The 50,000-nt window shown below is 64.7% G+C and carries 45 protein-coding genes, 1 tRNA gene and 2 rRNA genes (1 of these 48 running past the window's edge); 21 read left to right on the top strand and 27 right to left on the bottom strand.

From position 1 onward, the window contains the following. The 3 genes from G9408_RS10145 to G9408_RS10135 all read left to right on the top strand — a co-directional run. Positions 1-539 (top strand): 23S ribosomal RNA (locus G9408_RS10145) (it extends 2,252 nt beyond the left edge of the window). Positions 540-672: 133 nt separating this feature from the next. Further along, positions 673-787: ribosomal RNA gene (rrf, locus tag G9408_RS10140) — 5S ribosomal RNA — on the top strand. Positions 788-903: 116 nt separating this feature from the next. Then, a tRNA-Met gene (locus G9408_RS10135) sits at positions 904-980 on the top strand. 396 nt (positions 981-1,376) lie between these two features. Here the strand turns inward: G9408_RS10135 and G9408_RS10130 are convergent. The 3 genes from G9408_RS10130 to G9408_RS10120 all read right to left on the bottom strand — a co-directional run bounded on the left by G9408_RS10130 (position 1,377) and on the right by G9408_RS10120 (position 5,120). Beyond that, the gene (locus G9408_RS10130; RefSeq protein WP_168453877.1) at positions 1,377-3,851 is read right to left on the bottom strand and encodes an ABC transporter permease; all 2,475 of its coding nucleotides are present in this window, start codon (positions 3,849-3,851) and stop codon (positions 1,377-1,379) included. Then, positions 3,848-4,507, bottom strand: coding sequence for an ABC transporter ATP-binding protein (locus tag G9408_RS10125; protein WP_168453876.1), 660 nt, complete (start codon positions 4,505-4,507; stop codon positions 3,848-3,850). The genes G9408_RS10130 and G9408_RS10125 overlap by 4 nt, the downstream gene beginning before the upstream one ends. Before the next feature lie 190 nt (positions 4,508-4,697). Further along, positions 4,698-5,120, bottom strand: coding sequence for a VOC family protein (locus tag G9408_RS10120; RefSeq protein ID WP_168453875.1), 423 nt, complete (start codon positions 5,118-5,120; stop codon positions 4,698-4,700). A gap of 80 nt (positions 5,121-5,200) precedes the next feature. Here G9408_RS10120 and G9408_RS10115 point away from each other — a divergent pair, with 80 nt between their 5' ends. From G9408_RS10115 to G9408_RS10105, 3 genes are all read left to right on the top strand, one after another. Continuing rightward, positions 5,201-7,075, top strand: a complete 1,875-nt coding sequence (locus G9408_RS10115) for an ABC-F family ATP-binding cassette domain-containing protein (protein ID WP_168453874.1) — start codon at positions 5,201-5,203, stop codon at positions 7,073-7,075. A gap of 207 nt (positions 7,076-7,282) precedes the next feature. Further along, complete coding sequence (hppD, locus tag G9408_RS10110) at positions 7,283-8,368, top strand: 4-hydroxyphenylpyruvate dioxygenase (protein WP_168453873.1); 1,086 nt, start codon at positions 7,283-7,285, stop codon at positions 8,366-8,368. 113 nt (positions 8,369-8,481) lie between these two features. After that, on the top strand, positions 8,482-9,033 hold the full coding sequence (locus G9408_RS10105) for a VOC family protein (RefSeq protein ID WP_168453872.1): 552 nt from the start codon (positions 8,482-8,484) through the stop codon (positions 9,031-9,033). A 132-nt stretch (positions 9,034-9,165) separates the two neighbouring features. On the opposite strand, the gene G9408_RS10100 is transcribed toward G9408_RS10105, so the two are convergent. The 3 genes from G9408_RS10100 to G9408_RS10090 all read right to left on the bottom strand — a co-directional run bounded on the left by G9408_RS10100 (position 9,166) and on the right by G9408_RS10090 (position 12,751). Next, the gene (locus tag G9408_RS10100) at positions 9,166-9,816 is read right to left on the bottom strand and encodes a YqaA family protein (RefSeq protein ID WP_168454105.1); all 651 of its coding nucleotides are present in this window, start codon (positions 9,814-9,816) and stop codon (positions 9,166-9,168) included. A gap of 60 nt (positions 9,817-9,876) precedes the next feature. Beyond that, on the bottom strand, positions 9,877-11,469 hold the full coding sequence (gene purH, locus G9408_RS10095) for a bifunctional phosphoribosylaminoimidazolecarboxamide formyltransferase/IMP cyclohydrolase (protein WP_168453871.1): 1,593 nt from the start codon (positions 11,467-11,469) through the stop codon (positions 9,877-9,879). Positions 11,470-11,728: 259 nt separating this feature from the next. Beyond that, complete coding sequence (locus G9408_RS10090) at positions 11,729-12,751, bottom strand: phytase (RefSeq protein ID WP_168453870.1); 1,023 nt, start codon at positions 12,749-12,751, stop codon at positions 11,729-11,731. A 185-nt stretch (positions 12,752-12,936) separates the two neighbouring features. On the opposite strand from G9408_RS10090, the gene G9408_RS10085 reads away from it, so the two are divergent. Next, the gene (locus G9408_RS10085) at positions 12,937-15,288 is read left to right on the top strand and encodes a TonB-dependent receptor plug domain-containing protein (protein ID WP_210423309.1); all 2,352 of its coding nucleotides are present in this window, start codon (positions 12,937-12,939) and stop codon (positions 15,286-15,288) included. 221 nt (positions 15,289-15,509) lie between these two features. Here G9408_RS10085 and G9408_RS10080 read toward each other — a convergent pair whose 3' ends face one another. The 7 genes from G9408_RS10080 to G9408_RS10050 all read right to left on the bottom strand — a co-directional run bounded on the left by G9408_RS10080 (position 15,510) and on the right by G9408_RS10050 (position 23,153). Further along, positions 15,510-17,288 (bottom strand): heparinase II/III family protein, encoded by a 1,779-nt coding sequence (locus G9408_RS10080; protein ID WP_235957671.1) that lies wholly within the window; start codon positions 17,286-17,288, stop codon positions 15,510-15,512. 3 nt (positions 17,289-17,291) lie between these two features. After that, a complete protein-coding gene (gene rpe, locus G9408_RS10075) occupies positions 17,292-17,966 on the bottom strand; it encodes a ribulose-phosphate 3-epimerase (protein ID WP_168453869.1) in 675 nt (224 codons plus the stop codon). 319 nt (positions 17,967-18,285) lie between these two features. After that, complete coding sequence (locus tag G9408_RS10070; protein WP_168453868.1) at positions 18,286-18,528, bottom strand: hypothetical protein; 243 nt, start codon at positions 18,526-18,528, stop codon at positions 18,286-18,288. Continuing rightward, positions 18,525-18,734, bottom strand: a complete 210-nt coding sequence (locus tag G9408_RS10065; protein ID WP_168453867.1) for a toxin-antitoxin system HicB family antitoxin — start codon at positions 18,732-18,734, stop codon at positions 18,525-18,527. Before G9408_RS10065 ends, G9408_RS10070 begins: the two co-directional genes overlap by 4 nt. 20 nt (positions 18,735-18,754) lie before the next feature. Next, on the bottom strand, positions 18,755-19,657 hold the full coding sequence (locus G9408_RS10060) for an SPFH domain-containing protein (RefSeq protein ID WP_168453866.1): 903 nt from the start codon (positions 19,655-19,657) through the stop codon (positions 18,755-18,757). A 279-nt stretch (positions 19,658-19,936) separates the two neighbouring features. Continuing rightward, entirely contained in the window at positions 19,937-22,138 is a 2,202-nt protein-coding gene (locus G9408_RS10055; protein ID WP_168453865.1) for a M3 family metallopeptidase, read from the bottom strand. A 145-nt stretch (positions 22,139-22,283) separates the two neighbouring features. Continuing rightward, positions 22,284-23,153 (bottom strand): SMP-30/gluconolactonase/LRE family protein, encoded by an 870-nt coding sequence (locus tag G9408_RS10050; RefSeq protein ID WP_168453864.1) that lies wholly within the window; start codon positions 23,151-23,153, stop codon positions 22,284-22,286. A 292-nt stretch (positions 23,154-23,445) separates the two neighbouring features. Here G9408_RS10050 and G9408_RS10045 point away from each other — a divergent pair, with 292 nt between their 5' ends. The 4 genes from G9408_RS10045 (at position 23,446) to G9408_RS10030 (ending at position 27,260) form a co-directional block, all read left to right on the top strand. After that, positions 23,446-24,600 carry an acyl-CoA dehydrogenase family protein gene (locus G9408_RS10045; RefSeq protein ID WP_168453863.1) on the top strand — a complete coding sequence of 385 codons (1,155 nt, stop codon included), beginning with the start codon at positions 23,446-23,448 and terminating at the stop codon, positions 24,598-24,600. Between the two features lie 113 nt (positions 24,601-24,713). Beyond that, positions 24,714-25,883, top strand: a complete 1,170-nt coding sequence (locus G9408_RS10040) for an acetyl-CoA C-acetyltransferase (RefSeq protein ID WP_137870352.1) — start codon at positions 24,714-24,716, stop codon at positions 25,881-25,883. A gap of 155 nt (positions 25,884-26,038) precedes the next feature. Next, positions 26,039-26,821, top strand: a complete 783-nt coding sequence (locus tag G9408_RS10035; RefSeq protein WP_168453862.1) for an SDR family NAD(P)-dependent oxidoreductase — start codon at positions 26,039-26,041, stop codon at positions 26,819-26,821. Position 26,822: 1 nt separating this feature from the next. Beyond that, positions 26,823-27,260 carry an acyl-CoA thioesterase gene (locus G9408_RS10030; protein ID WP_168453861.1) on the top strand — a complete coding sequence of 146 codons (438 nt, stop codon included), beginning with the start codon at positions 26,823-26,825 and terminating at the stop codon, positions 27,258-27,260. A 100-nt stretch (positions 27,261-27,360) separates the two neighbouring features. Here G9408_RS10030 and gmk read toward each other — a convergent pair whose 3' ends face one another. Further along, positions 27,361-28,023, bottom strand: coding sequence for a guanylate kinase (gene gmk, locus G9408_RS10025; RefSeq protein WP_168453860.1), 663 nt, complete (start codon positions 28,021-28,023; stop codon positions 27,361-27,363). Positions 28,024-28,068: 45 nt separating this feature from the next. Here gmk and G9408_RS10020 point away from each other — a divergent pair, with 45 nt between their 5' ends. Next, on the top strand, positions 28,069-28,632 hold the full coding sequence (locus G9408_RS10020; protein ID WP_168453859.1) for a DUF2585 domain-containing protein: 564 nt from the start codon (positions 28,069-28,071) through the stop codon (positions 28,630-28,632). On the opposite strand, the gene G9408_RS10015 is transcribed toward G9408_RS10020, so the two are convergent. The 5 genes from G9408_RS10015 to G9408_RS09995 all read right to left on the bottom strand — a co-directional run bounded on the left by G9408_RS10015 (position 28,607) and on the right by G9408_RS09995 (position 33,111). Next, positions 28,607-30,175 (bottom strand): serine hydrolase domain-containing protein, encoded by a 1,569-nt coding sequence (locus tag G9408_RS10015; protein ID WP_168453858.1) that lies wholly within the window; start codon positions 30,173-30,175, stop codon positions 28,607-28,609. The two genes, G9408_RS10020 and G9408_RS10015, sit on opposite strands and share 26 nt — an antisense overlap. Positions 30,176-30,251: 76 nt before the next feature. Continuing rightward, positions 30,252-30,617 (bottom strand): hypothetical protein, encoded by a 366-nt coding sequence (locus tag G9408_RS10010; RefSeq protein ID WP_235957669.1) that lies wholly within the window; start codon positions 30,615-30,617, stop codon positions 30,252-30,254. A gap of 22 nt (positions 30,618-30,639) precedes the next feature. Next, entirely contained in the window at positions 30,640-32,052 is a 1,413-nt protein-coding gene (gene fumC / locus G9408_RS10005; protein ID WP_168453856.1) for a class II fumarate hydratase, read from the bottom strand. Further along, positions 32,049-32,360: a hypothetical protein gene (locus tag G9408_RS10000; protein WP_168453855.1), complete on the bottom strand. Its 312-nt coding sequence runs from the start codon at positions 32,358-32,360 to the stop codon at positions 32,049-32,051. Before G9408_RS10000 ends, fumC begins: the two co-directional genes overlap by 4 nt. A gap of 268 nt (positions 32,361-32,628) precedes the next feature. After that, positions 32,629-33,111 (bottom strand): SspB family protein, encoded by a 483-nt coding sequence (locus tag G9408_RS09995; RefSeq protein ID WP_168453854.1) that lies wholly within the window; start codon positions 33,109-33,111, stop codon positions 32,629-32,631. An 87-nt stretch (positions 33,112-33,198) separates the two neighbouring features. On the opposite strand from G9408_RS09995, the gene hisB reads away from it, so the two are divergent. The 5 genes from hisB to G9408_RS09970 all read left to right on the top strand — a co-directional run bounded on the left by hisB (position 33,199) and on the right by G9408_RS09970 (position 37,378). After that, positions 33,199-33,786: an imidazoleglycerol-phosphate dehydratase HisB gene (gene hisB / locus G9408_RS09990; RefSeq protein ID WP_168453853.1), complete on the top strand. Its 588-nt coding sequence runs from the start codon at positions 33,199-33,201 to the stop codon at positions 33,784-33,786. Between the two features lie 154 nt (positions 33,787-33,940). Further along, positions 33,941-34,546: an imidazole glycerol phosphate synthase subunit HisH gene (gene hisH, locus G9408_RS09985; protein WP_168453852.1), complete on the top strand. Its 606-nt coding sequence runs from the start codon at positions 33,941-33,943 to the stop codon at positions 34,544-34,546. Then, positions 34,534-35,265 (top strand): 1-(5-phosphoribosyl)-5-[(5-phosphoribosylamino)methylideneamino]imidazole-4-carboxamide isomerase, encoded by a 732-nt coding sequence (gene hisA / locus G9408_RS09980; RefSeq protein ID WP_168453851.1) that lies wholly within the window; start codon positions 34,534-34,536, stop codon positions 35,263-35,265. The genes hisH and hisA overlap by 13 nt, the downstream gene beginning before the upstream one ends. 118 nt (positions 35,266-35,383) lie before the next feature. Beyond that, positions 35,384-36,148, top strand: a complete 765-nt coding sequence (gene hisF, locus G9408_RS09975) for an imidazole glycerol phosphate synthase subunit HisF (protein WP_168453850.1) — start codon at positions 35,384-35,386, stop codon at positions 36,146-36,148. A 135-nt stretch (positions 36,149-36,283) separates the two neighbouring features. Further along, entirely contained in the window at positions 36,284-37,378 is a 1,095-nt protein-coding gene (locus G9408_RS09970; RefSeq protein ID WP_120215208.1) for a calcium:proton antiporter, read from the top strand. A 114-nt stretch (positions 37,379-37,492) separates the two neighbouring features. Here G9408_RS09970 and G9408_RS09965 read toward each other — a convergent pair whose 3' ends face one another. Further along, complete coding sequence (locus tag G9408_RS09965; protein ID WP_168453849.1) at positions 37,493-38,629, bottom strand: beta-ketoacyl-ACP synthase III; 1,137 nt, start codon at positions 38,627-38,629, stop codon at positions 37,493-37,495. Positions 38,630-38,817: 188 nt separating this feature from the next. Here G9408_RS09965 and G9408_RS09960 point away from each other — a divergent pair, with 188 nt between their 5' ends. Further along, complete coding sequence (locus G9408_RS09960) at positions 38,818-39,369, top strand: hypothetical protein (protein ID WP_168453848.1); 552 nt, start codon at positions 38,818-38,820, stop codon at positions 39,367-39,369. 194 nt (positions 39,370-39,563) lie between these two features. On the opposite strand, the gene G9408_RS09955 is transcribed toward G9408_RS09960, so the two are convergent. Then, on the bottom strand, positions 39,564-40,334 hold the full coding sequence (locus tag G9408_RS09955; RefSeq protein ID WP_120215211.1) for a sulfite exporter TauE/SafE family protein: 771 nt from the start codon (positions 40,332-40,334) through the stop codon (positions 39,564-39,566). A 124-nt stretch (positions 40,335-40,458) separates the two neighbouring features. Beyond that, on the bottom strand, positions 40,459-41,385 hold the full coding sequence (locus G9408_RS09950; RefSeq protein WP_168453847.1) for a LysR substrate-binding domain-containing protein: 927 nt from the start codon (positions 41,383-41,385) through the stop codon (positions 40,459-40,461). A gap of 83 nt (positions 41,386-41,468) precedes the next feature. Between G9408_RS09950 and G9408_RS09945 the strand changes: the two genes are divergently transcribed. Continuing rightward, on the top strand, positions 41,469-41,804 hold the full coding sequence (locus G9408_RS09945) for a hypothetical protein (protein ID WP_120215213.1): 336 nt from the start codon (positions 41,469-41,471) through the stop codon (positions 41,802-41,804). 116 nt (positions 41,805-41,920) lie between these two features. Here G9408_RS09945 and trmB read toward each other — a convergent pair whose 3' ends face one another. The 5 genes from trmB to G9408_RS09920 all read right to left on the bottom strand — a co-directional run bounded on the left by trmB (position 41,921) and on the right by G9408_RS09920 (position 47,242). Further along, positions 41,921-42,634 (bottom strand): tRNA (guanine(46)-N(7))-methyltransferase TrmB, encoded by a 714-nt coding sequence (trmB, locus tag G9408_RS09940; protein WP_168453846.1) that lies wholly within the window; start codon positions 42,632-42,634, stop codon positions 41,921-41,923. 51 nt (positions 42,635-42,685) lie between these two features. Beyond that, a complete protein-coding gene (gene metK / locus G9408_RS09935) occupies positions 42,686-43,906 on the bottom strand; it encodes a methionine adenosyltransferase (RefSeq protein WP_168453845.1) in 1,221 nt (406 codons plus the stop codon). A gap of 51 nt (positions 43,907-43,957) precedes the next feature. After that, positions 43,958-45,646: an apolipoprotein N-acyltransferase gene (lnt, locus tag G9408_RS09930; RefSeq protein WP_408021869.1), complete on the bottom strand. Its 1,689-nt coding sequence runs from the start codon at positions 45,644-45,646 to the stop codon at positions 43,958-43,960. Between the two features lie 488 nt (positions 45,647-46,134). Then, positions 46,135-46,545 (bottom strand): DUF2141 domain-containing protein, encoded by a 411-nt coding sequence (locus G9408_RS09925; protein WP_235957667.1) that lies wholly within the window; start codon positions 46,543-46,545, stop codon positions 46,135-46,137. After that, on the bottom strand, positions 46,490-47,242 hold the full coding sequence (locus tag G9408_RS09920; RefSeq protein WP_168453843.1) for a sterol desaturase family protein: 753 nt from the start codon (positions 47,240-47,242) through the stop codon (positions 46,490-46,492). Before G9408_RS09920 ends, G9408_RS09925 begins: the two co-directional genes overlap by 56 nt. 45 nt (positions 47,243-47,287) lie before the next feature. On the opposite strand from G9408_RS09920, the gene crtY reads away from it, so the two are divergent. Together crtY and G9408_RS09910 are read left to right on the top strand one after the other, a co-directional pair. Next, the gene (crtY, locus tag G9408_RS09915) at positions 47,288-48,445 is read left to right on the top strand and encodes a lycopene beta-cyclase CrtY (protein WP_168453842.1); all 1,158 of its coding nucleotides are present in this window, start codon (positions 47,288-47,290) and stop codon (positions 48,443-48,445) included. Beyond that, the gene (locus G9408_RS09910; protein ID WP_168453841.1) at positions 48,442-49,926 is read left to right on the top strand and encodes a phytoene desaturase; all 1,485 of its coding nucleotides are present in this window, start codon (positions 48,442-48,444) and stop codon (positions 49,924-49,926) included. The genes crtY and G9408_RS09910 overlap by 4 nt, the downstream gene beginning before the upstream one ends. The last annotated feature ends 74 nt before the right edge of the window (positions 49,927-50,000 follow it).

The following is a 50,000-nucleotide window of genomic DNA, read 5'->3' as shown; positions in this document are numbered from 1 at the left end:
CTGACTGCGAGACTGACGAGTCGAGCAGAGACGAAAGTCGGTCATAGTGATCCGGTGGTCCCGAGTGGAAGGGCCATCGCTCAACGGATAAAAGGTACGCCGGGGATAACAGGCTGATGATTCCCAAGAGCTCATATCGACGGAATCGTTTGGCACCTCGATGTCGGCTCATCACATCCTGGGGCTGGAGCAGGTCCCAAGGGTTTGGCTGTTCGCCAATTAAAGTGGTACGTGAGCTGGGTTCAGAACGTCGTGAGACAGTTTGGTCCCTATCTGCCGTGGGCGTCGAAATTTGAGAGGAGTTGACCCTAGTACGAGAGGACCGGGTTGAACATACCTCTGGTGTACCTGTCGTCACGCCAGTGGCGCAGCAGGGTAGCTATGTATGGACGGGATAACCGCTGAAAGCATCTAAGCGGGAAGCCTCCCTCAAGATAAGATTTCATAGAGCCGTGGAAGACCACCACGTTGATAGATCGGATGTAGAAGCGCGGTAACGTGTGGAGCTAACCGATACTAATTGCTCTATTCGCACTTAAGAGTCCCACCATCAACGACAGTCCTGAATGGCCACAAGCCGCAAGATTGTCCGCGAAGTGGATGATTGTAACAAAGTCCAAATTGCACGGGCATTCGATTGAAACCCAAATTCGACCCACGCCGGCTTCATTGCTTGGTGACCATGGCGTCAGTGACCCACCCGATCCCATCTCGAACTCGGCCGTGAAACCTGACAGCGCCGATGGTACTATGGCTCAAGCCCTGGAAGAGTAGGACGTCGCCAGGCATTGCAGCCGACGTGAGGACGAATACGGAAAAACCCATTCACAAAGTTAGAGGCCGGCGGAAATGCCGGCCTTTTGCTGTTTTCGCGGATCGCTTTTGGCGCCGCGACATTGGTGGCGCGGGATGGAGCAGCCCGGTAGCTCGTCAGGCTCATAACCTGAAGGTCGTAGGTTCAAATCCTACTCCCGCAACCAACAAAAAGCCCGCTTTCCCTATGGGATTGCGGGCTTTTTTGCTTTTGGACGCTACGTTTGCGATGTGCGGCGCGACATTCGCTTTTGGGGTGGCGCGCCGACACTCCCTTATTCGTCATCCCGGACTTGATCCGGGATCCATTCGTCCGACGGTGCGTGGATGGATCCCGGATCAAGTCCGGGATAGCGAAGAAAATTTGAAGGAGGTCGCGGTCGTTTCGGGCCATTGCGGCGGGATCGACACCGATTGGCGCTGAGGATCGGTTGCGGCCATTCCCAACCTTGTTTTTTTGCGAAAGCGGCAGCTCCGGCAAAACTCGCCGACACACGCTGTCCGACCGAAAGCCGCCGTTCGCGCGGCTCATGACCAAATGCGGTCGGGCTCGGACAGTTCGCTTAAGTCGCCATCAGGTCCCGGACCGAAACCTTGAGGTTTTGGCGGCACGCCAAATAGCCCACGAAACATACGGCTCCGACCATCGCGAGGATGATCGTCGCCACCCAAAGCATGTCGGGGCTATACGTCAGGTCGAACTGATCCCGATAGATCAGCAATCCGGCGCTCCACGTGCCCGCGATGGCCCCAACGGCGGCAATCAGGGCGGTGACGCTCCAGTCACAGAGATTGAGACGCAGGCAATCGCGCTCGCGCAGTCCCATGCTCATCAGTAGGCCGTTTTTCTGGCGGTCGTCGGCGCTGAAGCCGCTGACCGACGCGGCGAGCACGAAGAGCGCGAGCAGCAGCACCATCGCGGCATAGCCCGCCGTCACCTTCGTGACGATGCCGAGCGTCCGGTCGAACCGCTCGGTCAGCTCCTGCAGCGGCACCAGCGAGAGCGTCGGGTGCTGCTGCCACAGCGCCGCCAGCGCCTTCCATGCCGGCTCGGACAATTCCATGCTGCCCATATAGCGGGTGGGGGCGTCGATCTGCGGCCTCGCGGATAGCGGCACCTGGAACCAGAAGGTGATCGACCCGGCACCTGGTCGATAGGCATGGCTCGCGACCAGCATGAAATCATGGCGCGCGCCGCCGATCTGGTAGGAGAGCGTGTCGCCATAGGCGAGGCCCATGTCGGTCATGACTTCGGGCTCGGCAGAGATTTGCCGCCACTTGTCGGTGCCGGCGGACCACCATGTGCCGCCGACGAGGCGATTGTTTTCGGGCATCGCATCGGTCCAGCTCAGCCGGATCGGATCCTTGAGTGTCGCCAATGTGTCGCTGGGTTTGTCCATGTCGGCCAGCGCCTTGCCGTTCACCGATACGAGCTGCGCCGACACAAAGGGACGCAAGGCTCGGATGCTGCTGCCCGTCGCTGCGGCCCAGTGACGGATCGCGTCGATCTGGTCGGACTGGGCTTCGGCGATCATCAGGTTGCCGTCATGGCTGCGGCCATGGCTTTCCATCATGGTCCCGAGGTCGCGCATCAGCATCAGCGAGAACAGCAGCAGCAGGCCGCATAGTCCGAGACCCATCACCTGCGCCGATTTGGCGAACAGACGCTGGCGCATCATGAAAAAGGCAAAGGGCAAGAGCCCCGCGCGGCGGCGGCCCCACGCATCACCCAGCCGGATGACCGCCCAGGTCAGCGCCGCCATCAGGGCGAGGGCCGCGGCGATCGCGGTCAGCGTCATTCCGGTCAGCAACCAGTTGTCCGAATAGGCCGCGGCGAGCAGCGTCACGGCGGCAATGTTCCAGAACAGCCGCTGCCAGACATGGCGGCCTTCGCCGGGGTTGCGAATGAGCGAGAGCAAGGATGCGCGCGACAGCTGGACAAAACTCGGCACCTGAAGCGCGAGCAACAGCAGGAAGAAAAGGCCGATGGTCTTCAGCGCCGGTGCGACATGCCATGCGGCCCGCAGCCCGGGGAAATAGGCTTGCAGTTCGGCGACGATCAGCGCGTAGGCCAATATTGCCAGCGCGCTGGCGAAGGCGATCGACAGCAGGAAGCCCGCGAGCCATTCGCCGAGCGCCATCAGCATCGCGGTCCGGGAGCGCGTACCAAAGCTGGCATAGATCGCGAGCCGATAGCGCATTTTGGCGAGCCAGCGACGATTGGTCATGTCGAGCGCGACCGCGCCCATGAAGAACAGGATCACCGATGCCAGGCCGAGGAAATTTTCGGTGCGTTGCCAGAAGCTGGCGAGCGGATGCTGGCCGCCGAATTTCCGGATTACACTGGCGCCGGGCAGCGCCTGCCGCGCCCAGGTTGCAATCGCCTGTTGCTGCCTTTCGTCGGCCGTGGCCAGATAGCGCAGGCGCCCCTTGCTGCTGCTGATCGACGTGGCGGCCAGGCTTTCGGCGTGCACCATCGCGCGCATCGCCACGCTATGACCCTCCATGATGCGGTCGGGTTCGTGGAACAGGATCGCGCCGAGCCGCAGGTCGGCGCCGCCGATAGTGAGGATGTCGCCCACGTTCGTCCGCAGCTTTATGGCAAGCCGCGAATCGATCCAGATATCGCCGATCTTCGGCCCGCGGCCGACAGCACGCTGGGTTGCGACCGGCGTGTCGCCGATCTGCAGATCGCCCTGCATCGGATAGGCATCGTCGACCAGCTTCAACTGGACGCGCGCCCATTCATCCTTGTGCGTGAGGGTGATGTCGGTGAGCTGGGTGACCGAAAGGCCCGTCGCGATCGATCGGAACGTCGCTTCGTCGCGCTCGGTCAGCGGCGAATGGGTTTCCACCACCAAATCCGACCCGAGCATCTGATCGAGATTGTCCGACAGATAGCGCTGGATCGACGCACCGGTCAGCGTCAGCGTCAGCAGGAAAAACAGCAGCGCCGTCTGGGTCGCCATGCTGATGCGCCCGTCGCCGCTCCTGAGGTCGCGCCAGCTGTTTTCGAGCATCAGTTGGAGCCTGCTCATGCCGCGGCCTTCAACTGGCCGCTGTCCAGTAGCAGAACGGTGTCGGCCCGCTTGGCCATCGCGTGGCTATGGGTCACGATGACCAGGCCGCACCGCGTTTCCCGGGCGCAATCGAACATCAGCGCGGCGACGCTTTCGGAGGTGTGGACGTCGAGATTGCCGGTGGGCTCATCGGCGAAGATGAACCGCGGCCCGGTCACAAAGGCGCGGGCCACTGCAATGCGTTGCTGCTCGCCGCCGCTCAATTGATGCGGACGGTGCCGCGCGCGATCTTTCAGTCCCACCTTGTCCAGCCAGGTCGCGGCAATGTCGAACGCATGGCGGTTGCCCTTCAGGCGAAGCGGCAACGCCAGATTCCCGATCGCATCGAGCTCCGGCATCAGGTGGAACTGCTGGAAAATGAAACCGGAGTTGGCACGCATCGTCAGCGCGTCCACTGCAACCCCGTCGATGGTGAAACGGACATCCCCGTCCGCCGGAATTTCCAGACCTGCCGCGATCGACAGCAGGCTGGACTTTCCCGCGCCCGAAGGGCCGATGATCGCTAGCGTCTCATCCGCGCGGATCGTGTAGGAAAGGCCATGGAACAGCTCGATTCGTTCGCTGAGCGTATCGAAATGATGGCTGATGCTGTTTAGCTCGATCGTGTCCGGCATAACCTGCTCCCGTCGCTTCGGAGACGTGCGCCCAAGGCACGTCACTCGACGCTGAAAGGGCGCTCGTAGCGCGGCGAGCATCAAACGGGCGTCAAACGGAAAGCAGGCTAGCCTTGGCCAAGCGCGCGACGCCTGCGGCGCGAGCGATTTTCAGGCAAGCGAACCTGCGAGCGGCCCGATGCGCCTGCGCTCAGGTGGCGAAGAGTTGCCCCATATCCTCGAACGCCTTGAATTCCAGCGCATTGCCCGCGGGGTCGAGAAAGAACATCGTCGATTGCTCGCCCGGCTGCCCGGCAAAGCGGGTGTGCGGTTCGATAACAAAGGTCATGTCATGCGCGATCAGCCGATCGGCGAGCGCCTGCCATTTGGCGGGGGGCAGGACGACGCCGAAATGCGGCACCGGCACCGCGTGACCATCGACCGGATTATGCCCCGCGGCCGCCTCCCGCCGAGCGACCCGATGCGCGACGATCTGGTGGCCATAGAGGTTGAAGTCGATCCAGTCGGCGTCGCTGCGCCCCTCGGGGCAGCCGAGAATGGTCCCGTAAAAATGGCGCGCGGCGTCCAGATCGTCGACGGGAAAGGCGATGTGAAAGGGGGCGAGCTCGGTCATTCCCTGCATGTGCCGCACCCTTGCACGGAAAGCCAGTGCGGGACTTGGGTTGTGCGCCGCAACATGCTAGGCGCGCGGCCATGCTGACGATCAACGGAATCACTGTACGCCTGGGCGGGCGCGCCATCCTCGAACGCGCCACCGCGAGCCTGCCGGCGAAAAGCCGCGTCGGGCTGATCGGGCGCAACGGCGCGGGCAAATCGACGCTGATGAAGGTGATGATCGGCCAGCTCGAGGCCGACGAGGGCAGCATCGACATGCCGCGCAAGACGCGCGTCGGCTACATCGCGCAGGAAGCGCCGAGCGGCACCGCGACGCCGTTCGACACGGTGCTCGCCGCGGATACCGAACGCGCCGAACTGCTCGCGGCATCGGAGACCGAGCAGGATCCAGACAAGCTCGGCGACATCCATGAACGATTGATCGCGATCGATGCCTATACGGCGCCCGCGCGCGCCGCGCGCATCCTCATCGGGCTGGGGTTCGACGAGGATATGCAGGGCCAACCGCTCGACAGTTTTTCGGGCGGGTGGAAGATGCGCGTCGCGCTTGCCGCGCTACTCTTCTCCGAACCCGATCTGCTGCTGCTCGACGAACCGTCGAACCACCTCGATCTCGAAGCGACGCTGTGGCTTGAAAATTTCCTCCGGGCCTATCCGGGGCAGCTGGTGGTGATCAGCCACGAACGCGACCTGCTCAACAATGTCGTCGACAATATCCTGCATCTCGAGGGCGGCAAGGTCACGCTCTATGCGGGCGGTTATGACGCATTCGAGCGCCAGCGCGCCGAACGCGCGGCGCAGCTGGCGGCGGCCAAGGCGTCGCAGGATGCGCAGCGCGCGAAGCTGCAGGATTATGTCGCGCGCAACAGTGCCCGCGCCTCGACCGCCAAACAGGCGCAGTCGCGCGCGAAGCTGCTGGCCAAGATGCAGCCGATCGCCGCGCTGGCCGAGGATCAGACGCTGGCCTTCGATTTCCCGAGCCCCGACGAGCTGAAACCGCCGCTGATCACGCTCGACCTCGCCAGCGTCGGCTATGCCGACAAGCCGGTGCTTCAGCGGCTTAACCTGCGCATCGATCCCGACGACCGCATTGCCCTGCTCGGCCGTAACGGCAACGGCAAGACGACGCTCGCACGCCTGCTCGCGGCACAGCTTACCCCGATGGCGGGCGCGATGGCGGCGTCGGGCAAGATGCGCGTCGGATACTTTACCCAATATCAGGTCGAAGAACTCGACGGCAGCGATACCCCGCTCGCCCACATGACGCGGGTGATGGAGGGCAAGACGCAGGCGGCGATCCGCGCGCAGCTTGGCCGTTTCGGCTTTTCGGGCAACAAGGCGACGACCGAGGTCAAGAAGCTGTCGGGCGGCGAACGCGCGCGGCTCGCGCTGGCGCTGATCACCCGCGATGCGCCGCACCTGCTGATCCTCGACGAGCCGACGAACCACCTCGACGTCGACGCGCGCGAGGCGCTGGTCCAGGCCTTGAACGGCTTTGACGGCGCGGTGGTGCTGGTCAGCCACGACCGGCATATGCTCGAACTCACCGCCGACCGGCTGGTCCTGGTCGACGACGGCACCGCGCGCGAATATTCGGGCAGCATGGACGATTATGTCGACCTGATCCTGGGCAAGGGGCCGTCCAAGGACAAGGTGTCGAAAACCGACAAGAAGGAAGACCGCAAGGCCGCCGCTGCGGCGCGTGAAGCGGCGGCGAAAATCCGCAAGCAGGTGTCCGATGCCGAGGCTGATCTCGCGAAATATCAGGTCATCCTTTCCGCCATCGACCGCGCGATGTTCGACCCGGCGGGCGCCGTGAACGAATATAAAGGCCTGACGATGAGCGAGCTGTCACAGCGCCGCGGCAAGATCGTCGCCGCGCAGGAAGCCGCCGAGGCACGCTGGATCGCGGCAGGCGAAGCGCTGGAGGCGTTTGAGGGGGTGGGGGCGTAAAGGGTCACGCAGGACCGCAACGTCATCACGCTCCGTCATTGCGAGCGTAGCGAAGCAATCCAGCGCGGTTTGCGCACACTCTGGATTGCCGCGTCGCTTCGCTCCTCGCAATGACGGCTCGTTTCGGCGGTGGAGCATCGCCGAGCATTGACTCTCCCACCCCAATCGACCATATTAGTTTCAATTGAAACTAGATGGGGATCGATCATGGCTGACCTGTTTGACAATCCGCTGGGTCTCGACGGTTTTGAATTCGTCGAATTCTCCGCACCCGAAAAAGGCGTCCTCGAACCCGTTTTCCAGGCGATGGGCTTTACCCAGATCGCGCATCACCGCTCGAAGGATGTCCAGCTGTGGCGCCAGGGCGGCATCAACCTGATCGCCAATTACGAACCCAAATCGCCTGCCGCCTATTTTGCCGCCGAACATGGCCCGTCGGCGTGCGGCATGGGCTGGCGCGTTCGCGATGCGGCCAAGGCGTACAGCGAAGCGATCGAACGCGGCGCCGAACCGGTCGAAACGACCCCGGGTCCGATGGAACTGCGCCTCCCCGCGATCCGCGGCATTGGCGGGTCGATCATCTATCTGATCGATCGCTATGGCGACGACCTCAGCATCTACGACATTGATTTCGTTTATGAGGAGGGCGTCGATCGTCATCCGGTCGGCGCGGGCATGCAGCTGATCGACCATCTGACGCACAATGTCTATGGCGGCCGCATGGCGCATTGGGCAGCCTTTTACGAGCGCATCGCGGGCTTCCGCGAAATCCGCTATTTCGACATCAAGGGCGAATATACCGGCCTGACGTCGAAGGCGATGACCGCCCCCGACGGCAAGATCCGCATTCCGCTCAACGAGGAAGGTGCGGGCGGCAAGGGCCAGATCGAGGAATATCTGCGCGCCTATAATGGCGAGGGCATCCAGCATATCGCGTTCAGCTGCGACGATCTTTACGCCGCGTGGGACAGGCTGAAAGCGCTCGGCAACCCGTTCGCGCCGTCGCCGCCGGCGACCTATTACGAGATGCTCGATGAGCGCCTGCCGGGACATGGCGAGCCGGTCGAGGCGCTGCAATCGCGCGGGATCCTGATCGACGGATCGACCGAAGATGGCGACCCGCGCCTGCTGCTCCAGATTTTCGGCCAGACGGTGATCGGCCCGGTGTTCTTCGAATTCATCCAGCGCAAGAAGGATGAAGGGTTCGGCGAGGGCAATTTCACCGCCTTGTTCAAATCGATGGAAATGGACCAGATCCGCCGCGGCGCGCTGGAAATCAAAGAACCCGCTTGATTTATTTGCCGTAGCCCTGAGCCCGTCGAAGGGAGCCTATCGCCGATAAGCGCCCTTCGACGGGCTCAGGGCTACGGTGAAAGGCGAGCGCAGCACAAATGGAGTTGGGTAAAATGACCAGTCAGTCTCCGATCAAACTGGGCGGTGTCCACCACGCCGCCTATCGCTGCAAAGACGCGAAGCAGACGGTCGAGTGGTACGAACGCATGCTCGGCATGACCTACACCACCGCTTTCGCCGAGGATCATGTGCCGTCGACCGGCGAATATGACCCCTATATGCACGTCTTCCTCGACGCCGGGAACGGCAACATCCTCGCTTTTTTCGAACTGCCCAACCAGCCCGTGATGGGGCGCGACGAGAACACCCCGGCGTGGGTCCAGCACCTCGCGTTCAAGGTCGGCAGCTATGACGAGCTGGTCACAGCCAAGGCACATCTGGAAAGCGAAGGCGTCGACGTGCTCGGCCCGACGCACCACGGCATCTTCAAGTCGATCTATTTCTTCGACCCCAACGGCCACCGGGTCGAGCTGGCGTGCGACATCGGCACCGCCGAGCAATATGCCGAGCTGCGCCGCGTCGCGCCGCTGATGCTCGACGAATGGAGCCAGACGAAAAAGGCGCCGCGCCACGCCGATTGGCTGCATACGGCGGCGAACGAGTAAGCATTTTTCTCCCCTCCCGCAGGCGGGAGGGGGCGGGGGTGGGCCAGCAACCTCCGGGGGCCCACCCCGCTGCGACTAGGGAGCAAGCTCCCAAGTCTCGCTGCCCCTCCCGCCTGCGGGAGGGGTGTGGGGCTATTTCCGATCCAGCCCGATGCTTTCCCACGTCGCGCCGCTGCACGCGTCGGCGCTCTTGTCGCCGTCACCCGAAAGCAGCCCGACCACGACAAAGCCGCCGATGACCAGCGCGACGAAGGCGGTCGTCACCATGCCGAGATATTTCTCGATGAATGCCTTGATCGGCGCGCCGAAGACGCGGAACAGGATGCCGACGGCCATGAAGATCATGCCGCGCCCGACGATGCTCGCCCCGATGAAGGTCGCGAGGTCCATGGCAGTAAAGCCTGCGGTCAGCGTCATCAGCTTGAACGGGATCGGCGTGGCGCCTGCGATGATGATCGCCTCCGCGTCATATTGGTTGAGGAAGCACACCGCGACGGGGAATTTCTCGGTCAGTCCCAGCGCGCCGAGCAACCACAAGCCGATGCTTTCATAGAGGAAATAGCCGATCGCGTAGCCGAACAGCCCGCCGAGCACCGATCCGATGGTGCAGATCGCGGCATAGCGCACCGCGCGCTTGGGATCGGCAAGGCACATCAGCCCCAGCACCGGATGCGGCGGGATGGGGAAGAAGCTCGATTCGACGAAGGCGATGGCGAACAGCCACCATTGGGCATGGCGGTGCGACGCCTTGGCGATCGTCCAGTTGTAGAGATGGGCGAGCAGGCTGCGCGCGGTGGGGCGTGCCGTCGGATCGATCTGAATAGCCATTTATGCGCCTCTCGATCAGTGCCGGAAGTGGCGCATGCCGGTGAAAACCATCGCGAGCCCCGCTGCGTTCGCCGCGGCGATCACCTCATCGTCGCGGATCGACCCGCCCGGTTGGATCACGCAGGTCGCGCCGGCCTCGACCGCTGCCAGCAAGCCGTCGGCAAAGGGGAAAAAGGCGTCGCTCGCGACCGCGCTGCCGACGGTGCGCGGTTCGGCCCAGCCATGGCTTTCGGCCGCCTCGCGCGCCTTCACTGCGGCGATGCGCGCGCTGTCGCGGCGGTTCATCTGTCCCGCGCCGATGCCCGCGGTCGACCCGCCCTTGGCATAGACGATCGCGTTCGACTTCACATGCTTGGCGATCGTCCACGCGAACAGCGCGTCGGTGAGTTCCGCGTCGGTCGGCGCGCGGTCGGTGACGATCTTCAATTCGTCGCGGGTGATGCGGCCATTGTCGCGGCTCTGCGCCAGCCAGCCGCCGGTGATCCCCTTCAGCATCAGCCCGCCGCGCGCCGGATCGGGCAGTTCGCCGGTGAGCAACAGGCGGAGGTTCTTCTTCTTTGCGAACACCGCGCGGGCGTCGGCATCGGCGTCGGGCGCGCACACGACTTCGGTGAAGATGCCGCTGATCAGCTCCGCCGTCGCGCCGTCGAGCGGCCGGTTGACCGCGATGATCCCGCCGAACGCCGACACATCGTCGCACTTCAGCGCCGCGTCATAGGCTTCGGCGATCGTCGCCGCGCTCGCGACCCCGCACGGGTTCGCGTGCTTGACGATGACGCAGGTCGGATCGGCGTCGCGGAATTCGGCGACGAGTTCGAGCGCTGCGTCGGCGTCGTTGATATTATTGTACGAAAGCTCCTTGCCCTGCACCTGTTCGGCGCCGGCAATCCCGCGCGGTCCGGGGACCGCCGGAATATAGAGTGCCGCCTTCTGGTGCGGATTTTCGCCGTAGCGCAATTCGCTGGCGAGCTTCGCGGTCAGCGGCAGCGTGTCGGGGAAAGTCTTGCCCTGATCGACGATCGCGAACCAGCGCGCGATGGCGCTGTCGTAGCTTGCCGTGTGGGCAAAGGCGGTCGCGGCAAGGCGCTTGCGCAGCGCGAGCGTGGTCGCACCGCCATTGGCGTCCATTTCGGCGATGACCGCGGCATAATCTTCGGGCTCGGTAACGATGCCGACGAATGCGTGGTTCTTCGCCGATGAGCGCACCATCGCGGGGCCGCCGATGTCGATATTCTCGATGACGGTGTCGCGATCGGCGCCCGATGCGACCGTCTGGAGGAAGGGGTAAAGGTTGACGACCACCAGATCGATCGCACCGATGCCATGTTCCTGCATCGACGCGACATGCGCGGCGTCGTCGCGCACCGCGAGGATGCCGCCGTGCACGGTCGGGTGCAGCGTCTTGACCCGGCCGTCCATCATCTCGGGGAAACCGGTGAGATCCGCCACGTCGAGTACATTATGCCCCGCCTCGCGCAGCGCCTTCGCCGTGCCGCCGGTCGATACCAGCTCGACGCCATGCTTGACGAGCGCGGCGGCAAGCTCGGCGAGCCCCGCCTTGTCGCTGACGGACAAGAGGGCGCGGCGGACGGGAATCAGGTCGGTCATGGAAAGGGCGGCCTTTGCAGGAAGGGAAAGACGCGGCTCCCCTAGGCGCGAAGGGCGGTCAGGGCAAGTGCGACCCACCGGTAAACGGGCTGTGTGCTCCCGCGAAGGCGCGAGCCCATCATCTGTACGCGCGACCTTGAACCGGCCCGAAATGGGTCAGTATCGGGTTGAACATGCCCCGCATGTTCAAGGATCGTCCGGGGGACGACCCGACCCGATGCTCCTTCGCGGGGACACAGAATTTTTCCAGCAGCAAAGGCTACAGCCCCAGCGCCGCCGCGATCTGGTCCCAGCGCACCAGCTTGAAATTCTGGGCACGCGGCTCGTTATGCCCGTCCTGCGCAAGGAAAAGCCCGTCCGGGAAAGCGGCGCCAAAATTGCCCGCGACGGCCTCGATCCCGTCGGTCTCGCTCACCGCGCCAAAGGCTCCTGCGGCGACCGCGAAACGCCCGGCATAATCCATCGACGGCAGCTTGAAGACCGCGAAAGCGTTGTCGCCCTGGCTCGACACGAGCAGGTAGCGCTGCCCCTTGTGGTCGATCGTCGCCAGTCCCTCGACATCGGCGACGAGGCGCTGGTTGTCGACCGGCGCGACCATCGTCGCGGTCGCCGCCTTGCCGTTCGGCTCGAGCCGCCACACACCGGCATCTTCCTCCCCGACATAGAGCGTGTCGCCGTCGAAAACACAGCCTTCGGACTGGGTCGGGATCTTGTGCTCCCACTCGACCGTGAAGGTCGGCGTGCCGTTCACCGCCAGCGTGCCGACGCGCACCGTGCCATCCTTGACGATAAGCGCGGCGGTGATCGGGGCGCCCGGCGCGGTCCGTTTCAGGCACAGGCCATAGGCTTCGCCGCTGCCCGCCGCGGCGCGGCCCAGCGGGGTGATCGCGGGCTTGTCGGCGTCGAGGCGGAATAGCGCGAGATGCGCGCTCACCCCGTCGTTGCGGTCGCTCGCGACGATGATGTCGCCGACGACATCGACATTGTTGACGAGACCCGCCTGCGTGAAGGCGATGTCCTTGCCGCTAAGGTCATAGACGTGCAGTCCCGCCTTCTTGTCGGTCGCGACGATCAGCGCGCGGTTCGGGTTGGCGGGGTCGACCCACACCGCCGGGTCGTCGGCGGCGTCGGCGCGGCCGGTTCCGACCGGCGCGGTCTCGGCGCTTGCGGTCACCTGCACTGGCGGCAGGCCGGTGATCGCAGGCTGGCTTGCCGCGCATCCGGCGAGCGCGATCGCAAAAGCGAACGAAGACAAAAGCTTCGCATGATGGATGGCCGACATCGTCTTTCCCCTGATTGCGGACGCGCCGCGGCGCGGTTGGTCGCGCCCCGTTCCAGCAAAGTTGCGCTGCGTCAATCCCACAATATTTCCGTCACTTAACTGTCATGCAAACGTCATGATGCTCGTCGCAAACTGTCACAGGACCACCCTAGAGGCCCGGCAACCACAAAGGGGGCTCGACCAACATGATTCGTATTTTCAGCCTGAATTCCGCCGCAGCGCTTGCGCTCGCAACCGCCATGATCGCTGCGCCCGCCGCCGCGCAGGACGCGCAGGATATGGCGCCGATCCAGAATGCCGACGGCACGATCACCACGTCGCAGGAAATCGTCGTCTTGGGCAGCATCGGGTACCGCAACCGCAGCGAGAATCAGGCCGAACCCGTGCTGTCCTATGACAGCGAATTTTTCCAGCGGTTCGAACCGCTGACCGCGGGCGACGCGCTGAAGCGCGTGCCGTCGGTGACCTTCCTGTCCGACGTGATCGAAAGCGACGGGGCGCGGCTGCGCGGCCTGCCGCCGGGCTACACCCAGATATTGATCAACGGCGAAAAAGTGCCGGGATCGAACGCCGACCGCAGCTTTTTCCTCGATCGCATCCCCGCCGAGCTGATCGACCGGGTCGAAATCGTCCGTTCGTCGTCGGCGCGCCGCACCGGCGATGCGGTCGCGGGGACGCTCAACATCAAGCTGCGCGACGGTTATGAACTCGACGGCGGCTATCTGCGCGCCGGCGGGCTCTATTATGACGACAAGGAGCTCGAACCCAGCGTCGGCGGCGTGTTCGGCGGTGCGCTCGGGCCGGGACGCTTCCTGATCGGCGCCAATTTCCAGGGGCGGCACAACCCCAAGAAGAAATTCTCGCTGCGCTACGACGACTCGCCCGAGAATAATCCGAACTTCGCGGTCGACGACTTCAACAACCGCGAAGACCAGGTCGACACGCGCGACGGCAAGGATTATTCGTTCAACGCGACCTACGACATCAAGGGCGATACGACCGATTTCTCGCTGAACGGCTTTTACGTCCACACCGATCGTACCGAAACCGAGCGCAGCTTTGAATATAATCACCCGACCGACATCAACGGTCCGATCCGCGCGACGCCGCCGGGCAATCTGACCGTCGACAATGCCAATGTCGCGACGATCAACCAGGACAATTACAGCGTCAACGGCAAGCTGGCGCACCGCTGGTCGGCGGGCGAAACGAGCCTGAAGGTCGGTTACGCCTATTTCGACGAAGATCGGTTCGAAACCGAATATGAGGTCGAATTCGACCGCGCGCTGCCGCGCTTTACCGGCGACCAGACGCTGACCGGCATCACCGACAAGGAATTTTCGGTGCGGCTGGAACATGAAATTGCTTTGGGCGAAGGGGCCAAGCTGCTCGTCGGCGGCCTGTGGCAGGACAAGGATCGCGCGACCGCGATCACCGAAGCGCCGCGCGATCGTTACAATCTGACCGCCGCCAACCGGCAGGGTTATGATCAGTTCGCCCGCAACCCGACCGAGTTCGTCCGCCCGTTCGGCGCTTTTGTCCCGGCGGTTGGCGGCATCAACATGATCGAGGAAAAGCGGCTCGACGGTTTCGTTCTGATCGAGGGCGACATGCCCGGCGTGAAGTGGGAGGCGGGCGTTCGTTACGAAACCACCGACCTCACGATCGTCGATCTGACTCCGCCCGCGACGCGCATCGACAATGATTACGAAAAGCTGCTTCCATCGGCATCGGTCAAGATCGACGTCGGCGCCCGCGGCCGCGTCACCGCATCGATCGCGCGCACCAGCCGCCGTCCCGAATTCAACTTCATTTCACCGGCGCGGCTCGATGCCGAGCTCGGCGACAATGACCTGCTCGGCAATCCCTTGCTCGATCCCGAAACCGCATGGGGCGCCGACCTGGGCTTCGAACAGCGCCTTGGCCGCGCCGGCATTGCCGGGATCAACGTCTTTTATCGCAAGGTGAACGACCTCATCGAGCTGACCAACACCGGCGTCACCGGGTCGGAAGGTGCGGGCACCTTCGTATACCAGCCGCAGAATATCGGCGATGGCAAGGTGTGGGGGATCGAATTCGACCTGTCGACCGACCTTGGCTTCGTCGGGCTGCCCGACACCGGCATATTCGGCAACATCTCGTGGCTCGACAGCAAGATCGTCGATGAATTCGGCAAGCGTCGCTTCAACGGCCAGAGCGAATATGTCTATAATTTCGGGATGATCCAGGACATCCCGTCGGTTGGCGCGGCGTTCGGCGCCACCTATCGCAAACAGGGCGGGGCGTTCGACCGCACCGTGGGTGAAGAGGTCTTCACCAGCTATGGCGCCGACCTCGAAATCTTCGTCGAAAAGCGCTTTGGCAAAAGCTTCACGATCCGCGCGGTGGGATCGAACCTGCTCAACGGCGCCAAGCGCGAGCGGTTCAACAAGTTCACCACGATCGAGGATCAGAACGATCGCAGTTTCGACGAATATGAACTCGAAAGCGAAAAGGCCGGGCCGGTATTCCAGCTGATGGCACGCTACGCTTTCTAACGCTTCGGTGACCGGCGCTCAGTCCCTGGGGCGCCGGTTGCTGGACCTCGACGGGTGGAGCGTCCGGTTTGGGGTGGATTTCAGACGTCTCCCATTTCCGTTCGTGTCGAGCGAAGTCGAGACACGCCGACCGCTCACGCCAAGCCACGCGTATCTCGACTTCGCTCGATACGAACGGGGACTGGATTGAGCGGCTGATTTCGGTCGAAACCCGTCGCACTTCACCCAATATGCTTGAAAATCCACCCGATGCTGACGCCGCCCGCGGGCGCGGTGCCGGTCACGACCAGCTGTTCGGTCGGGTGCGGGCGGCCTTCGCCATCGACCCACAGGCTTTGCTCGACGTCGAGCGCGCCCTCGGAAGTGCGGAATTGCCACAGCGGGCCGCCGTTGATCCGCAGCAGCGCCCCCAATTTGTCGGCGGTCAGGCTGGCCGAGATATTGCGGCCAAGGTGAAAGCGCAGCGCGAATCCCTTGTCGCCCTTGCGCCGGGTGCGCGGGGCGGGGAGCAGCATGTCCTCGCCGCGCAGCTCGCGGCCGTTCGGCGACAGGATCAGCAGGCGGCGGTGGATCAGCCCGTGGCGCCGCGCATAGCCGTCGTGGCTCATCTCGACGCGGCTGCCTTGCGGCGTCTCGCGCCGGTCGAGTTCGACCTCGGTCACCCCCTTGCCGAGCGTGCCATTTGACAGGATCGCGGTCGAATTGGTGTCGGCCAGGATCAGGGTCGAATGCGCCGCCGTGGTGCGCAGGCCTCGCGCCAGATCGGCCGGAATCGTCGCGCCGGTCAGCGCTGCGCCGCCGCAATTGACGACGATGCGTTCGTCGCCATCGCTGAGTTCGAACGCCAGCGTCGATGCGCAGCCCGCCTCCGTGACGCGCGCGATCGGCGGCGGCGCTGCATCGGCGAGCAGCACGACCTTGTTGGCGACCAGCCGCTGATAGCCCCAGTCACGCGCCTGTTTGAGCGGCCGGGTGCGCACCCCGCTCGCGGCGACGATCGCCTGCACATGCGCGGCCGACGTCGCGCCGCTGCCCTGCCAGCTGCCCATGCCGCCGTCGCTGTGGAGCAGCCCGAGCAGCGCCGGGACCGCGCGCGCCAGCACTTCCTGGATGAACGGCGGCACCTCCATCCGGCGCATGTCATAAACCTTGGCGAGCATTGCCAGCGCCATCACCGCGTCGAGCTGTGCCTGCGGTGAGCGCGAGATATTGCCGCCATCGGCGTAGAAGCTCGTCTCGAGCACCTTGCGCAGCCCAGCCTCACCGAACACCTGCCGCGGCTCGCCGCCGGGCATCAGCAGCGATGCGGCGACGATCCCGACCCACGCAACCATCTGCCCCGTACCCGGGCGCGTCTTGTCGGCGACGCGGTCGAGGTGCCGCGCCGCGCGGGCGAGGTGGTTGAGTACCGCGGAACGATAGACCAGATCGCTCGACGACAGGATCAGCGGCGCATGGCACGCCCAGAACAGGATGCGCCACGCGGTGTTGTCGGCCTTCCATGCCGGTTCGCTGACCGTCTCGCCATGCGTGCCCAGCCAGTGGCGGACGACCGCCTCGGCGATCGGCACCCCGTCGGCGCGCGTGCCGGTGGCGGCGAGATCGCGCAGCCACGCAAAGCTGTGCAGATAATCGGCAAAGGTCGGCGCAACGTCGAGCGCGGCAAAATCAAGTTCGCCCAGCGGCAGCTTCAGCCCGCGGTGCAGGAAGTGGCCGGCGCGGATCGCCGTCCCGGCGCGGGTGTCGCCCGGGACCGGGTCGACCGGCACGCCCAGCAGTTTGAGCGGAAAGCGGCCCTTCAGGCGAAAGGCGTGCAAGGGCGTGCGCCAGGTCAGCCGGGTGATCGCATTGGCGACGCGGTCGCCGAGCGACAGCCCCTTGTCGGCGGGCAGGCGGATTAGCCGCTTGCCGGGCTCGATCGAATCGTCGATCGGCGGCGCGTCGTCAGCCAGATCAAGCGGCGGGTCGGCAGGGGCCGAATTTAACGGTCTCCCCTCCATCGTTCAGCCCTCGCCGCGCAGCCGCCGGATGTTGCCCGCATAGGCATCGGGGCCGCCCTTGAAGGTCGCGGTGCCCGCGACCAGCACGTCGGCGCCAGCCGCGATCGCCAGCGGTGCGGTGCCCGCGTCGATCCCGCCATCGACCTCCAGCCGGATGTCGCGGCCGCTCTTGTCGATCATCTTGCGCACCGCCTCGATCTTGCGCAGCTGGCTGGAAATAAAGCTTTGCCCGCCAAAGCCCGGATTGACGCTCATCACCAGCACCAGGTCGATATCGTCGATCAGATAGTCGAGCATCTTGGCCGGGGTTGCCGGGTTCAGCGACACCCCCGCCTGTTTGCCCAGCGATTTGATGTGCTGGATACTGCGGTGAATGTGCGGCCCCGCCTCGGGGTGGACCGTGATGATGTCGGCGCCCGCCGCGGCAAAGGCGTCGAGGAAATGATCGACCGGGCTGATCATCAGATGGACGTCGAAGGGCAGGGTCGAATGGGGGCGCAGCGCCTTCACCACCGCCGGGCCGATCGTCAGATTCGGGACAAAATGGCCGTCCATGACATCGATATGAACCCAGTCGGCGCCCGCCGCCTCGATCGCGCGCACTTCCTGCCCCAGCGCGGCGAAATCGGCACTCAGGATCGACGGGGCGATGCGGACGGGGGCGGGCGTACTAGTCATGACCATCGGCCTTAACCATCAACCCCTTGGGGGGCAAGCGGGGTCGCGGCGCTAGCGGTGGAAAAGCTTGTTGGGGCGTCAGCGATCCTCCCCCAACGGGGGAGGGGGACCACCCGAAGGGTGGTGGAGGGGCACAGGCGGTTTACGTCGCTCTAGACTTGGTGAGCGATATTTGCCGGCAATCTAACGGCGGAGCACTGCTTCGGCGTCAAGGCAAACCGACGGTGCCCCTCCACCAGCTTCGCTGGTCCCCCTCCCCGTTCCGGGGAGGATTTGACATCCGCTCCCTACCCCCAAGCCGCCATCGCTCCGGCCAAACTCACCGCCAGCGCCAGCCGCCTTCGGTCCTGGCGCGATAAATCGGCATCGGCGCCAGCCCCGCGAGGATGACCGCGATGGTCATCGCCACAGGTCGGCCCTGTAGCGCGACCGCGACCCCCGTGATCAACGCAATGTGCAGCGCCAGTAAAAACCAGCCCTGCCAGACGATCGGCATCCCGGTGCCATAGCCGCGGCGTTTGGCGCGGAACCACGGCCCTTCGCGCAGGAACATATGCATCATGATCCGCTCTCCTCCTTCGGCGGTCGCCCGCGTTTGGCAGGCGCAGCGGCCCGGGGCGTCACCCCGCGCCGCGCCAGCGCCTCGCGCAGCAGCACCTCGATCTCGGCATTGGCGCTGCGCAGCTCGTCCGCCGCCAGCCGCTCGATCGCCGCGTAAAGCGCGGGATCGAGGCGGAGGGCAAAGGCTTTTTTGGCGGACGCGGGCATCGACTAAAGCACCGGCAGGCTCAGTAGAGCGATCCGGCGTTCACCACCGGCTGGGTGTCGCGTTCGCCGCACAGCACGACCATCAGGTTCGACACCATCACCGCCTTGCGCTCGTCGTCCAGGTCGACAACCTGCTTTTCGGACAATTGGGTCAGCGCCATCTCGACCATCGTCACCGCGCCCTCGACCAGTTTCTTGCGCGCCGCGATCACCGCTTCCGCTTGCTGGCGGCGCAGCATCGCGCCGGCGATTTCCTGAGCGTAGGCGAGGTGGGTCAGGCCGCATTCATCGACGGTAATCCCGGCGACTTCCAGCCGCTCGATCAGCGCCTTGCGCAGCTCGACCCCAACCTCGTCATGGTTGCCGCGCAGCGTGATTTCCTGATGTTCGATGTCGTCATAGGGATAGCGCGAGCCGATCGAGCGCACCGCGGCCTCGATCTGCGCCATCACGAACTCCTTGTAATCGTCGACGTCGAACAGCGCCTGCGCGGTGTCGGTGACGCGCCACACGACCTGCGCCGCCATCTCGATCGGGTTGCCGCGCAGGTCGTTGACCTTGATCTTGTCCGAGATGACGTTGTTCGCGCGCACCGCAATCTTCTTGCGCGTCAGCCACGGCAGCACCCAGCGCAGCCCTTCCTCGCGGTCGGTGCCCTTATAGGCGCCGAACAGCTGGATCGCCGCGGCTTCGTTTGGGTTGATCAGGTAAAAGCCGCACAGGATCAGGAAACCGACGACCGCGGACACCGCCACGATCACCCATTTCCACGCGACCTGAAATTCGGCGGTCGCATTGCTGATCCCCGCCCACAGGGCAAGGCCGAGCAACAGCACCCAGACCAGCAGCATCAGATAACCGCTCTGCGTCAGCGCGCGCGTCTCGCGGCTGCGGTTCAGCGCCGGTGTCCCTCCTTCAACCATCTTACCCTCCGATTCGATATAAAGATGATATCATATTTATATCGTTTTGGGCGATGGTCAACGGGATTCGGATGGGGAGGGCGAAGCTAAACCGTCGCCCCCGCGCAGGCGGGGGCCGCTAGCTGCCCAATTCTGCGCGGCCGCGTAAACCGAAAGCGGCCCCCGCCTGCGCGGGGGCGACGTCTTACTTCGGTCGCTTCCCGCCATTCGTCACCCCTGTGCGCCAGACAAACAAAGGGGGCCATAAAGACCCCCTTTGCCTCCCCGGTTTTGTCCAGATCAGTCGGTCGGAAAACCGCGCTTTTTCAGCAGCGCCGATACGTCGGGATCGCGGCCGCGGAAGGCGCGGTACGCTTCGGCGCGGTCGGTTTCGTTGCCGGTCATCAGCAATATCGTGCGGAACTTGTCGGCCACGGTGCGGTCCCACGGGCCGCCCGCTTCGGTGAACGCCGCCCAGGTGTCGGCGTCCATCGTTTCCGACCAGAGGTAGCTGTAATAGCCCGCCGAATAGGCATCGCTCGAAAACAGATGGCCGAATTGCGGCAGGCGGTGGCGCATGACGATTTCGCGCGGCATCCCCATCGCGGCCAGTGTTTCGCGTTCGAACTTGTCGACGTCGGTCGGCGGTACCTTGCGATCGTGCAGCTTCATGTCGACGATCGCGCTTGCCAGATATTCGACGGTTTCAAAGCCCTGGTTGAACTTGCCCGACGCCTCGATCTTGTCGAGCAACGCCTGCGGCATCGGCGCCCCCGTCTTATAGTGCGTCGCGAATTTCGACAGCACTTCGGGGGTCATCAGCCAATTTTCGTTCACCTGGCTTGGATATTCGACAAAGTCGCGCGGCACCCCGGCGAGCGCGGGATAGTTGATGTCGTACAGCAGGAAATGGATGCCATGGCCGAATTCGTGGAACAGCGTCGCCGCGTCGTCGAGGCTGATCAGCGTCGGTTCGCCCTTTGCGGCTTCGGTGAAATTATTATTGTTCGACGCCAGCACGTTGCGCGCGCCGCCCAGCTTTTGCTGGCTGCGATAGGTCGTCATCCACGCGCCCGACCGTTTGCCGTCGCGCGCGAAATTGTCGAGGTAGAAGACGCCGATATTCTTGCCTGACTTGAGGTTGTACACCTCGAACGTCCGCACCTTGGGGTCGAACACCGGGATCGTGCCGGTATTTTCGCGGAAGCCCATGTCATAGAGCTGCCCCGCCGACCAGAACATGCCGTCGACCAGCTTGTCGAGCTGGAGATAGGGTTTCACCTCGCTTTCATCGAGGTCGTATTTCGCCTTGCGGACCTTTTCCGAATAGAAGCGATAATCCCAGGGTTCGATGGTGATCTTCGGTCCCTTGCCAGCCTTGGCGTCGGCGTCGGCGATCGCCTGCATGTCGGCGACCTCTTCCTTCACCCGCGCCACCGCGGCGGGCCATACCTTCATCATCAGCCCCATCGCATTTTCGGGGGTCTTGGCCATCGTGTCGGCCATCCGGTAATGGGCGTGGGTCGGGAAACCGAGCAGCTCGGCGCGCTGCTGGCGGAGCGCCAGGATTTCGGCGATCGTGGCGTTGGTGTCGTTGGCATCGCCGTTGTCGCCGCGGCTCACGAACGCCTTATAGACTTTTTCGCGCAGCGCACGGTTGGTGGCATTTTGCAGCACCGGCTGCGCCGACGACCGCGTGTTCTTGATCGCCCACTGACCGGGCTTGCCATTGGCCTCGGCGGCGGCGGCAAGCGAGGCGATAAAGCCTGCGTCGAGCCCGGCGAGGTCGGCCTTGTCGGTGACAAAGGTGTACAGCTTCTCGTCGCCCAGCAGCTTCGACGAAAAGGCCGAGAACAGGCTTTCCAGCTTGGAATTGATCGCGACCAGCTTGCCCTTGTCGGCCGCCGACAGATTGGCGCCGTCGCGAACCATCTCGTCATAGGCGCGCTCGACGATGCGGATCTGCTGAGCATTGAGCCCGCTCGTCTGGCGCGCGTCGTACACGGCCTTGTAGCGGGCGAACAGCTTGGGATCGAGGAACAGCTCGGTGTAGAAAGTGGTGAGCTTGGGGCTCCATTCGGCGTCGATATCCTCGACGCGGTCGTTCGACTTGTTCGACGTCTGCACGCCCCACAGCGCCGACACGCGCTCCATCGTCTCTCCCGCCAGCATCATCGGGACGTGGGTGTTCTCGAACGTCGGCGCTGCCGGATTGTCGATCACCGCCTGCACCTCGGCCTTCACCTCGGCCATCGCCCTGGTGAAGGCGTCGGGGAACAGTTCGGGGTCCATCTTGTCCCACGGCGGCACCCCTTCATAGGGGCCGGTCCATTCCGCCAGCATCGGGTTGGCGCTGACGCTGGTCGGGGCGGGCGCCGGGGCGGCGACGGGTTCGGCGGATGCGGTCATCGGTCGGTCCATATTGGTGCAACCCGCGAGCAGCGCGCTGGATGCGAGCAACAGCGATAGCGGGCGGCGGAAAGGAAGCGCGTGGCGCGGCATAGGTGAATCTCCCCGGGGAAACGGTTTCGGCGGAAACCATGTTGCGGACGTCTTAACCTTATGTGACGACGATGTGCAAGGTTGGCGGGCGGGGGCTGGTCGCACGTTTGCCTCGGCATTCGCTCACCGTAGCCCCCCCCGATCATCACCCCCCAAACAGCGGCGGCACCAACCCCGGCACCGCGACCCGAAACGCAAACACCCCGCCCGCATGCGGCTGGCCCAAGCGCTCCTCGTCGGACAAATTCTTGCCCGCGCTGGTGACAAAGGCGGTCTGCATGTCCGCGCCGCCGAACGCGATCATCGTCGGGCGCTGGACCGGCAGCTCGACGGTCTGGAGCAATTCGCCCGCGGGCGACAGGCGGACGACGCGCCACCCGTCCCACAGCGCCGACCAGTAACAGCCTTCGGCATCGACCGCCGCGCCGTCGGGGCGGCCATTGCCAAGCGGGAACTGGTGCAAGGTCCGGCCCTCGCCGAGCATGCCGCTCGCGGGGTCGACGTCAAAGGCACGGATCGCATGGGTCGGCGTGTCGGCATGATAGAATATGCGACCGTCGGGACTGAACGCCGCGCCGTTGCTGGTGGTCAGGCCGCCAAAGATTTCGGTCAGCGATCCGTCGGGAGCGAGCCGGTAAAGCGTCGCGGTCGGATGCGCCTTGTCGCTGGTCAGGCTGCCGACCCACAACCGCCCTGCGGCATCGACACAGCCATCGTTGAAACGCTGCTCGGGCTTGTCGGCCAGCGCCGCCGGACCAAAGGGGCGCGGCGCCGTACCCCACGCGTCGATCAGCGCACAGCCATCCTCCAGCGCCGCGACCAGCCCGCCGCCCGCGCGCAGGGCGACGCAGCCGACCTGCTGGTCCAGCGGCATCATTTCGTCGGTCCGGGTTGCAGGGTCAGTGCGGTGGATCGTCCGCCCCTCGATGTCGACCCAGTACAGACGCTGTTCGGCCACGCTCCAGCGCGGCGATTCGCCGAGCAGCGCGCCGGCATCGAGGAGGAGTTCGACCATGGTCGATGTCGTAGCGCGGCGAGGGGGCGCTGCCCAGCGGCTGCAAACCTATTCGTTGCCTTCGCCGCCTAAGCAATGTCGTCGCCCCCGCGAAGGCGGGGGCCGCTATCGGTTTACGCGGCGCTGCCGGATAAGGCCTCCAGCGGCCCCCGCCTTCGCGGGGGCGACGAATGAGTTTCCTGCCGTAACGTCTTTCTACTTGACGTGCACGTAAACGTAAGGTCTTTTGGTGACCGAAAAGTTGCGGCCGACTCCCCGCTTGCGTTCGGCCGCCGCAAGGGAAAGGAAAGCCATGTCGCTCGATACGCTGTCGCGCTCTGCCTACACCGACGACCATGAGGCGTTTCGCGCCACCGTCCGCCAGTTCCTGGAAAAGGAAGTCGCGCCCAACGCCGCGCAATGGGCCGAGGACGGGATCGTTCCCAAATCGATCTGGCCGAAAGCGGGCGAGCTTGGGATGCTCTGCCCGACGGTGCCCGAGGAATATGGCGGGCTGGGCCTCGACTTCGGCTATAACGCGATCGTCGATGAAGAAAGCGCCTATTATGGCCGCGCCACCACCGGCTTCTCGCTCCAGTCGGACATCGTCACCAATTATATCGTCAAATATGGCAGCGAAGAGCAGAAGCGGCACTGGCTGCCCAAGATGGTTGCGGGTGAAGTGATCACCGCCATCGCGATGACGGAACCCGGCACCGGCAGCGACCTGCAGGGGATGCGGACGACGGCGAAAAAGGATGGCAATCATTATGTCATCAACGGGTCGAAAACCTATATCACCAACGGCCAGAACGCCGACCTGATCCTGGTCTGCGTCAAGACCGACACCGAAGTGCAACCGGCGTGGAAGGGCGTCTCGATCGTCCTCGTCGAGGCCGACCGCGAAGGCTATCAGCGCGGCCGCAACCTCGACAAGATCGGGCAGGACGAGGCCGATACGTCGGAAATGTTCTTCAACGACGTCCGCGTCCCGATCACCAACTGCCTCGGCGAAGAGGGGCAGGGGTTCATCTATCTGATGAGCGAGCTGCCGCAGGAGCGCCTGTCGATCGCGGTCAGCGCGCAGGCCTCGGCGCAGCGCGCCTTCGACGACACCGTCGAATTCACCCGCGAGCGCAAGGCGTTCGGCAAGCCGATCCTCGATTTCCAGAACAGTCGCTTCGTCCTCGCCGATCTGAAGGCAAAATTGCAGGTCGGCTGGGCGCACCTCGACTGGGCGCTGGCGCGGCACCTGAAAAAGGAACTGACCCCGGAGGAAGGCGCCGCGGCGAAGCTGTGGCACACTGACCTGCAGTGGGAGGTCATGGACAAATGCCTCCAGCTGCACGGCGGCGCGGGCTATATGAACGAATATCCGATCGCCCGCGCGTGGCGCGCCGCGCGCGTGACGCGGATCTTCGGCGGCACGAACGAGATTATGAAGGAACTGATCGGGCGCAAGCTGTAAGCCCGTCGCCCCCGCGCAGGCGGGGGCCGCTGGCTGTCTAACTGGGCGTCACTTGACGCCTCCAACGGCCCCCGCCTTCGCGGGGGCGACGACATTCGGAAAGGAACTCTCCAATGGCCACAGCCTATATTGTCGACGCCGTCCGCACCGCTGGCGGCAAGCGCGGCGGCAAGCTCGCCGGCGTCCACCCCGTCGATCTTGGCGCCGCGGTATTCGACGCGATCGCCGACCGTAACGATTTCGACACGTCGAAGATCGACGATGTCATCACCGGCTGCGTCAGCCAAGGCGGCCAGCAGACGATGGACGTCGGCCGCAACGCCGTGCTCGCCTCGAAGCTTCCCGACTCGATCCCCGCGGTCACCATCGACCGCCAGTGCGGATCGTCGCAGCAGGCGATCCAGTTCGCCGCGCAGGCGGTGATGTCGGGGACGCAGGACATCGTGCTTGCCAGCGGCATCGAAAGCATGACGCGCGTGCCGATGGGCAGCGTCGCGACGCTGTTCATGAAGGAAGGGCTCGGCCACTATAAATCGGAGCGGCTCGAGGAAAAATACCCCGGCATCATGTTCAGCCAGTTCATGGGCGCCGAAATGATCGTCAAGAAGCACGGCCTGACCAAGGCCGACCTCGACGCCTATGCGCTCGAAAGCCATCGCCGCGGCGCCGCCGCAACCGAAGCGGGCCATTTCAAGCGCGAAATCGTCGGGGTCGAGATCGACACCCCCGAAGGCCGCGAAATGCACCTCGTCGACGAGGGCATCCGCTTCGATGCGACGCTCGAGGGTATCGCGGGCGTCAAGCTGCTGCAGGAAGGCGGCGCGATCACCGCCGCGTCGGCCAGCCAGATCTGCGACGGCGCGAGCGCCGCGCTGGTCGTGTCCGAACAGGCGCTGAAGGATCATGGCCTGACCCCGCGCGCGCGCATCCATCACGTCTCGGTGACCGCGGGCGACCCGGTGATCATGCTCGAAGAGCCGCTGTTCGCGACCGAGCGCGCGCTCAAGAAAGCGGGCATGTCGATTGGCGACATCGACGCCTATGAAGTCAACGAGGCGTTCGCGCCGGTGCCGCTCGCGTGGCTTAAATATCTTGGCGCCGATCCGGCGCGGATCAACCAGCACGGCGGCGCGATCGCGCTCGGCCACCCGCTCGGCGCCAGCGGTACCAAGCTGATGGCGACGCTGCTCGGCGTGCTCGATGCCACCGGCGGCAAATATGGTCTCCAGACGATGTGCGAAGGCGGCGGTCAGGCCAACGTCACGATCATCGAACGGCTTTAAACACTTCAAACCCCTCCCCTTCAGGGGAGGGGCAGCGAGACTTGCCAGCTTGCTGGCTAGTCGCAGCGGGGTGGGGTCCATCGGCCTTGCTCTACGCCGCGAAACCCCACCCCAACCCCTCCCCTGAAGGGGAGGGGCTTTAAGGAGAGCCTCTCATGAAACTCGATTCCACCGTATCCGCCGTCGTCACCGGCGGCGCCTCGGGCCTCGGCGCCGCGACCGCGCGCCTGCTCGCGTCAAAGGGCGTCAAGGTCGCGATCTTCGACCTGCAGGAAGAAAAGGGCAAAGCCCTCGCCGAAGAGCTCGGCGGCGTGTTCTGCGAATGCAATGTCACCGACGACGCATCGGTCGACGCCGCCTTCGCCAAATCGCGCGAAGCGATCGGGCAGGAGCGCATCCTCGTCAATTGCGCCGGCACCGGCAACGCGATCAAGACCGCGAGCCGCTCGAAGGAAGACGGCAGCATCAAGCATTTTCCGCTCGATGCGTTCAACTGGATCATCCAGATCAACCTCGTCGGCACCTTCCGCTGCATCGCCAAATCGGCGGCGGGCATGATGACGCTTGACCCGATGGAAGACGGCGAGCGCGGCGCGATCGTCAACACCGCGTCGGTCGCTGCGGAAGACGGCCAGATCGGCCAGGCGGCCTATTCGGCGTCGAAGGGCGGCGTCGTCGGCATGACCCTCCCCATCGCGCGCGACCTCGGCAACGAAAATATCCGCGTCAACACGATCCTGCCCGGCATCTTCGACACCCCGCTGCTCGCCGGCGCGCCGCAGAATGTCCGCGACGCATTGGGCGCCTCGGTGCTCAACCCGAAGCGCCTCGGCAACCCCGCCGAATATGCCAATCTCGCGCTTTGCATGATCGAGAACGGCTATTTCAACGGCGAGGACGTGCGCCTCGACGGCGGCATCCGTATGGGCCCGCGCTGATATGGCGAAACCGGAGAGCTGGCGGCTGAACCCCGCCAGCTACCCCGTCTGCACCGAATTCCAGACGCGTTTTCAGGACATGGACATCAACGGCCACCTCAACAATGTGGCCTTTGCCGCCTTGTTCGAAAGCGGCCGCGTGCTTCTGAACCGCGAGGTGCGCCCGCTCGGCGAGCGCCCCGCCAACGAACGCACGATGGTCGCGGCGGTCGAGATCAACTATCTGGCCGAGGGCAATTTTCCCGATCCGGTCGAGATCGCGACCGGCATTGGCCGCCTCGGCACCTCGAGCTGGACGATCGTCCAGGCGATGTTCCAGAATGGCCGCTGCATCGCGACCTGCGACACCGTGGTCGTATGCCGCACCGACGGTCAGGCCAAACCGCTGCGCGCGGCGATGGTGGCGGAACTCGAGGCGAAGCTGGCGCAGCCCGCTTGAGCGTCGCCCCCGCGAAGGCGGGGGGCGCTGAAGGTTTACGCAGCGACGAAGGACAAGGCCGGTAGCGGCCCCCGCCTGCGCGGGGGCGACGACCCACTATCTACAGCTTCTTGTCCGCATCCGGCACCGACCGGATCAGGTCGCGCGCAAAACCGATCAGCCCGATCTGGCGCCGCCGCTTCAGCCGCTCGGCGCGCAGGATCGCGCGGACCTCGTCGAAACAGCCGTCGACATTCTCGTTGATCAGCACATAATCATAGCCGTCCCAATGGCTGATCTCGTTCGCCGCCCGCTCCATCCGTGCCGTGATCACCGCGTCGCTGTCGGTGCCGCGCGATCGCAGCCGCCGCTCGAGTTCTTCCATCGTCGGCGGCAGCACAAAAACGCGCACGACGTCGGGGCCAGCCTCCTGATAGAGCTGCTGCGCGCCCTGCCAGTCGATGTCGAACAGCACATCCTTGCCCGCGGCCAGCAATTCCTCGACCGGCGCGCGCGGCGTGCCGTAACGGTGGCCGAACACATGCGCCCATTCGAGAAATTCGCCGTCGGCGGCCATCTTCTTGAACGTCTCGGTATCGACGAAATGATAATGCACCCCGTCGACCTCGCCGGGCCGCGGCGGGCGGGTGGTGGCAGAGATCGACAGCGCGATGTCGCTGTCGGCATCGAGCATCATGCGCGAGATGGTGGTCTTGCCCGCGCCCGACGGCGAGGAGAGGACGAACAACACGCCGCGGCGGTTCAGATGGACGCTATCAGCCATGCGCGCTATTCGCGCGGGTAGCGGCGGCGGTCAAGGGGGAGCGATATGGCGGGGATTTCACGAACGGGCTGGATTATCGCCGCGGGCCTGCTCGCGGTCTTCACCGCGATCCTGTTCGCGATGGGCCGCCCGCCGATCTGCCCGTGCGGCACGATCAGCCTGTGGCACGGCGTCGTGCAATCCGATCAGAACAGCCAGCAGATTTCGGACTGGTACAGCTTCAGCCACATCATTCACGGCTTCATCTTCTACGGCCTCGGTCGCTGGCTGCTGCCGCGCCAGCCGCTCTGGATCCTGCTCGCGCTGGCGATCGGGATCGAGGCCGCATGGGAAATCCTCGAAAACTCGCCGATCATCATCGACCGCTACCGCGAGGTGACGATGGCATTCGGCTACAGCGGCGACTCCATCCTCAATTCGGTCAGCGACGCGCTGTTCATGATCGCGGGCTTCCTCGCCGCCAGCCGGATGCGCTGGTGGGTCACGCTGATCATCGCGGTCGCCTTCGAGCTCTTCACCCTGTGGACGATCCGCGACAATCTGACCCTCAACGTCCTCATGCTCGTCTCTCCGGTCGAGGCGATCAAGGAATGGCAGGCGGGCGCTTAGCCGATCCACCGCTGTCGATGCACGGATCGAACCGGCTGCCGAACGCCTCGATCGCGGTCGCCACGCCGCTCGCGACGACAAAGCGAAGTTCCTCGCCTTGGCCGGGGATCAGTTCGGCGCGGATCGTGTCGGGCGCCTCGCCGGGTTCGGCGGCCGCATGCAGGCGGCCCATCGTCAGGTCGAGCCGCGCGCCCTGCGGCGTGACGCCGATCGTACCATAATCGGCGTTGCAATAATCGCCGGCATAAGCGGCGGCGGGTAAGGTGAGCGTCGAAGCACGCGCGGCGCGTTCGGCGCGCTGCGCCGCGACCTTTTCGACCTGCCGCGCCCATTGTCCGGCGAGGGTTTCGATTTGCTCCGCCGCTTTGGCCTCGGCGTGCGCGGCGCCGTGGAGGTACCAGTCATAGGTGTAGAGCGCGGCGAGGTCGACGATCCGAAACCCCGCGCCCTCGTCATTGGTCGCCGCTGCAACCCCCAGCCCCGCAGCGGGCAGCACCGACACATGCGCGCGCGCACCGACGAACGAGCCAAAGGCGTGGTACAGCGTCTGCTCCGCATAAGGCCCGGCGTACCAGCCGAGCCCATAGCCGGTCCGGCGAAACGGCCCGAAAGCGCCATCAAGCGCCGCCACCGGCGCCCGCGCCGTCGTTGCCGCTTGCGCCAATTCTCCCCTGTCCTGAAGTTGGAGCGTCAGCCAGCGCGCCATGTCGCTGGCGCTCGCATACATGCCGCCGGCGGCATGCATCGTGCGATCGTCCTTGACCAGATACAGGCGCTCGCCGCCGCGATAGGGTGCCGCAACGGGCGCTCCGCGGCGCTCGGCGAGCCCTTCGGTCAGGGTTTCGGTCATCGCCAGCGGCGCGAGCAGTTCGTCCTGCACGATGTCCTGCCACCGCCGCCCGATGCGCCGCTCGACCAGCAGCGCGGCGATATTGTACCCGATATTGCCATAGCGGAAGCTGCCCGGCGGGGTGTCGGGATCGGGCCTGATCTGCGCCAGCAAGCGGAGCAGCGTCGCGTCATCATATTCGCCGCTATAGGCGAGCCGGAACGCCATCGCGTCGCCCGCAAGGCCGTGGCGATGCGCCAGCAGGTCGCGCAAGCTGATCTTGTCAGCGGGAACGTCGGGGGCGAAGGCGATATCGGGCGCCAGCTCGCGCATCGTCCAGTCGAGGTCGATCGTCCCGCGCGCATCAAGCAGCGCCAAGGCGGTGCCGACGAAGCTTTTGGTCGACGACGCGATATAGAATGGCGTGTCGGGCGTTGCGGCAATGCCCGCTTCGACATCGGCGCGCCCCTTTGCGTTGACGAACACGGGCACGCCGCGATGGACGATCGCGACCGATATCGCGGGCATCGACGGAAAGCGCGCCATCGCCCGATCCAGAAAACGCTCGAAATCGGCGGCAAACGCCTGATCTTCTGCCGACGGGGCGGCGGTGGCCAACGGCGGATCGGCGTCTGGCGCTTGTGCGTTCGCCGAACCCGCGCTGCCGACGGCGACGCTCGCCAGCATCGCCAAAACCCATCGATTCCGTATCATTTGCCACCCCGTTCCGCCTGTGTATTATCTATGCAATACAGCTCGTAGCGGCGATGACAAGGTACCGGTTCACCCGTCAGTGGATGGCGGTCGGCCGCTCATCGTCGATCGGAATCGCGGGCGGCAATGCGTCACCCATCGTCTGGCCATCGGGCGCCGGACCCGCGGTACCGGCATAGCTGTCGACCACGCCCGCCTGCGCCAGCTGCGGATCGGCGGCGTGCGCCTTTTCCGCGGCCTGCCGCGCTTCGGCGCGCTCGGCCCATTTCTTGGTGAGGTATCCCGCGGCAACCGTCGCTGCGAGCGCGGCATAGCGTTGCGGGAACAATCGCCGCGCCGCGAACAGCGCGCCCGCGCCGATCACGGCGCCCGCGACCGGGTGATTGCCTTTTTGCCTGCCGATGGCGCTGCCCAGCACGCCGCCTACGATCCTGCCGATCATGCCCATATCTCCTTCTCCCCTCTCAATCCGCGGACAGGGGGTTGGGTTCCGGCCCCAGCATCGTTCGCGGATCGACCAGCCGGTCGAACGTCGCGGCATCGACATAGCCGAGGTCGAGGGCGGCCTCCTTCAAGGTACCGCCGCTCTCATGCGCGTGCTTCGCGATCTTCGCCGCCTTGTCATAACCGATTTCGGGCGCCAGCGCCGTGACCAGCATCAGCGATCGGCTCATCAGCTCGTCGATGCGCGCCCGATTGGGCTCGATCCCGACAACGCAATGCTCGGTGAAGCCTGCCATGCCGATGGTGAGCAGGTCGATCGATCGCAACACATTGGCGCCGATCAGCGGCTTGAACACATTGAGTTCAAGATGCCCCTGCATACCGCCGACGGTGACCGCCTGATGGTTGCCGATCACTTGGGCTGCGACCATCGTCAGCATCTCGCACTGGGTCGGGTTGACCTTGCCGGGCATAATCGAGCTGCCGGGCTCGTTCGCGGGCAGCTCGAGCTCGCCGAGGCCCGCGCGCGGGCCTGAGCCGAGCAGGCGGATGTCGTTGGCGATCTTGGTCAGTGCGACGGCGAGCGTGCTGAGCGCGCCCGAAAAAAAGACCAGCCCATCGTTCGACGCCAGCGCCTCGAACTTGTTGCGCGCCGGTTCGAACGCGATCCCCGTCGCGCGGCTGAGTTCCGCCGCCATCGCGGCGTCAAAGCCGATGGGTGCATTCAGCCCGGTGCCGACCGCGGTCCCGCCCTGCGCAAGCTTGCAGACATTGTGCGCGAGCGCGCCCTCGATCCGCGCGCGGCACGCGATCAGTTGCGCGACATAGCCTGAAAATTCCTGCCCCAGCGTCAGCGGCGTCGCGTCCTGCAAATGGGTGCGACCGATCTTGACGATGTCGCGCCAGGCGTCGGCCTTGGCGGCCAGCGCGTCGGTCAGTCGGGTCAGCGCGGGTAGCAGCCGCGCGGTCGTCTCCACCGCCACCGCAACATGAATGGCAGTCGGGAAGCTGTCGTTCGACGACTGGCCCATGTTGACATGGTCATTGGGGTGGACGGGCGTCTTGCCGCCGCGCGTGCCCGCCAGCCTTTCGTTGGCGATGCCTGCGATCACCTCATTGGCGTTCATGTTCGACTGGGTGCCGCTGCCCGTCTGCCAGATGGCGAGCGGAAATTGATCGTCATATTGCCCCGCCGCGACCGCATCGCCCGCATCGGCGATTGCGTCGGCCAGCCCGGCATCCAGCCCGTGCGCGCGGTTGACCCGCGCTGCCGCGGCCTTGATCCGGGCGAGCGCATGGACGATCGGCAACGGCATGCGTTCATGGGCGGGGAAAGCGAAATTGTGGCGGCTGCGTTCGGTCTGCGCCCCCCAATAGGCTTCGGCTGGAACCTCGATCGCGCCGATGCTGTCGCTTTCCGTTCGCGTGCTCATCCGACCAGCAACTGCATCACCAGAACGGACCCGCCCCAGATCATCGCGACCAGGCCCAGCATCTTCCAATATCCCGTTTCGCCGACGCGGTGCCGCATCCACGCCGCGATCAGCCAGACGATCACCAGCATCGGGGTCAGGATCAACAGGCTGAAGCGCAGCAATCCATCGGCGATCTGACCGCGCGACGTCGCTTCTTCGAACAGGGTAAAGCCCTCGACGCTCCACCAGAAGGCAGCGGTCAGGACCAGCATTCCCGCAAGCGCCCAATATTGCCAGAACCGGCTGGGGGGCCATCGCGGTGTCATCAGGGCCAGACTCCGCCCGTAACGCCTTCGAGGCGTCGAAATGGCGAAGATATCGGGTTTGGGTGGCCGCAGCGGTTAGTGGTTCTAACCGTCAGGCCACGCAAACTCGAGATCGAAGCCATTTCGTCGTCCCTTCGGGATTTGACCGATTTTGTCCATGGCCGCGTCAGCGAGCCTTGGAATATAATCATATGCCTACGCCTCGCTTCCTCGCCCTGAACAAAATCGCCTCAAACCTCGAAGGCGTTACGGGCGGAGCCTGGCCCCTCTATTTCCTTTTGCCGAAATCCACGGTCACGACGTTCGACCCGTCCTCACTCGCCATGTCGGGGCGGTCGTTGTCGGCTTCGTCATGCGGTTCGGGTGCGCTGATTTCGTCGTCGCTAACCTGGAATTGCAGCCCGAAATCGACCGACGGATCGACGAAGGCGGTGATTGCGGCATAGGGGATCGTCAGGATCGACGGCGTCTGGTTGAATGACAGGCCGACGCTGAAATGATCGGCGGCGACCTTCAAATCCCAAAAGCGGTTCTGCAGCACAATCGTCATTTCGTCGGGAAATTTCGCGATCAGATGCGCCGGAATCGACACCCCGCTCGCCTGCGTCTTGAACGTGATATAGAAATGATGCTCGCCGGGCAGGCTGTCATAACCCTCGATCTGGCGCAGCACGCGGCCGACCACGGCGCGCAGCGCGTCCTGCACGATTTCGTCATAGGGAATCAGGCTGTCGCGAACGTCATCGGTCATGGGGCAGGGGGATGAACGGGCGGAACCGATGGGTCAAGGGGGGAGAGTCGCCTTGCATGGTGAAAAGTGGCTGCTATGGGGCAGTCCATGCGAACCGCCACCGTCCAGCGCACGACCAAGGAAACCGACATCGCCATAACCGTCAATCTTGACGGCACCGGCGATTATGCCGTCTCGACCGGCATCGGGTTCCTCGACCATATGGTCGAACAATTGTCGCGCCACTCGCTGATCGACATCTCGATGCAGGTGAAGGGCGATCTCCACATCGACCAGCATCACACGGTCGAGGACAGCGCGCTCGCGCTCGGCGAGGCGGTCGCCAAGGCGCTCGGCGACAAGCGCGGCATCGCCCGCTATGGCGAGGCGCACGCGCCGATGGATGAAACGCTGACGCGCTGCGTGCTCGACATTTCGGGGCGCCCGCACTGCGTCTATAAATCCAGCTTCTCGCAGCCGCGGCTCGGCGAGATGGACACCGAGATGTTCCCGCACTGGTTCCACAGTTTTGCCCAGGCCGCGGGGATCACGCTGCACATCGAAATGCTGTATGGCGAGAACAACCATCACATCGCCGAAAGCATGTACAAGGCGCTCGCGCGCGCGCTGCGCCAGGCGGTCGAAATCGACCCGCGCAAGGGCGACGCGATCCCCAGCACGAAGGGTGTGCTGTGACACCCCCCCTCCCGCAAGCGGGAGGGGCAGCGAGACTTGCGAACTTGTTCGCTAGTCGCAGCGGGGTGGGCAATGCTTCCGCTGCCCACCCCACTGCGCTAGCGAGCAAGCTGGTAAGCTCCGTTACCCCTCCCGCAAGCGGGAGGGGAATTCAGTGACGATCGCCCTGATCGACTATGGCGCGGGCAATCTTCGCTCGGTGCATAATGCGCTCGTCGCGGCGGGTGCTGCCGATGTGGCGGTGACCGCCGATCCCGATACCGTCGCCAGGGCCGACCGCATCGTGCTGCCGGGCGTTGGCGCGTTTGCTGCCTGCATGAACGGGCTGACCGCAATCCCTGGCCTCGTCGAAGCGATCGACCGCCGCGTCCGGACCGACGGCGCGCCGTTCCTCGGCATCTGTGTGGGCATGCAATTGCTCGCCGACGCGGGCGAGGAGCATGGGCGGCACGCGGGGCTTGGCTGGATCGGCGGTACCGTGCGCGCCTTTGACCCCGCGCCGGGTCTCCGCATCCCGCACATGGGCTGGAACGACGTCGTGCCGGTGGCGCCGCATCCGGTGATCGTGGCGGGCGAGGCCTATTTCCTCCACGGCTATTATTTCGCCGACACCATCGACGTTGCCGCCACCAGCCGCCACGGCGCGACGTTCACCGCCGCGGTGGCAAAGGACAATATCGTCGGCGTCCAATATCATCCCGAAAAAAGCCAGGCCTACGGCCTCGCAACGCTTGAAAGGTTCATCCAGTGGCGGCCCTGACCATTTTTCCCGCGATCGACCTTAAAGGCGGGCAGGTGGTGCGCTTGGCCGAGGGGGATATGGACCGCGCGACCGTCTATGGCGACGATCCGGCGGCGCAGGCTCGGCTGTTCGCCGATGCAGGCGCGACCCACCTCCACGTCGTCGACCTCGACGGCGCCTTTGCAGGCGCCAGCGTCAACGGCGGCGCGGTCGAGCGCATCATCGCGGCTTTCCCGGGCAAGGTGCAGGTCGGCGGCGGCATTCGCGACCGCGCAGGCGTCGACCGCTGGCTCGCGCTCGGCGTCGATCGCGTGATCATCGGCACCGCGGCGCTCAAGGACCCCGAATTTGTCAAGTCGGCCGCTCGCGACCTGCCCGGACGGATTGTCGTCGGGGTTGACGCGCGCGAGGGGATGGTCGCGACCGAGGGCTGGGCCGATGTTTCGGACGTGCGGGTCGAGGATCTTGCGCGGCGATTCGAAGATGCAGGGGTCGCCGCGCTGCTGTTCACCGACGTCGGGCGCGACGGGCTGCTCAAGGGCTGCAATGTCGAGGCGACGGTGGCGCTCGCGCGGTCGGTTGATATTCCCGTGATCGCATCGGGCGGCGTCGCCGACATAAACGACGTCCATGCGCTGCGCCCGCATGTGGCGGACGGGATCGAAGGCGTGATCACCGGCCGCGCGCTGTATGACGGACGGCTGGACTTGGCCGAAGCGATTGCGGTGGGGCGGTGATGAGAAACATCCCCCGTTCCGTTCGTGTCGAGCGTAGTCGAGACACGTCCTGGCTGGGCGCTATCGTTCGGCGTGTCTCGACTTCGCTCGACACGAACGGGGTTGGGAGGCTTGGTTCATGACTGTCCGCGTCCGCGTCATCCCCTGCCTCGACGTCGCCGACGGGCGCGTCGTCAAGGGCGTCAATTTTGTCGACCTGCGCGATGCCGGCGACCCGGTCGAGGCCGCGCGCGCGTATGACGCGGCGGGCGCCGACGAGCTTTGCTTTCTCGACATTTCGGCCAGCCACCAAGGCCGCGGTACCCTGCTCGACATGGTCAGCCGTACCGCCGAGGTCTGCTTCATGCCACTCACCGTCGGCGGCGGGGTGCGCAGCGCCGACGACGCCCGCACGCTGCTGCTCGCGGGCGCCGACAAGGTCGCGGTGAACAGTGCGGCGGTCGCGCGCCCCGAACTCGTCGCCGACATCGCCGATCGCTTCGGCAGCCAGTGCGCGGTCGGCAGCATCGACGCGCGGCGGGTCGCGGAAGGCCGTTGGGAAATTTTCACGCATGGCGGGCGGAAGCCGACCGGGATCGACGCGCTCGAGCATGCCGTCCGCCTCGCTAGCCTCGGTGCGGGCGAGCTGCTCGTCACCTCGATGGACCGCGACGGCACCAAGGACGGCTACGACCTCGCGCTCACCCGCGCGATCGCCGATGCGGTCGGCGTGCCGGTGATTGCGTCGGGCGGGGTCGGCAACCTCGACCATCTGGTCGCCGGTGTTATCGAGGGCGGCGCGAGCGCGGTGCTCGCCGCGAGCATCTTCCACTTCGGCGAAGCGACGATCGCCGAGGCGCATGCGCGCCTCGCCGCCGCGGGACTGCCGGTGCGGTCGCACTGACGCACGTCTAAACCATAGCCCTGAGCCTGTCGAAGGGCGTTTCTCGGAGAGGCGCCCTTCGACAGGCTCAGGGCTACGGCGACTATTCGGCCAATCAAGGGTGGTCAGGCGCCTACCCTGCTGCAATAAAAGCCCATGACCTCCAAACTCCGCCTCGCCGACCGCACCAACGATCTCTTCCCGATCCTCGGCTTCATCGCCGCGATGGCGAGCCTCGCGATGCCGCTCAACGCGTGGATGGTGGCGATCATCCTGATGGGCGCCGTCGTCGCGGCGGTCCACCATGCCGAGGTTATCGCACACCGCGTCGGCGAGCCCTTCGGCACCCTCATCCTCGCGCTCGCGGTGACGGTGATCGAGGTCGGGCTGATCCTGACGCTGATGCAGGCCGAACCCGAAAAGGCGCAGACGCTGGCGCGCGACACGGTGTTCGCGGCGGTGATGGTGATCATCAATCTGCTGATGGGTCTCTGTCTTTTGAGCGGTGCGATTCGTCATCACGAGCAGCGGTTCCAGCGTACCGGCATCGGCGCCGCGCTCGCGACGCTGACCGTGCTCACCGTCGTCACGCTGGTGCTGCCGAACTTCACCTCCAGCATTCCCGGCCCCTTCTATTCCGCGACCCAGCTCGGCTTCGTCGCGGTGGTGTCGTTGATCCTCTACGGCACCTTCGCGTTGGTCCAGACCGTCCGCCACCGCGACTATTTTCTGCCCGATGCGGATATCGACATCGACGGCGACGGCGTGCCCGACACGCATGCCGAACCGCCGAGTTTGCAGCGCACGGCGATCTCCGGCGCATTGTTGCTTGCCAGCCTCGTTGCGGTGGTGCTGCTCGCCAAGAATCTGTCGCCGGTGATGGGCGCGCTGCTCGCCGATTGGGGCGCGCCGCCCGCGGTACTCGGCGTGCTGATCGCGGCGCTGATCCTCGCGCCCGAAGGCCTCGCTGCGGTGCGCGCCGCCAAGGCCGACCGGCTCCAGACGAGCCTCAACCTTGCATTGGGGTCGGCGCTTGCGACGATCGGGCTCACAATCCCCGCGGTCGCGGTGCTGTCGATCATCACTGACCTGCCGATCAGCCTCGGCCTTGACGCCAAATCGACCGTGCTGTTGTTCCTGTCGCTGATCGTCGCGTCACAGACGCTGGCGAACGGTCGCACCACCGTGCTGCAGGGTGTGATCCACCTGATGCTGTTCGCGATCTACTTGTTCACGACATTTGTGCCGTAGAACGGGCCTTCTCGTCATTGCGAGCGAAGCGAAGCAATCCAGGGCGGCTTACGCCACTCTGGATTGCCGCGCGGCTTCGCCGCTCGCAATGACGAGTGAAGGGCTACTCACGCCTCAAGTCTTGCGAACGAACACCGTCCCCGCACTATACCCCGCGCCGAACGAACAGATCAGCCCCGTGTCGCCCGCGACCATGTCTTCATGGTTGAGGTGGAAAGCGATGATCGACCCCGCGCTCGATGTATTGCCATAGGTGTCGAGTACCGTCGGGCTCTCGTCCTCGCTCGCTTCATGTCCCAGCACCCGCTGTGCGATCAGCCGGTTCATGTTGGTGTTTGCCTGATGCAGCCACAGGCGGCGCATGTCGCCGCCTTCCAGCCCCAGCACCTCCATCTGCTCGACGATCATGTTCGCGACCATCGGCACGACTTCCTTGAACACCTTGCGGCCTTCCTGGACGAACAGTTTGTCGGACTTCGGCCCGGACTGGTCGATCCCGCCGTGGCCGCGGTTGAGGAAACCAAAGTTGTTGCGGATGTTGTTGCTGAACTGAGTTTTGAGCTTGGTGCCGAGGATGTCCCAATGCTCCACGGGCGCGATCGCCTTGTCTTCGACCAGAATCGCGGTCGCGACATCGCCAAAGATGAAATGGCTGTCGCGGTCGCGCCAGTTCAGATGCCCCGAACAGATTTCGGGGTTCACGACGAGCACGCTACGGGCGTGGCCCGCGCGGATATAGTCGGCGGCGGTCTGGATTCCGAAGGTCGCCGACGAACAGGCGACATTCATGTCGAACCCGAAGCCGTCGATGCCGAGCGCGTCCTGAATCTCGACCGCCATCGCCGGATAGGCGCGCTGCATGTTCGACGCTGCGCACAGCACCGCATCGACGTCGCCCGCGTCACGCCCGGCGCGCGCGAGTGCATCCTTCGCCGCCGCGACGCCGATTTCGGCCAGGATCGAAAGTTCGTCGTTGCTGCGCTCGGCGATCCGCGGCGCCATGTGGCGGGGGTCGAGGATGCCGGCCTTGTCGACGACGAAGCGCGAACCGATGCCGCTTGCCTTCTCGATGAACTCGACGCTCGATTCGGTCAGTTCGGGCGCCTCGCCCGCTGCGATCGCCGACGCGTTTTCGCTATTGTGCAGCGCAACATATGCGTTAAAACTGGCGACAAGTTCTTCGTTGGAGATCGCTTCGGCGGGGGTGAACAGGCCGGTTGCGGAAATGACCGGCTGCGGTGCGTGCGACATGATGGTCCTGCGTGTTCTGTTTTGAATGCACGCTGATTAGGCCTGCTCGCGGCGCCGCGCAACGCCCCAACGCTTGCTGAACGGTCGCCGACATCATGGTTAACCTGCCACTAACCCTTTTCGTGGCAGATTGTCGGTTGCAGGCCTCCGGGGGGATGGCTCCCCGGGCGCCGTGCGGGAGCATGACCATGGCGACGCGTTCGGGACCGGCAGCCGGTGATCTGTCGATTGCGGAAATCAAGGAATTTGCAGGCTTCCCTGCGGCGACGCAGCGGTACATCCGCCGCTCGCTCGACATTGGGCTCGAACGCGAAGATGCGATCGCGCGCTGGTCGCGCGATATGGTCGAGGAAACCGCGATCCGCGTCCAAACGCGCGTCTATCAGCGGATCACCGACATTCGCGCCCATATCCCCGACGACAGCGGACTCGACGCGCTCGAAGGTTTCATGGCGCCGCTGGTCGCGGTGTCGGCGTTTGACCTCGGGCAGGACCGGCTGCCAGGCTTCGCCTCCTATCGCTTCCTTTACGAACGGCTGCTCGGCGCGCATGCGCGGCCCTGGCTGCCCGGCGCCTTCTGCGCCGCCGCCTCGCTGCCGCACTTGCATCCCGACAAGCGGCGATTGCTGCTCCAGTCGATCAGCGAAGCCGCCGCAACCGCCCCCGGCTGGTCGGCGCGCGAGCCGAGCTTTTACCCGGAGTGGGTCGAAAAGATCGACGAGACGAAGCCGGCGAATTGAGTGGTTGGCGGGCCAACGGGTAGCGAATGCCAAATCCTCCCTGTGGCGAAGCCATGGGGAGGGGGACCGTTCGCGAAGCGAATGGTGAAGGGGCCGCGTCGCCAGCGTCATCGCCCCTCCGTCAGCGCTTCGCGCTGCCACCTCCCCATCGCTGCGCGACAGGGAGGATCATCGTCCCGTAACCGACGGCTCTATCAAATCAAAGCCCGATACAGCCCGAAGGCGCTCGTCGCCGTCAACACCACCCCGACCATCACCAGCATCACCTTGGGCGAAAAGCGCTTGGCCATATAGGCGCCCAGCGGCGCTGCGGCGACGCCGCCGATGATCAGGCCCAATGTCGGGCCCAGGATTTCCTCGAACCCCAGATTGGCGATAAACGCGACCGATACCGCAACGGCCAGGAAAAACTCGACGCTGTTGACGGTGCCGACGATCTTGCGCGGTTCGCCGCCCTGGACCAGCAGGTTCGACGTCACGACCGGTCCCCAGCCGCCACCGCCCGCGGCGTCGAGAAAGCCGCCGACGACCGCCAGCGGGGCAACGACCTTCGGCTTCGAGATTTTCGGCGGGTAAAGCAGGCCGCGCACCAGCAGCCACACGCCGATCAGCACCAGATACCCAAGGACGAAAGGCTTCACGACATCGGCGTGCAGCGAGGTCAGGACATAGGCGCCCAGCACCCCGCCGATCACGCCCGGAATCAACAACCGCCAGAACAGCGGCCAGTCGATGTTGCGGTGGAACAAATGGCTCAGCCCCGACGCGCCGGTCGTGAAAATCTCGACGACATGGATGCGCGCGGACGCGGTCGCCGGGGGTACACCAAGGACTGCGACGAGTAGCGTGTTACAGATCACGCCGAACGCCATGCCCAGCGCGCCATCGACCAGCTGCGCGGCAAAGCCAATCAGGATGAAGGGCAGAAGGGCGGTAAAGTCGATCGTCGCAAAAAATTCGCTCATCAAATCATCCCAACCCTTTTAGTTGACAACCTGCTGCCGGGATTCGGCGCGCGATGCGAGTCCAATTTTTCTGCTGCCGATGAAGGGATTTGTTTGCGCGCCCAATGGAGCGGTCGGCGGCGGGTCAGCGGCTCAGGTCGTCGGGCAGATGATCGCGCGCATAGTCGATGAATGCCCGCAATTTTGGCATCACCTGCTTACGGCTGGGGTAATAGAGGAACAGCCCCGCGGTCGACACGGCACGTTCACCCAGCACGACCTCCAGTTCGCCGCGCTCGACATGCTCCTTGAGCACCGGTTCGGCGGTCATGCCCAGCGCGACGCCGCTGCGCACCGCCATGATCATCGCCGATTGCTCGTTGACGATCACCGGGCCGGTCACCGGCACTTCGGCTTCGCGATTGCCCTCCATGAACGACCAGGGCAGCAATCCCCCGCTCGCGAGCCGCAACCGGACGCAGCGGTGATGGCGCAGGTCAGCCGGATCGCGGGGACGGCCATGTCGCTCGAAATAGCTCGGAGCGCCAAAGACGGTGAAACGGAACGGCGACGTCAGCCGCACCGCGATCACATCGGCGTCGAGCGATTCGCCCATCCGCACCCCGGCATCGAAGCCCCCGGCGCTCAGGTCGCTCAGGCCGTCATCGCCGAAGATTTCCAGCTCGATTTCAGGGTACGCGTCACAAAAACCCGCCAGGATCGGCTCGAACATCGGCTGGATCGCGCCGCGCATCAGGTTGATGCGCAGCCGTCCGGCGGGCCGGTTGCCCAGGTTGCGGGCGGCTTCATAGGCCTCGGCTAGTCCCGAATAGGCGGGGGCGGCGCGCTCGAAAAACATCTCGCCCGCCTGCGTCAGCCCGACGCTGCGCGTCGTGCGCATAAACAAGGGCGCGCCGACACGCGCTTCCAGCCCCTTGATCGTCTGGCTGATCGCCGATGGGGATACCCCGAGATCGGAGGCGGCGGCGGAAAAGCTGCGCCTTGCCGCGACGCGCAGGAAAGCTTCGATCCCGTCGAGCGCCCCATGGGGGATTGTTAAATCCTGCTTCAAAGCACTTGCAGATTATAGAGGATTATCTATCTGCGCAACCGCGCCTAAAAAGGTTGCACAACAAAACGAAAGGAATCTCTCCCATGGCCTATCAGATCTCCTCTTTCCGCCGCTTTCCTGCCGCTTTCGCCATTGTCGCCGCCTCGGCGCTGGCGTTCACCGGCCTGATGGCAACCGCAACCCCCGCCTATGCCCAGTCGGGCGGTGACTATCGCTGCGCCGGCCTCGCCGAACAGGCCCATGTCGCCGCAACCGGCGTCGAAGGCGGCAAGCAGGCGAGCGCCAAGCGCTTCGTTTCGACCGGCAAGAAGCTGTGCGAAGCAGGCAATGAACGCGCCGCCGCCAAGCAGTTCCGCGCCGCGCTCAAGATTGCCGGCGTCGCCGAAGTCGAAACCGAAAGCCGCATGGCTTCGCGCTAAGACAGACTGACACCAATCTCCGGACCGTCCTCTCCCTCTCCCCGACGGTTCCACTAAACTGGGGCGGCACTCATAACGAGGCCGCCCCATTTGTATGTGCGTCGCGAATTTGGTGATCAGCGCCGCCGGTAACGGAAATACCAGACCTCGTGCCCCAGCCGCCGCGCCTTGGCTTCGTAGCGCGTCTCGGGCCAGCCGCCGGGGCGGTTCTGGAAATCCGATGCGTCCTTCGCCAGCCATTCGAACTGGTGGCGGTGGCGGCGCATGACCATCAGCGCATGTTGCAGATAGATCGGGTGATCGGTGCCGAACCGGAACTCGCCGCCGGGCTTCAGCTTGGCTGCGATCAGGTCGAGCGGGCCGTCATTCATCATCCGCCGCTTGGCATGGCGCGCCTTGGGCCAGGGATCGGGGTGGAGCAGATAGGCAAAGCTCAGCGCGCCGTCGGGGATGCGCTGCAGCACCTCCAGCGCGTCGCCATGGTGGATGCGGACATTGCCCAGCGGCAGTTTCGCGCCATGATCGCCGGCGACATGGACCAGCGCCTGCGCAACCCCGTTGATGAACGGTTCGGCGCCGATAAAGCCATGATCGAGCAGCATGTCGGCGCGCGCCGCCATATGCTCGCCGCCGCCGAAGCCGATTTCGAAATGCAGCGGACATGGCTGTCCGAACAGACGCTGCGCGGAAACTTCGCCAGCATCCGGCACCGCGATCTGCGGCAACAAAGTATCGACCAACTCCTGCTGCCCGGCGCGCAGCGGCTTGCCCTTCGATCGGCCATAAAGGCGGTTGATCGTCGTCGGATCGCCAGATTTATAAGCAGTCATGCGGCGCCCCTAGCCGCGCAACACGGGGGCGGCAAGCGCCCCCGATCGCGGTCAGGCGGCCAGCGCGGCCTTCAGCTTGTCGGTGAGGTCGGTGCGCTCCCACGGGAAGGCGTCGCCGTCGGCGGTACGGCCGAAATGACCATAGGCGGCGGTCTGCTTATAGATCGGCTTGTTGAGTCCCAGATGGGTACGGATACCCTTCGGGCTCAGGCGCACCAGCTGCGGGATCGCGGCTTCGATGCGGCCTTCCTCGACGGTGCCGGTTCCGTGCAGGTCGACATAGATCGACAGCGGCTCGGCGACGCCGATCGCGTAGCTGAGCTGAATCGTGCAGCGGCGCGCGAGGCCCGCGGCGACGATATTCTTGGCGAGGTAACGGGTGATATAGGCCGCCGAACGGTCGACCTTGGTCGGATCCTTGCCGCTGAACGCGCCGCCGCCGTGGGGAGATGCGCCGCCATAGGTGTCGACGATGATCTTGCGGCCGGTGAGGCCCGCGTCGCCGTCGGGGCCGCCGATTTCGAAGCGGCCGGTCGGATTGATGTGATAGACCGTGTTGGCGGTGAGCAGCTCAGCGGGCAGCACATCGGCGATCACGCCAAGCACATATTTGCGCAGTTCGATGTATCGCGCTTCGTCGCCTTCGCCGTTATGGAAGAAATAGCCGGGGACATGCTGCGTCGATACGACGATGGCTGTCGCCTCGACCGGGCGCTCGTTCGCGTAACGCAGTGTAACCTGGCTCTTCGCATCGGGTTCCAGGAAAGGCGCAACACCCGCCTTCCGGTCAGCAGCCATGCGCTCGAGGATCTTGTGGCTGTAGTCGAGCGTCGCGGGCATCAGGTCGGGGGTTTCGTCCGACGCGTAACCGAACATGATGCCCTGGTCGCCCGCGCCTTCATCCTTGTCGCCGCTTTCATCCACCCCCTGCGCGATATGCGCTGACTGGCCATGCAAATTATTCTCGAAACGGAAGGTCTGCCAGTGGAAGCCATCCTGCTCGTAGCCGATGTCCTTCACCGTTTTCCTGACGGTGGCTTCGATCTCTTCCAGCGCCCCCGGCGCCCATGCGCCATCTTCATAAACGCCCTTGCAACGGATTTCGCCGGCCAACACGACGAGTTGCGTCGTGGTCAGCGTTTCGCAAGCCACGCGCGCTTCGGGATCCTTCGACAGGAACAGGTCGACGATCGAATCGCTGATCTGATCGGCCACCTTGTCGGGATGTCCTTCGGACACGCTTTCGGAGGTGAAGAGGAAGCTGTTGCGCATCGGGGAGCCTTTTGGGGATTGAATATAAAGGAAGCTTTATGTGGCGTGCTGTTAGCGTCCGCGGCGGCGAAAGGCAATGGCCGCGGCAAGCAATAGCAGCGCAAATCCGACCGGCAGAATATTACCATAACGTGCGAACAGCGTTGGGGCATGGGCGGGCGGGATCGTCGTGTCGATCCGTCCCGCGGCGTGCATCGGCAGCGATTCGCGCACCCGACCGTCGGCGTCGATCACCGCGCTGATCCCGGTCGGGGTGGCGCGGATGACGGGGAGCCCCTCCTCGATCGCACGCAGCCGCGCCTGCGCCAGATGCTGCGGCGGACCCCAGCTGCCGAACCACGCGTCGTTCGACGGGTTGAAGATGAAATCGGGGCGGTGGTCGCGGTCGACGACCTGCCCCGAAAAGATGATCTCGTAACAGATTTGCAGCCCCGCGCGGCCGAAGGCGCCAAGGTCGAGGGTGCGCGGTCCCGGGCCGGGCCAGAAATCGATGTCGCCGGGGGCGAGGCGCGACAGGCCGATCGCCGACAGCACGGGACGCATCGGCAGATATTCGCCATAAGGCACCAGATGCGCCTTGTCGTACCGCGGCCCAAGGGTGCCGTCGGCACGGACGGTCATCACCGCATTGCGCGCGCCAACCACGTCGCCCTGTTGGTCGAGTTCGAGCTTGAGCGCGCCGAGCAGCATCACATCATCGGGGTTCATCAGCGCGGTCAGGCGCACGCGCGCCGCGGCGGGCGAGCGGTCGTAATAGACCGCGGGATAGCCCCATTCGAGATAGTCGGGCACCGCCGCTTCGGGCCACAGGATCAGGCGCGGGGTGTCGTCCTTTGGCGCAGTCAACCGCGCGAGTTTGGCAAAATTGGCGTCGGCCTTGGCACCGACCCATTTGTCGGCCTGCCCGACATTGGGCTGGACGACGGTGATGGGGATGCCTTCCTCCGCTCGCGGGGATCTGCCGAGTATAGCGGGAAAGAGAGTGGCGACGATGACTGGGAGGACAAAGAGGGCAAAGAATCCGAGGCCGATCCATGTCCCGGACTTCGGCCACGTCACGCGCGACAACGTCCCGACGTAAGCGATTGCATAGGTCGCCCAAACCGCCAGCAGGATCACGAATGCACCGAGTCCATATGTTCCGACGCTCGGCAGGAAGATGTTGGGAATAAGGGTGGGGCCGAGGACCGCCGCGAGCGGATTCCACGCAAAGCCGGTGAAGACCCAGCTGCGTAGCCATTCGGTCAGCGTCCACAGCGCGGAAAAGGCGAAGATGAAGGACAGCGTCGCCCCTGCGAAGGCGGGGGCCGCTGTCGGCGTTGGGCCTTCACTGCGGTGTAAACCGCCAGCGGCCCCCGCTTTCGCGGGAGCGACGAATTTGGTCATCGCCCAAGTCCCCCACGCCGCCAGCGCCGGATACGCCGCCAGATACAGCGCCAGCAGCACGACCGCGATCCACCCCAGCCATGCGGGCATCGCCGCCTGATAGGTGAAGGCGGTCGCGATCCAGTTCAGTCCGACGACAAAATGCCCGACCCCGAACGCCCAGCCGATCCCGAACGTCCGCCAGCCTTTGGTACTGCGCGCCACCAGTACCATCCAGACTGCGAGCGCGAGCAGGGTCAGCGGCCAGAGGTGGAGCGGCGCAAAACCCGTTGCCGAAACGGCGCCGAGCGCAAGGGCGACAAGCTTGGGCCAGCGGTCGGCGAAAGCGGCGATGCGGGGGAGGAGCGCGGTCACATGCGCTCCCATAGCGATGCGGCGAGGCCGCGACAATCGGGCGTGCATGGGTGGGCTTGTGCGAGGTGGCGACACGATGAAAAACGCTTTGGCCGGTTTTGACTGGAAGCTGACATTGCGTGCGCGTGTAGTTCCCCGTAATCTACGATTATGACTCAGAGCGCGTTTGAATGGGATCCAAGTCCACCCACCGTCAATGAGCGCATCATCTGTGGCGTATGGTTGACGGCATTTATAGTTGCCTTAGCAAATCGGTTTTTTGGGTGGCGGCTGTTTCAAGGCTTTGACAATTGGGTTCTTCTGGCCCTGCTCGTTGTCGCATTTTTCATCTTCGCCAGACTGCCTACAGTAAGGCGCAATGAGGGCATTCGACGACCTTTTGCATATTGGGTAACCATCGGCACTGGTGTGGTTGGTGCGCTAGTTTTGATATTAATTGGCCCTCAGCATTGAAGTTCGCTCTCCACCCCAAAATGGACGCCGCCGCATTACAGCATATATTTCATCTTGATCGTCTGCCGCGTGTCGCCGGTCACCGCAAAGCTGGCCGAATTGAACTTGGGCGCGCCCATGCCGATCGCGGGATTGCGTGAAAAGCCGAAGCCTTCCTTGGGCAGGAACAGCGCCATATCCATTTTGTTGTTGCTGTTCTCGTCGTGGACGACGGCGATCGCATAGGTGCCGTTGGCGGGCGCGGCGACCTTGAAATGACCGGCATTCGCGGCCTTCACCGCCATGCGCACCGACGCCTTGTCCTTGCTGCAATCGGGGAAAGCCTTGGGATTGGCGGTCAGGCAGACCAGCAATTGCCCCTTGGTGTTGCGCAGACCACTGACGCTGACCTCAACGCTGGGCGTTGACGGCGGCGCGGCGGCGGTGAGCAGCGGCAAAATCGCCAAGCCCAATATCGGTGCCGCAAAGCTTGTCCCAGAAGCGAAAGTAAAGGCCATAGTTCCCCCGGTAAGCGGCGTGATGCTGCTCGTGATGCGTCGCCGTTATCAGCCACCGCCCGACTGGTCCATGAACGAGCGCGCGCGGAAACATTTCCCACCCCATATGATTGCCGACCCCCATCACGGTCATGATCGTCAGCACCAGTCCCAGCACCGCGACATGGATCGGGATCAGGAACACCAGCGCTGGGATGACCACCGCCCCGGTGATCGCTTCGATCGGGTGAAAGCTCATCGCCGCCCATGCGGTCGGCGGGCGGCTGTCGTGGTGGATGGCGTGGGCGATGCGGAACAGCGCGGGCCGGTGCATCCAGCGGTGCGTCCAGTAAAACCATGTGTCGTGGAGCAGCAGATAGGCGAGCAGGCTGACCGGCAGATACCAGAGCGGAAAGGTGTCGACGTCTGTGTAGATGCGCGTCCAGCCATGCGTCTGCCACCCCCAGGCGACGATGCCCGCCGGGATCCCGTAAATCGCGGCGCTGGCCAGACTCCAGCCCACTTCGCGCCGCATCTGTGGTTCCAGACCGCGATAGAGACCGGGATGTTTGAGCCGCGTCGCCAGCGCGAATCCGCCGCTGCTGAGCAGATAGCGGACGCCGACGATCGCCGTCATTGCCAATGCCGAGAAAATGATCGCCGCCATGCGACTCCTCTAGCGGGCCGCGCGCGTGGGGGCTAGGGCGAGGCAATGATCGCGCCCGAACCCGATTTTTGCGACATCGCTATCGTCGGCGGAGGATTGGCCGGCGGGCTTGCGGCGCTGGCGCTCGCGGCGAAACGACCGAAGCTCGACGTGCGGCTGATCGAACCCGATGCGATCGGCGGCAACCACATCTGGTCTTTCTTCGACAGCGACATTGCCAAGCGCGACCGCTGGCTCGTCGCGCCGCTCGTCCGCTATCATTGGGACCGTTATGATGTCGCCTTTCCGGAACGCGAGCGCCGGGTCCGCATGGGCTACAAAAGCATCACTGGCGAAGCGCTCGCCGAAGCGGTCACCGCGGCGCTGCCCGCGGGGCGGATCATTGCCAATAAGGCGAAACATGTCGCGCCCGACCATGTGCTGCTCGCGCGCGGCGGGCGATTGTCGGCCAAGCACGTCATCGACGCGCGCGGCACCGGCAAGACATCGATGCTCGATTGCGGCTGGCAGAAATTCGTCGGGCAGGCACTGACCGTCGAGGGCGGACATGGCATTGATCGGCCGGTGGTGATGGACGCAACCGTCGAGCAGCTCGACGGCTATCGCTTTGTCTATCTGCTCCCCTTCGATGCCGAGACGATCTTTGTCGAGGACACTTATTACAGCAATGACGCCGATCTGGACGTCGCCGCGGTGCGGGGCCGCATCGCAGCCTATGCCGCGCTTCGCCAATGGAATGTTACCGCGGTGACGCGCGAGGAGACCGGCGTCCTGCCCGTCGTCGTGGCAGGCGATTTCGACCGCTTGTGGCCGCCGATCGACCGGGTCGGGCGGATCGGCGCGCGCGCCGGGGTATTTCACGCGATGACCGGCTATTCGCTCCCCGATGCGGTGCGGACGGCGGCAGCGCTGCCCGCGCTCGTCGACCGCGGCGACCTCGGTCCCCGCCTCCGTGCCCGCGCCGCAGCGTCCTGGCGCCGCCAGCGTTACTACCGCATGCTCGGTGCGATGCTGTTCCGCGCTGCCGAACCGGACGAACGCTACCGGATATTCCAGCGCTTCTACGGCCTCGCGCCCGGCCTGATCGCCCGCTTCTACGCGGGCCGATCGAACGCCGCCGACAAGTTGCGCATCCTGGCGGGGAAGCCGCCCGTATCTGTACGCCGCGCGCTTGCGGCGCTGTCAAAACTGGACTGGAAATGACCCGCACCGCTATCGTCATTGGCGCCGGCTTCGGCGGCCTCGCACTCGCCATCCGGCTGCAATCGGCGGGGGTGGCGACGACGATCGTCGAGGCGCGCGACAAGGCGGGCGGGCGCGGCTATCACTGGCAGCGGCAGGGTTTTACGTTCGACGCCGGGCCGACGGTGATCACCGACCCGCCGTGCCTGCGGGAACTATGGGCGCTCAGCGGACAGGACATGGCCGCCGACGTGACGCTCGACCCGGTGATGCCCTTCTACCGGCTGAACTGGCCCGACGGGACGAATTTCGACTATTCGAACGACGAGGTGGCGCTGAACGCCGAAATCGCCAAGCTCAATCCCGCCGATGTCGCAGGCTATGAGAAATTCCTGACCTATTCGAAGGGGGTGTATGAGGAAGGCTATGTCAAGCTCGGCTCGGCGGCCTTTCTCGACTTCGCCTCGATGATCAAGGCAGCGCCGGCGCTGATGAAATATCAGGCGTGGCGCAGCGTCTATTCGATCGTCTCCTCCTATGTGCAGGACGAGCGGCTGCGGCAGGCGCTGTCGTTTCACACGCTGCTGGTCGGCGGCAATCCGATGAGCACCAGCTCGATCTATGCGCTCATTCATACGATCGAAAAGGATGGCGGGGTGTGGTTCGCACGTGGCGGTACCAACCGGCTGGTCGCGGGCATGGTCGCTTTGTTCGAGCGGCTGGGCGGCACGATCCGCCTTGCCGATCCGGTGACGAAGATCGAGACGCAGGGCGACCGCGCGACCGCGGTCGAGACCGCGAGCGGCTGGCGCGGCGAGGCCGACATGATCGCGTCGAACGGCGACATGATGCACAATTATGCGGCGCTGCTCGGCGACCATCCGCGCGGGCGAAAGGCGGCGAAGGCGCTGGCGCGCAAACGCTGGTCGCCGTCGCTGTTCGTCGTCCATTTCGGGGTGAAGGGCGAATATCCCGACATCGCGCATCACAGCATCCTGTTCGGGCCGCGCTACAAGGGGCTGCTCGACGACATCTACAAGAATGGCGTCGTGCCAGACGACTTCTCGCTCTACCTCCACCACCCGACCGCGACCGACAAGGCGATGGCGCCCGAGGGCTATTCGACCTTCTATGCGCTCGCGCCGGTCGCGCATCTCGGCAAGACGAAGGTCGACTGGGACGGTGCGTTCGGGCAGCAGTTCGCCGATGCGATATTGGAGGAAGTCGAGGCCAGAGTTCTGCCGGGGCTGAAGGCCAATCTCGCGACCAGCTTCCATTACACCCCCGCCGATTTCGGCCGCGATCTGTCGGCGCATCTTGGCAGCGCGTTCAGTCTCGAGCCGGTGCTGTGGCAGAGCGCCTATTTCCGCGCGCACAACCGCGATGATGTGATTTCGAACCTCTATTTCGTCGGCGCGGGGACGCATCCAGGCGCGGGGATTCCCGGCGTGGTCGGGAGCGCCAAGGCGACCGCCAAGCTGATGCTCGAAGACGCAATTTAGTTTCCGTTCGTGTCGAGCGAAGTCGAGACACCCATCGGTCCGGAAATGACGTGGGGTGTCTCGACTTCGCTCGA

The sequence above is a fragment of the Sphingopyxis microcysteis genome (assembly GCF_012274265.1).
Taxonomy (GTDB): Bacteria; Pseudomonadota; Alphaproteobacteria; order Sphingomonadales; family Sphingomonadaceae; genus Sphingopyxis; species Sphingopyxis microcysteis.
This window is presented reverse-complemented; position numbering and strand designations above follow the sequence as displayed.

Coding starts and splice junctions, on each gene's coding strand:
- gmk (WP_168453860.1), bottom strand. CDS start 28,023: ATGGCTGATAGCGTCCATCTGAACCGCCGCGGCGTGTTGTTCGTCCTC.
- G9408_RS09970 (WP_120215208.1), top strand. CDS start 36,284: ATGACCTCCAAACTCCGCCTCGCCGACCGCACCAACGATCTCTTCCCG.
- G9408_RS10125 (WP_168453876.1), bottom strand. CDS start 4,507: ATGCCGGACACGATCGAGCTAAACAGCATCAGCCATCATTTCGATACG.
- G9408_RS10010 (WP_235957669.1), bottom strand. CDS start 30,617: ATGATCGGCAGGATCGTAGGCGGCGTGCTGGGCAGCGCCATCGGCAGG.
- G9408_RS10000 (WP_168453855.1), bottom strand. CDS start 32,360: ATGACACCGCGATGGCCCCCCAGCCGGTTCTGGCAATATTGGGCGCTT.
- trmB (WP_168453846.1), bottom strand. CDS start 42,634: ATGACTGCTTATAAATCTGGCGATCCGACGACGATCAACCGCCTTTAT.
- G9408_RS10105 (WP_168453872.1), top strand. CDS start 8,482: ATGACCAGTCAGTCTCCGATCAAACTGGGCGGTGTCCACCACGCCGCC.
- G9408_RS10115 (WP_168453874.1), top strand. CDS start 5,201: ATGCTGACGATCAACGGAATCACTGTACGCCTGGGCGGGCGCGCCATC.
- G9408_RS10050 (WP_168453864.1), bottom strand. CDS start 23,153: ATGGTCGAACTCCTCCTCGATGCCGGCGCGCTGCTCGGCGAATCGCCG.
- G9408_RS09955 (WP_120215211.1), bottom strand. CDS start 40,334: ATGAGCGAATTTTTTGCGACGATCGACTTTACCGCCCTTCTGCCCTTC.
- G9408_RS10045 (WP_168453863.1), top strand. CDS start 23,446: ATGTCGCTCGATACGCTGTCGCGCTCTGCCTACACCGACGACCATGAG.
- metK (WP_168453845.1), bottom strand. CDS start 43,906: ATGCGCAACAGCTTCCTCTTCACCTCCGAAAGCGTGTCCGAAGGACAT.
- G9408_RS10020 (WP_168453859.1), top strand. CDS start 28,069: ATGGCGGGGATTTCACGAACGGGCTGGATTATCGCCGCGGGCCTGCTC.
- G9408_RS09920 (WP_168453843.1), bottom strand. CDS start 47,242: ATGGCGGCGATCATTTTCTCGGCATTGGCAATGACGGCGATCGTCGGC.
- crtY (WP_168453842.1), top strand. CDS start 47,288: ATGATCGCGCCCGAACCCGATTTTTGCGACATCGCTATCGTCGGCGGA.
- G9408_RS10065 (WP_168453867.1), bottom strand. CDS start 18,734: ATGCCCGCGTCCGCCAAAAAAGCCTTTGCCCTCCGCCTCGATCCCGCG.
- G9408_RS09945 (WP_120215213.1), top strand. CDS start 41,469: ATGGCCTATCAGATCTCCTCTTTCCGCCGCTTTCCTGCCGCTTTCGCC.
- G9408_RS09910 (WP_168453841.1), top strand. CDS start 48,442: ATGACCCGCACCGCTATCGTCATTGGCGCCGGCTTCGGCGGCCTCGCA.
- G9408_RS09995 (WP_168453854.1), bottom strand. CDS start 33,111: ATGACCGATGACGTTCGCGACAGCCTGATTCCCTATGACGAAATCGTG.
- G9408_RS10090 (WP_168453870.1), bottom strand. CDS start 12,751: ATGTCGGCCATCCATCATGCGAAGCTTTTGTCTTCGTTCGCTTTTGCG.
- G9408_RS10120 (WP_168453875.1), bottom strand. CDS start 5,120: ATGACCGAGCTCGCCCCCTTTCACATCGCCTTTCCCGTCGACGATCTG.
- hisB (WP_168453853.1), top strand. CDS start 33,199: ATGCGAACCGCCACCGTCCAGCGCACGACCAAGGAAACCGACATCGCC.
- purH (WP_168453871.1), bottom strand. CDS start 11,469: ATGACCGACCTGATTCCCGTCCGCCGCGCCCTCTTGTCCGTCAGCGAC.
- G9408_RS10060 (WP_168453866.1), bottom strand. CDS start 19,657: ATGGTTGAAGGAGGGACACCGGCGCTGAACCGCAGCCGCGAGACGCGC.
- G9408_RS10080 (WP_235957671.1), bottom strand. CDS start 17,288: ATGGAGGGGAGACCGTTAAATTCGGCCCCTGCCGACCCGCCGCTTGAT.
- G9408_RS09965 (WP_168453849.1), bottom strand. CDS start 38,629: ATGTCGCACGCACCGCAGCCGGTCATTTCCGCAACCGGCCTGTTCACC.
- rpe (WP_168453869.1), bottom strand. CDS start 17,966: ATGACTAGTACGCCCGCCCCCGTCCGCATCGCCCCGTCGATCCTGAGT.
- G9408_RS10035 (WP_168453862.1), top strand. CDS start 26,039: ATGAAACTCGATTCCACCGTATCCGCCGTCGTCACCGGCGGCGCCTCG.
- fumC (WP_168453856.1), bottom strand. CDS start 32,052: ATGAGCACGCGAACGGAAAGCGACAGCATCGGCGCGATCGAGGTTCCA.
- G9408_RS10015 (WP_168453858.1), bottom strand. CDS start 30,175: ATGATACGGAATCGATGGGTTTTGGCGATGCTGGCGAGCGTCGCCGTC.
- hisF (WP_168453850.1), top strand. CDS start 35,384: ATGACTGTCCGCGTCCGCGTCATCCCCTGCCTCGACGTCGCCGACGGG.
- G9408_RS10030 (WP_168453861.1), top strand. CDS start 26,823: ATGGCGAAACCGGAGAGCTGGCGGCTGAACCCCGCCAGCTACCCCGTC.
- G9408_RS10055 (WP_168453865.1), bottom strand. CDS start 22,138: ATGCCGCGCCACGCGCTTCCTTTCCGCCGCCCGCTATCGCTGTTGCTC.
- G9408_RS10040 (WP_137870352.1), top strand. CDS start 24,714: ATGGCCACAGCCTATATTGTCGACGCCGTCCGCACCGCTGGCGGCAAG.
- G9408_RS09960 (WP_168453848.1), top strand. CDS start 38,818: ATGGCGACGCGTTCGGGACCGGCAGCCGGTGATCTGTCGATTGCGGAA.
- hppD (WP_168453873.1), top strand. CDS start 7,283: ATGGCTGACCTGTTTGACAATCCGCTGGGTCTCGACGGTTTTGAATTC.
- G9408_RS10130 (WP_168453877.1), bottom strand. CDS start 3,851: ATGAGCAGGCTCCAACTGATGCTCGAAAACAGCTGGCGCGACCTCAGG.
- G9408_RS10085 (WP_210423309.1), top strand. CDS start 12,937: ATGATTCGTATTTTCAGCCTGAATTCCGCCGCAGCGCTTGCGCTCGCA.
- G9408_RS10070 (WP_168453868.1), bottom strand. CDS start 18,528: ATGATGCATATGTTCCTGCGCGAAGGGCCGTGGTTCCGCGCCAAACGC.